This is a genomic window from Paenibacillus borealis (assembly GCF_000758665.1).
GTDB lineage: Bacteria > Bacillota > Bacilli > Paenibacillales > Paenibacillaceae > Paenibacillus_AQ > Paenibacillus_AQ borealis.
The window spans coordinates 6,914,153-6,971,823 of sequence record NZ_CP009285.1 but is presented as its reverse complement, the minus strand read 5'-3'; the positions used below and the strand labels follow the sequence as shown (position 1 = coordinate 6,971,823).

38 protein-coding genes (2 of these 38 running past the window's edge) are annotated in these 57,671 nt (G+C 51.9%); 26 read left to right on the top strand and 12 right to left on the bottom strand.

The annotated features are described in order from the left end of the window. Together PBOR_RS38405 and PBOR_RS35815 are read right to left on the bottom strand one after the other, a co-directional pair. A protein-coding gene (locus PBOR_RS38405) for a S8 family serine peptidase (RefSeq protein WP_052429692.1) crosses the window boundary here: on the bottom strand, positions 1–2,888 show its 5' portion. Its footprint begins 1,474 nt before the window's first position; the window shows 2,888 of its 4,362 coding nt (coding positions 1–2,888); the start codon lies at positions 2,886–2,888; its stop codon lies beyond the left edge, outside the window. Between the two features lie 30 nt (positions 2,889–2,918). Next, a complete protein-coding gene (locus tag PBOR_RS35815) occupies positions 2,919–6,149 on the bottom strand; it encodes a S8 family serine peptidase (RefSeq protein WP_052429691.1) in 3,231 nt (1,076 codons plus the stop codon). Positions 6,150–6,460: 311 nt separating this feature from the next. On the opposite strand from PBOR_RS35815, the gene PBOR_RS29360 reads away from it, so the two are divergent. Together PBOR_RS29360 and PBOR_RS29355 are read left to right on the top strand one after the other, a co-directional pair. After that, positions 6,461–9,220 (top strand): AfsR/SARP family transcriptional regulator, encoded by a 2,760-nt coding sequence (locus PBOR_RS29360; protein ID WP_042217394.1) that lies wholly within the window; start codon positions 6,461–6,463, stop codon positions 9,218–9,220. A 117-nt stretch (positions 9,221–9,337) separates the two neighbouring features. After that, positions 9,338–10,090: a DUF3153 domain-containing protein gene (locus tag PBOR_RS29355; protein ID WP_157764164.1), complete on the top strand. Its 753-nt coding sequence runs from the start codon at positions 9,338–9,340 to the stop codon at positions 10,088–10,090. On the opposite strand, the gene PBOR_RS29350 is transcribed toward PBOR_RS29355, so the two are convergent. After that, positions 10,065–12,416, bottom strand: a complete 2,352-nt coding sequence (locus PBOR_RS29350; protein ID WP_245647938.1) for a helix-turn-helix domain-containing protein — start codon at positions 12,414–12,416, stop codon at positions 10,065–10,067. The genes PBOR_RS29355 and PBOR_RS29350 overlap by 26 nt on opposite strands. Before the next feature lie 173 nt (positions 12,417–12,589). Here PBOR_RS29350 and PBOR_RS29345 point away from each other — a divergent pair, with 173 nt between their 5' ends. Both PBOR_RS29345 and PBOR_RS29335 read left to right on the top strand, forming a co-directional pair. Next, positions 12,590–14,119: an extracellular solute-binding protein gene (locus PBOR_RS29345; protein ID WP_042217389.1), complete on the top strand. Its 1,530-nt coding sequence runs from the start codon at positions 12,590–12,592 to the stop codon at positions 14,117–14,119. Positions 14,120–14,819: 700 nt separating this feature from the next. Beyond that, complete coding sequence (locus tag PBOR_RS29335) at positions 14,820–16,217, top strand: helix-turn-helix domain-containing protein (protein WP_042217385.1); 1,398 nt, start codon at positions 14,820–14,822, stop codon at positions 16,215–16,217. A 58-nt stretch (positions 16,218–16,275) separates the two neighbouring features. Here PBOR_RS29335 and PBOR_RS37230 read toward each other — a convergent pair whose 3' ends face one another. Together PBOR_RS37230 and PBOR_RS29330 are read right to left on the bottom strand one after the other, a co-directional pair. Continuing rightward, entirely contained in the window at positions 16,276–16,518 is a 243-nt protein-coding gene (locus PBOR_RS37230; protein ID WP_157764163.1) for a hypothetical protein, read from the bottom strand. 56 nt (positions 16,519–16,574) lie between these two features. Beyond that, on the bottom strand, positions 16,575–17,462 hold the full coding sequence (locus tag PBOR_RS29330; protein WP_245647937.1) for a Fic family protein: 888 nt from the start codon (positions 17,460–17,462) through the stop codon (positions 16,575–16,577). Between the two features lie 257 nt (positions 17,463–17,719). Between PBOR_RS29330 and PBOR_RS29325 the strand changes: the two genes are divergently transcribed. Continuing rightward, positions 17,720–18,718 (top strand): NADP-dependent oxidoreductase, encoded by a 999-nt coding sequence (locus PBOR_RS29325; RefSeq protein WP_042217384.1) that lies wholly within the window; start codon positions 17,720–17,722, stop codon positions 18,716–18,718. 56 nt (positions 18,719–18,774) lie between these two features. On the opposite strand, the gene PBOR_RS29320 is transcribed toward PBOR_RS29325, so the two are convergent. Beyond that, positions 18,775–19,554, bottom strand: coding sequence for a PhzF family phenazine biosynthesis protein (locus PBOR_RS29320; protein ID WP_042217382.1), 780 nt, complete (start codon positions 19,552–19,554; stop codon positions 18,775–18,777). A gap of 954 nt (positions 19,555–20,508) precedes the next feature. On the opposite strand from PBOR_RS29320, the gene PBOR_RS29310 reads away from it, so the two are divergent. From PBOR_RS29310 to PBOR_RS29290, 5 genes are all read left to right on the top strand, one after another. Next, complete coding sequence (locus PBOR_RS29310) at positions 20,509–22,068, top strand: extracellular solute-binding protein (protein WP_042217378.1); 1,560 nt, start codon at positions 20,509–20,511, stop codon at positions 22,066–22,068. Between the two features lie 116 nt (positions 22,069–22,184). After that, complete coding sequence (locus PBOR_RS29305; protein WP_042217377.1) at positions 22,185–23,153, top strand: ABC transporter permease; 969 nt, start codon at positions 22,185–22,187, stop codon at positions 23,151–23,153. Between the two features lie 21 nt (positions 23,154–23,174). After that, the gene (locus PBOR_RS29300; RefSeq protein ID WP_042217375.1) at positions 23,175–24,050 is read left to right on the top strand and encodes a carbohydrate ABC transporter permease; all 876 of its coding nucleotides are present in this window, start codon (positions 23,175–23,177) and stop codon (positions 24,048–24,050) included. A 46-nt stretch (positions 24,051–24,096) separates the two neighbouring features. Then, a complete protein-coding gene (locus PBOR_RS29295; RefSeq protein WP_042217374.1) occupies positions 24,097–25,212 on the top strand; it encodes a glycoside hydrolase family 88/105 protein in 1,116 nt (371 codons plus the stop codon). A gap of 126 nt (positions 25,213–25,338) precedes the next feature. Beyond that, positions 25,339–26,682, top strand: coding sequence for a glycoside hydrolase family 28 protein (locus PBOR_RS29290; RefSeq protein ID WP_099052569.1), 1,344 nt, complete (start codon positions 25,339–25,341; stop codon positions 26,680–26,682). A 1,054-nt stretch (positions 26,683–27,736) separates the two neighbouring features. Here PBOR_RS29290 and PBOR_RS29285 read toward each other — a convergent pair. From PBOR_RS29285 to PBOR_RS29275, 3 genes are read right to left on the bottom strand one after another with little or no spacing between them, the layout of a single operon-like run. Further along, a complete protein-coding gene (locus tag PBOR_RS29285; protein WP_042217373.1) occupies positions 27,737–28,387 on the bottom strand; it encodes an NADPH-dependent FMN reductase family protein in 651 nt (216 codons plus the stop codon). After that, positions 28,384–28,887 carry a flavoprotein gene (locus tag PBOR_RS29280; RefSeq protein ID WP_042217372.1) on the bottom strand — a complete coding sequence of 168 codons (504 nt, stop codon included), beginning with the start codon at positions 28,885–28,887 and terminating at the stop codon, positions 28,384–28,386. Before PBOR_RS29280 ends, PBOR_RS29285 begins: the two co-directional genes overlap by 4 nt. 13 nt (positions 28,888–28,900) lie before the next feature. Beyond that, positions 28,901–29,470 carry a TetR/AcrR family transcriptional regulator gene (locus PBOR_RS29275; protein WP_042217370.1) on the bottom strand — a complete coding sequence of 190 codons (570 nt, stop codon included), beginning with the start codon at positions 29,468–29,470 and terminating at the stop codon, positions 28,901–28,903. A gap of 195 nt (positions 29,471–29,665) precedes the next feature. On the opposite strand from PBOR_RS29275, the gene PBOR_RS29270 reads away from it, so the two are divergent. Then, positions 29,666–30,676, top strand: a complete 1,011-nt coding sequence (locus tag PBOR_RS29270; protein WP_042217369.1) for a ketoacyl-ACP synthase III — start codon at positions 29,666–29,668, stop codon at positions 30,674–30,676. A 202-nt stretch (positions 30,677–30,878) separates the two neighbouring features. Here PBOR_RS29270 and PBOR_RS29265 read toward each other — a convergent pair whose 3' ends face one another. Together PBOR_RS29265 and PBOR_RS29260 are read right to left on the bottom strand one after the other, a co-directional pair. Next, the gene (locus PBOR_RS29265; RefSeq protein ID WP_081972241.1) at positions 30,879–31,394 is read right to left on the bottom strand and encodes a GNAT family N-acetyltransferase; all 516 of its coding nucleotides are present in this window, start codon (positions 31,392–31,394) and stop codon (positions 30,879–30,881) included. 385 nt (positions 31,395–31,779) lie between these two features. Beyond that, complete coding sequence (locus PBOR_RS29260) at positions 31,780–32,796, bottom strand: LacI family DNA-binding transcriptional regulator (protein WP_042220057.1); 1,017 nt, start codon at positions 32,794–32,796, stop codon at positions 31,780–31,782. Between the two features lie 282 nt (positions 32,797–33,078). On the opposite strand from PBOR_RS29260, the gene PBOR_RS35810 reads away from it, so the two are divergent. Beyond that, a complete protein-coding gene (locus PBOR_RS35810) occupies positions 33,079–38,127 on the top strand; it encodes a carbohydrate binding domain-containing protein (protein WP_052429690.1) in 5,049 nt (1,682 codons plus the stop codon). Positions 38,128–38,227: 100 nt separating this feature from the next. Here the strand turns inward: PBOR_RS35810 and PBOR_RS29250 are convergent, their stop codons facing one another. Next, a complete protein-coding gene (locus tag PBOR_RS29250) occupies positions 38,228–38,782 on the bottom strand; it encodes a GbsR/MarR family transcriptional regulator (RefSeq protein WP_042217368.1) in 555 nt (184 codons plus the stop codon). 256 nt (positions 38,783–39,038) lie between these two features. On the opposite strand from PBOR_RS29250, the gene PBOR_RS29245 reads away from it, so the two are divergent. The 14 genes from PBOR_RS29245 to PBOR_RS29175 all read left to right on the top strand — a co-directional run. Further along, positions 39,039–40,238, top strand: a complete 1,200-nt coding sequence (locus PBOR_RS29245; protein WP_039305346.1) for a quaternary amine ABC transporter ATP-binding protein — start codon at positions 39,039–39,041, stop codon at positions 40,236–40,238. After that, entirely contained in the window at positions 40,235–41,071 is an 837-nt protein-coding gene (locus PBOR_RS29240) for an ABC transporter permease (RefSeq protein ID WP_039305343.1), read from the top strand. Before PBOR_RS29245 ends, PBOR_RS29240 begins: the two co-directional genes overlap by 4 nt. A gap of 17 nt (positions 41,072–41,088) precedes the next feature. Then, positions 41,089–41,973 (top strand): glycine betaine ABC transporter substrate-binding protein, encoded by an 885-nt coding sequence (locus PBOR_RS29235; protein ID WP_081972239.1) that lies wholly within the window; start codon positions 41,089–41,091, stop codon positions 41,971–41,973. Between the two features lie 261 nt (positions 41,974–42,234). Then, a complete protein-coding gene (locus PBOR_RS29230; protein ID WP_042220053.1) occupies positions 42,235–42,849 on the top strand; it encodes a TVP38/TMEM64 family protein in 615 nt (204 codons plus the stop codon). A 615-nt stretch (positions 42,850–43,464) separates the two neighbouring features. Next, entirely contained in the window at positions 43,465–44,727 is a 1,263-nt protein-coding gene (gene yunB / locus PBOR_RS38515) for a sporulation protein YunB (RefSeq protein WP_081972238.1), read from the top strand. A gap of 628 nt (positions 44,728–45,355) precedes the next feature. Further along, positions 45,356–46,951 carry a response regulator transcription factor gene (locus PBOR_RS29215; RefSeq protein WP_042217364.1) on the top strand — a complete coding sequence of 532 codons (1,596 nt, stop codon included), beginning with the start codon at positions 45,356–45,358 and terminating at the stop codon, positions 46,949–46,951. Beyond that, positions 46,948–48,714, top strand: a complete 1,767-nt coding sequence (locus PBOR_RS29210) for a cache domain-containing sensor histidine kinase (protein ID WP_042217362.1) — start codon at positions 46,948–46,950, stop codon at positions 48,712–48,714. Before PBOR_RS29215 ends, PBOR_RS29210 begins: the two co-directional genes overlap by 4 nt. Before the next feature lie 128 nt (positions 48,715–48,842). Then, positions 48,843–50,246, top strand: coding sequence for an ABC transporter substrate-binding protein (locus tag PBOR_RS29205; RefSeq protein ID WP_042217361.1), 1,404 nt, complete (start codon positions 48,843–48,845; stop codon positions 50,244–50,246). A 182-nt stretch (positions 50,247–50,428) separates the two neighbouring features. Further along, positions 50,429–51,316 carry a carbohydrate ABC transporter permease gene (locus PBOR_RS29200; protein WP_042217359.1) on the top strand — a complete coding sequence of 296 codons (888 nt, stop codon included), beginning with the start codon at positions 50,429–50,431 and terminating at the stop codon, positions 51,314–51,316. Then, on the top strand, positions 51,313–52,143 hold the full coding sequence (locus tag PBOR_RS29195) for a carbohydrate ABC transporter permease (protein ID WP_042217357.1): 831 nt from the start codon (positions 51,313–51,315) through the stop codon (positions 52,141–52,143). Before PBOR_RS29200 ends, PBOR_RS29195 begins: the two co-directional genes overlap by 4 nt. Before the next feature lie 18 nt (positions 52,144–52,161). Further along, positions 52,162–54,003 carry a glycoside hydrolase family 127 protein gene (locus PBOR_RS29190; protein WP_042217355.1) on the top strand — a complete coding sequence of 614 codons (1,842 nt, stop codon included), beginning with the start codon at positions 52,162–52,164 and terminating at the stop codon, positions 54,001–54,003. 40 nt (positions 54,004–54,043) lie between these two features. Then, the gene (locus PBOR_RS29185) at positions 54,044–54,925 is read left to right on the top strand and encodes a glycoside hydrolase family 43 protein (protein WP_042220051.1); all 882 of its coding nucleotides are present in this window, start codon (positions 54,044–54,046) and stop codon (positions 54,923–54,925) included. A gap of 136 nt (positions 54,926–55,061) precedes the next feature. Next, a complete protein-coding gene (locus PBOR_RS29180) occupies positions 55,062–56,597 on the top strand; it encodes a glycosyltransferase family protein (protein ID WP_042217354.1) in 1,536 nt (511 codons plus the stop codon). Then, positions 56,594–57,671 carry the 5' portion of a hypothetical protein gene (locus PBOR_RS29175; protein WP_042217353.1) on the top strand. Its footprint extends 272 nt past the window's final position, so the window shows 1,078 of its 1,350 coding nt (coding positions 1–1,078); it begins with the start codon at positions 56,594–56,596; its stop codon lies beyond the right edge, outside the window. The genes PBOR_RS29180 and PBOR_RS29175 overlap by 4 nt, the downstream gene beginning before the upstream one ends.

The following is a 57,671-nucleotide window of genomic DNA, read 5'->3' as shown; positions in this document are numbered from 1 at the left end:
TCGTCATACTGCACTGCATATATGCCGAGCTTATATTGCCCCGGCTCCAATTGCTTGATGACGTAATTTCCATACTCATCTACTGTTCCGTCCGAGTAGCTGCCGTCGATATTCTCGAAGGTCACCCGCCCCGCAGGAAGTGTAGACAGCTGCTGGGTCTGCTCGTTTAATTCATACCAGTCGGAGATCCGCCCGATATAGCCTTCACTCAGGCCGTTAACCTCAACAACCATGAAATTGGTGTGATCATTGGCCAGTGTGACGGACAAGTCGGCCGGAGCAGCCGGTGAGATTCTTTTGTTCGTCAGCGCACCGTCAATCAGTCCGAAGTCATTATCGGCAACGTCGGTTCCCACATGAATGACAAATGGCAGGTGAAGCGGAGGAAGTCCCGGACTCTGCAGCAGGATTTCTCCTTCATATACTCCGTGAGCTGCGCCCTCAGCCGCTTGGGCCGAAAGGGTAAAGGGTATGCTGGAGCCCGCGGCGGCGGTGATTGTAGCATCTCCGTCAAGTCCGCCAAGCGTCATTTCTATGCTGCTTACATCCGGAGTGGCAACCGGATCAGAAGGATCGGATGTTACGCTTGAATGCATAACTACCGAAGCGGTGTAGGTCACCTCATCACCGGAGAAGTTCTTCACCCGGAGCGGCTTGGATAGCGGCGCATCACCCGGCTGAATAGCTCCGAAGCTAAGATTGCTGGCCTCGCTCTCCATCACGGTTGCATTCATTTGCTCGTCGTAAATGGTAATCGGATCAAGGGCTTCCACTACAGCCGGTGTAAGCAGAGCGCTGGCTACATCCGCCCGGCCTGAACCCTGGGAGTACACATCATACTGTGTACCGCCGGCGTTGGAGATCACATCCGCTGTGTTGGCCAGTGCAGCCCGGATATCGAGCGGCGTCCAGTCAGGATGCGCCTGCGTCATAAGCGCTGCAAGACCCGCAATATGCGGGGAAGCCATACTGGTGCCGCTGGAGCGGTGATAGGCCAGATCGTAGCTGGGATCCCCCTTATCGAAATAATAAGCATACTCCTGATCACCGTAGAGCGCAGCATACTCCGGCAGGGTGGAGAGAATATTCACGCCTGGCGCACTGATATCCGGCTTGATACCATAATTATCATCGGAATTGGGTCCGCGTGAGCTGAAGTCGGCGATGGTGTCGCCAGCTGCTACAGTCATCGGATAATCCTTGCCGAAGGTGATATGCAGCGGTTTGTCCGGATTGGCGAGAATCTCCCGGGCCAGTGCCCGTCCCTCAATTCCCGGCATGTCGAAGGTAGGGATATGGGCATAATCATCGCCGAGGAAGGCGATCTCGCCTAACGGGCCGTCACGTCCGGGAATACTGACGGAGAGATCGGCTTCTTCCGATCCGTCCAGCGAATTGCCGTTGAAGATAATCAGAGCCTTTGCCCCCTTCTCCTTGGCAATAGCGACCTTGTCTACGAACGTCAGGTTGCCGCGGGAAACCACGACGACCTTATCCGTTACATCCCCGGTTTCGTTATAGTCGCTGTAATCCCCAAGTCCCGCATATACAGCATCCAGCGGTGCGGTTCCGAGCAGATCACTGAAATTCGCGCCCTTATAGCTCCAGCCGAGAAGGTCCGAGTAGACCGTGTCGGTCACTGAGTATACTTCCTCTGTTACGGTGTCCGTCAGCTGGGCGCTGAAATTGGCACTGTAGTGGATGCTGGTGCTTGTAGCGGCAGCAACTGAAATGGCTAGCTGTGAGCTGGCCGGCGAGCCCATGGAGTAATAGTATTTGCCGTCACTGCCGGCATTGCCGTTCGCGATTACGGCTACGACGCCGGAGAGCACGGCATTGTTCACGGCAATGGAATCCGGTGAATCCGGGCCTTTCTCCAGGTCAGAGCCGAGTGACAAATTGATGACATCCATCCCGTCCTTAACAGCATGCTCGATGCCGTCGATGACCTGGGCCGAGGTACCGGAGGTCTGATAGGTTCCGTCTTCCTTCTCGGTTGCACCCAGTACCTTGTAGGCATAGAGGTCAGCCTCGTAGGCAACGCCTTTCTGGACAACCTCGGAAGTGGGATTCTCTCCCCGCCCTACAATGGTTCCGGCTACATGGGTGCCATGGCTGGTGCCTTCGAAGCCGAAGATGGCCGGAGGCTCTTCATAAGGATCATTATCCTGGTAGAAGGAATCGTAGCCGCCTTTATAGGCATTCTTCAAATCAGGATGCTTATAATCGACCCCGGTATCGATGACGCCGACCTTCACGCCTTTGCCGGTAAAGCCGCTCTGCCAGGCGGTGTCCGCCCCGATCTGGGCAATCGGATCGATTTCGAAGCTGCTGCCGGAGCTGTTCTCCGCAGCCGGGGAATCGATCAGCGGAATCGGATAATACGTGCTGTTCAGGCTGATGGACTTGACTCCGGCCAGCTTCGCCAGCTGCGGAATCTGATTGGCACTGACCGTAACCTCCATTCCGTTCAGTACAGTGTTGTACTGGTAATTGACCTTCAGCGGAATGCCTTTGGAGCTGGCGGTATTCTTGAAGACGGTCTGCTCCGACATGACGGACTGTTCGGCCGATTGCACAGAGAAGGAGCGTCTGGACATGCTGGCGGAGCGTTTGGCTTCTGATACGGCCTGTCCGGTCAGCTGGATGATTACACTTATTTTGGCGGAAGAAGCAGTATTAATATTCCCGTCTACAACCACTGGAGCTGCTGTAAGAGCAGCAGACAGTTCAGGAGAGATAAGCGGCTGTGCCGGATTGAGCAGACCGGCAAGTGTCTGCGAAGCCGGCGTTGTTCCGGCTGCCCCTGCCGGACTGCCCAGAGGAGCCGCCAGCAGAAGGACGGAAGTGAAGAGCGCAACCGATTGTTTGATGAATGATTTAGCCAATGTCTGGTTCCCCATTTCTATAGAAGGTATTTACTGCGGGATAGAGATGGCATCCACCGAAATATAGGTGCCGCTGGAAGCCGCATTCTTCTCCCCGGTGTGGACGACACGCAGGGTATGCTTGCCCGCAGGCAAGGCTGCCGATTCGAAGATCACTGCCCGGAATTCAGGCACTGCACTGTATAAGTCAACGGAAGCGACCGGCTTCTCATCAATGAGAATGTCAGCGATACCGCGGTTAGGTCCGGTGTACGCCAGTACCTGTACCTGAGTGCCTTCAAATTTGAATTGGGCAGAGGCTTCAGGGCCGTCTGCATATTTGGCAATTCCGCCGAAATGCTTCAGGCTGAAGTTGGTTTTCCAGGCACCGCTGTAAGAGGTAGTGGCATTGTCCTCCTGAACAAGATGAGCTACTGTGAGGGCGTCGACATTGATGAAGGCGGTGCCGCTCTTTTTGGCATTTGGATCGGTCTTGCCCGTCCATTCAATAGTGAAGGTATGCTGCCCGTAAGGAACGATTTTTTCATAGATTAGCTGCTTGTCCAGGGAGGTCTTGCTGAACAGTGAAGGGGCTGCTGCCTTGATCCCGTCGATATAGATATTGGCGATGCCCTGCTTGTCATTCTTGGAGCCGGTCCAGCTGATATAGCTGCCTACGAAGGCGAACTCGACCTTGCCCTTCGCATTAATCTGCTTGGCGGTTGTTCCGGAATAGGCGCTGCTGCTGACCTGTGCCCAAGGGCCGGTGAAGATCAGCGGGCTGCTGGTATCCTCATAGCTGCCTGCCAGGTTATCTGTGGCAACACTAAGCGTATAGCTGCCGCTGCCCTTGTAGGCATACACGTCCAGATAGTAGGTTCCGCTCTCGTTCACTGTGAAATCTATAGCTTCAGAAGAGGTTCCTTTATTCTCCGAGTAAGCCAGGATATTGTCGTTACGCTGAACGGTTGCCGCTTCAGGAGAATACAGATACAGATCGAAGTCTGTTCCTGCATCACCGGTTAGTGCCAGGCTGATATTCTCACCGGCGTGGAGCTCGATGGAATAGACATCATTCACGTCCGCAGCCTCATCCAGCCGGTTAGTGATGCTGCCGCCGGCGTAAGGGGTGCCGGGAATGTCATCATCTGTCAGCGCCTGATAGGCGTTGATCATGGCTCCGCTGGCTATACGGCCTGTCAGTGAGCTGAGACGTGTGCCGCTGCTCATGATCCGCTGCTTAACGGCAAGCGGGCTGAGTGACGGCTCCTGGCTGAGCACCAGTGCGGCAACACCGGAAGCATGGGCGGCAGCGTAAGAGGTACCCTGTGTATAGTTGTAGGTATAAGTGCTGTTCGGTGCCTTTGTAATATTCTCAAGGTTAATGGTGGCAATCTTCGGATCTCTGGAAATGACCCAGTTGTAGCTGTCCTTGTCTTCATCCAGCGGATACTGTACGCCATCATAGATGGTTCCGGAAACTCCGAGTACGTTCGAATAGAAATATTCCTCGACGAAGTACAGATGCAGGACATCTCTCGTAAAGTCGGATTCTTCCATTGCATTTAAGGAATGGGACCCTGTAAGCAGGAGGTGTCCTCCAGCCTGCAGATATTCCTTCAGCTGGGCCTGATCGTTGTCCGTAATATTCTTAAGATTGTTCCTGGCGGCGGTGCCTGTGAACCAGATGACAACATCATATTGCCCCAGCAGATCTGCCGAAGGGCCGTCCCCGCCGTTCGGTGCGGACTGGACAATATCCTCCTCTTCGTCGAACCCGGCGTAATCTTCAAGCAGTGCCTTGTACTTGGACAGCTTCGGACTGCTTGGATAAGGCTCGATATTGGAGCCGTCATCCTGTACGAGCAGTATTCTTGCAGAAGCGTCATCCTTCGGGGCACCCAGATAATCCATAGCTTTGTCAAAAGCCTCCTGGCTGTAATTCTGGTCAGCATCCTCATCGTCCAGAATGTTCTCAAAAGCAATCCCGTTAAAAATAATTCTGGAGGTGCCGTCGTCTATCTGCGCGGCCAGACCTGAATTGACCACAGGTGCTGTTGTCCAGTTCAGGTCGCCAGGCGCTGCAACGTCCACCGATTCCGCGCCGATATTGGACATGGCGGCCAGATTCCCGGTATTATCCACTGCCGTAACGGAGAGGATGTTCGGGCTGTCAAAGGCGGCCGGATAAGCTGGTGTAGCATCCGTGTTCACACTGTAGTTGCCGGAAGGGGCAACAATGAGCATCTTGGAGGCATCAATTACGTCTTTGAGCGCCTGGCTGTAGTTGTAGGTTTCGGCACTGATATTGGCGATCTTGGCCCCGTTCTTCTCGGCATACTGGATGGCTTCGATCAGAGCGAGCACGGTCCCGTATTCGCCTTTCATGAACTTGAGCGGCATAATCTTCACCTTGGGGGCGATGCCCGATACGCCGATGCCGTTATTCGAGGAGGCGGCGATAATCCCGGCTACGGCTGTTCCGTGCCAGTCCCCATCCACGGCATCATAGAGCTGATTCGTATGATCAATGAAGTTCCAGCCGTGAACATCGTCAATATAGCCGTTGTTGTCATCATCCTTGCCGTTACCGGCATAATCCTTCTTGTTGGTCCAGATATTGTCCGCCAGATCGGGATGACCGGCAGCCATGCCGGTATCGATGACCGCGACAATCAGATCACTGCTGCCTTGCGTAATATTCCAGGCTTCGGTAGCCTTAATGTCGATCCCGGGTAAGCCGGGCTGATCTGTATTTGCGGGATCCTGTCCCGTGTTGAGCAGTGCCCATTGTTTATCGAAATAGGTGTCGTCCGGAAGTGTGCCGGCTGCTGCCGGATACAGCTTGTAGTTAGGCTCAGCGTAGAGGACGTTGGGGTCGTTGTTCAGTTCGGTAATCAATGGACCGATGTCGGCAGAGGCAGGCACACTCAGAGCTTCTGCATCAATGCCGGAGAGCCTAATGCTGCTCTGAAGAATGCTGGAATCCAGAATGGAGCTGGAAGGTGACGTGAATCCGGCCTTATACTTCACGATAATCGTGCTGCTGTCATAAGCGGCTTCTCCGGCAGGGATCGCTTTCGTTTCTGCTCCGGCAGCTGTGCTGCCGGAAGACGGCTTGATCTGTATCACCTTTTCTTGCGGAGCGGTGTCTGCGGACCATTCGCTTTTGCGCGGTTTGCCTGAGGGCTCCTGGGCAGCGAAGGCGTTGCCGAGCGGGCCAATCAAGAGCGATGTGAAGGCCATGATCATAATAGACTTGCTTAACCATTCTTTTCTCAAGTTTTTACCCTCCTGATTGAACAAGAAATGTATTTCTGCTGGAGATTCAGATTTCCTGAGTCAACATATATGACATGTGATATATGATAGTAGGCTGACCTTACTGGGATCTTACAGAAATGATCCGTAAGGCTGATGAAAGCGTCTTTAATTGCTCCGGAAGAGGGAAATATTCATAATTTTAAAAAATAAATAGAGTAGTGAGGTATAATGATGTCAATCTTTCTAACGTTAGATGGATTGCGTTTCGCGTATGAAGGGTTACTGGGGAATGATGTCAAAAAATGCGATTGCAGCGAGGTGGAAACCGATTGAACATACATGAGAATAATAGCAGGATCAGCATACCGGGCAGTCCGTTTTGTATCCCCCGTCCCCGTCTGTATGAGCTTCTGGACCGTAACCGTCAGGTGAAGCTGATTACGGTGGTTGCGGAACCGGGTTATGGCAAAACGGCATTGCTCTCCAGTTATATGCTGGACAGGGGCTTGCCGGCCGTCTGGTATCAGCTGCATGACAGCGACAGTTCCGCCTCCATCTTCATTGCTCATTTACTGGCTGCTCTTGGCAAACAGGTGAAGCAGCGGCCTGACAGCCACCGTCTGCCCAAGTTTATTCATGCCGGCGCGGAAGAGCTGCTGCATACGTTGTCCAACTGGCCGGAAGAGCTGTACATCATTCTCGACCATGTCCATGTCATTAATCCGGTTCAGAAGATCCTTGAGCTGCTGGAGAGACTGCTTGGTGAGACTCCGCCGGGGATCCGCTTTGTTCTGAGCGGACAGCTGCTGCCATCCCTGCCTTACGCTTCCTATAAATTACGCCGGAATTACTTCAATATAAGCAAGTCGGAGCTGGCCTTTACGCAGGAGGAGATCGGCGCATTCTTTCGGGATATGCCGTCCGCACCGCTGGAAGCCCGTGAGATTGAATATATCCTTCATACTACTGAAGGCTGGCCGGCCAGCCTGGAGCTGATCCGTGATGCAGTCCAGGGCAAGCCCGTAGAGGAACGTGACCGTATTCTCCCGAAGCTGTCCAGAATTCCGCATCTTTACGATTATATGGACCGGGAAGTGCTGAATTTGCAGACCCCGGCGCTGCGTACTTTTCTGCTCAAGACCAGTATCATGAGAGAGCTGGACCCGTCCGTCATCCGGAAGTATCTGGACCTGACGGATGAAGAGGTCCCGGCGCTCCTGATCAAGCGGTTCACCTTCAGCGTTAATCCCAATGAACAGACCTTCCGGTATCATAAATTATTCCGATCTTTTCTAATCGAGCGCCACCGGACAGAAAACAGCCGCAGCGGGATCAATCAGGATCATCTGAAGCTGAGCGGCGTTTATGAGGGGAATCATCAATTTTTTCCGGCCTTTGCCCATTCCATTCTGGGCAGGGATTTCGTGAATGCCGGCAGGCTGATGCGGGTGCTTCAGGTGCGCTACCAGCCTCAGGAATTCATGGCACTGCTTCAGAGCTGGCTGGAGGAATTTTTTGACCACCATTATATCGAATCCTCCATCACTCTGTACCGCTGCATCCCGTTGTATGTTCTGCATCAATTGATCGGGCGGCTGGAGCAGAACCTGGCTGGCCTGGAAGAACGGCAGCAGCAGATGTGGGCGGCTCTGATCCGCCAGCAGCTGGCCGGTATATATAAGCTGACGGGGGACCTCGGACAAGCCAAGGCACTGTCGGAAGCCGCACTGCAGACCTTCGAACGGGTGCAGGATCAGCCGATGATCATGCTCAGCCTTAACTTTCAAGCGGATTTGCTGCTGAATCTGGGACAGACCGCCGAGGCCAAGGCCTGTGCACAGCGCTGCCTGTTCCTGGCAGAATCGGAGGGGGATATACATTTCCTGCCTTATGCATTAAGCGGGATTGCCGACACCCTGATTGAAGACGGGGCTCCTGAAGCTGTTGAATATCTGGAGAAAGCCCTGGAGCGCAGCCCGGGCAATGATGATGCGCTCCAGTTCTTCCTATACTGCAGCAGATGCAAGCTCTACAATCTCGTCCAGGATGTCCCGCAGGCTATTGAATGGGCGCAGCAAACGGTTCAACTGGCTGAGAATTTCGGATTTGACCGTGATATCGGCTTGTCCAATATCTATTTGGCCAGAGCCTACGTCAGTGCAGGCCGTCTGCAGGAAGCCGGACCTTGCCTCGAAATCGCCTATCAGGTGCTGCAATCGTTCAAATTCGTGTTCGCGCATGTAGTCGCCGCGCAGTATACGCTGTTGCTGAAGCAGAAGGCGACCGTGGCGGCAGGCGTGAAGTGGCTGGAACTGAACGAAGTCTGTGAGAAGAACGGTTATCCCTTCATTGCTGACCGCTATAAGCAGGAGCAGAGGGATACAACTGCAATATTACTGGAAGCGGAGGCCGCACCGCTGCTGCAGATCGGAGTGCTAGGTCCGCTCAGCATCAGCGTCAATGATCAGCCCATTGTGGTACGGCGCAAAGCCAGCTTGAGACTGCTGCTCTTCCTGATCGTGAACCATAAGGGAAGAACGCCGCAGGATATTATTATCGAAGAGCTGTTTCAGAATAAATCACTTGGATCGGCACAGAATCAGCTATATGTGGCATTGTCTGTACTCAGAAGTACGCTGGAGCCGGGAGGCAATCCGGGCCGGAATTCGCGTTATATCAAGAATGTCGATGGCTTGTACTCTCTGAACACCAGCCTTATAGACCTGGATCTGGCCGCCTTCCTGGAGGTTAAGCTGGAGACCGGGAATATGGAGGAGCTGATCCGGGCGGAGCAGCTGTACCGCGGGGATCTGCTGGAGGAATACAGGTACGAGTCTTTTATTGAAGGCGAACGTGAGCGCATCGCGATCAAATATATGCAGATTCTGAACAGGCTGGCTGAGTACTTCGCCGCTCAAGGCGATTACTACCGGAGTATGGAGTATTATGAAAAACTATGTATGAAGGACCCGTATAATCTGAAAAACTTTCAGGCTTATTTCAAAATGCTGCAGCATTTCAACCTGCACGTCTACGCGGTGAAGGTAGCTGAACGAATGAAGCAAATGCCGCAGGAGTGGGCGGAGTGATAGAGAGGGAGGTTCAGAGGGTAACATTCAATGGGAGCTGAATTTGTGGTAAGCTGACTCTGTGATATTCTTGTGAACAGGCAGCGGATGGAGGGGAAGTTGTTGAACGTACGAGGCTTGAACAGATTCAAAGTTAAGACTGCACTGATGATGATGATGATGCTTGTGCTGCTGCTCACGGGCTGCGCGCAGGGAACGGCCCATATGACCGTGAAGAAGAACGGTTCGCTCGATCTGGCCTTCAGTATGCTGCTGGATTCCCGGGCGGAAGCGCTGGTCAGCGGTAAAATAGAGGAGCTCCTGACCACCAGGCTTGCGGCCGCAGGCATTGAGCTGAACAAAACGGCAAGAGGCAAATCTACAGAATATCAGTTTCTGAAATCCTATACTTCGATCGAGGAGCTGCAGTCCAGCGGCAGCAGTCTTGATATTGTGGATGCGGAGGTCGGGCAGACAGACAGATGGCTGTATACCCGGTACGATGTGGTGGCCCAGCCTAAGCTGAACGCCTATTCGGACGAAATTATTGATGGCATCGGCAGCTTAAGCGTACCTAAATCCCTTGTGCGGCTGCTGATGGGCACCTTCTCCGTAGATTTCAAATTAACGATTCCCTATGATCTGTACGGGCCTAATAATGCAGCGGAACAAGACGGCAATACCTTAACCTGGCATATTTCACTTGCGGATTCCGAGCCGCTGCGGCTTGCTGTATACGTGCCGGATATCAAGAATATTGCGATCACGGCTGGCGGCATTGTGCTGATTCTGGCTGTACTTATTACGTTCTTTATCCGCAAAAGAAAATCACGCAAGCCTAAATCCGCGTCGGAGGATGCTGCACTTAATAATCATCGGGCACAGCCTTAGGCTTCGAGCTGAAGTTGTCGCGGTACTGGCCGGGAGTCATCCCCTCCTGCTTGCGGAAGGAACGGATGAAGTTCTGCGAATTATTGTATCTTAAGCGGGAGGCGATATCCTTAACCGGCATATCGGTTTCCTCCAGCCATTTCTTGGCCATTTTGAACCGGTACATCGTGAGGTAGTCACTGAAGTAATACTGGGTCTCCTTACGGAACACACTGCTGATATAGTTGGCGTTATAATGCAGCCGGGAAGCACATTCCTCCAGCGTCAGATCCTGGTCATACTCATGCTGGACGATATCGATCAGCTTCTCGGAGATGTTATGATACTGGGCATTCTGCCTGCTGTGGAAGATGACGATGACCGGCTGGATCACGATGGTCCAGAACCAGTCTTCAATCTCCGCTACAATATGCAGATCGGTCAGCTCTTCAAATAATGATCCGTTGGCATGATAGATCTGATTCAGCGTAATTCCCGATTCCTGCATCATAATGAGCGTATTATTCAGCAGCCGGGTCAGCGGAATCTGGTATTCCTGCGGCGAGAGCCCCAGCGCAAAAATACACTTGAACAGCTTATGCAGCAGTTCCTTCGCCTTGTCACTGTCAGCCAGCTTGATGGCATCCATCAGGTCATTTTCGGTATGGGTAGGGTAGTTCAGATTGAGATAATGCTTGCCGGAGTTAATATTCTCGTACTGGATGATAATACCTTTGCCGAGCGTGATCCGGTGCTTCAAGGCTTCCAGGCTTTCCCTGTAGGCAATGGACATTTTATCAAAAGAGTGGAACGGCAGACTAAGCCCGATGCTGACCTGCAGCTTCAGGTAATTATTAATCTCCTGCTGCAGCTTCTCCGTCAAGGCATAGAGCGTTCGGTGAAAAGATTCCGTATTGCCGTCACTGCTGCCAATTACGGTTGCCAGGGCATGCCCCATCATCACAGGGGTTAGCCTGTTATCCGCAGATACCAATTCCTCAATCATATTATGCGCCGCGAATAACAGCAGATTGAGATCCTTTTTCTCATAGCTGCTCTCCTCGGAGAAGTCGATGCTCAGCGTAATGACAGCCATCGTCTTCCATTCCTCCACCTGCTTGCGGTACCCGTATTGCTCCAGTTCCTCCAGCAGCTCGCGTTTCCTCAGATTGCCCTGAAAGGCCTGGATCAGGAAGAAGGTCCGCACCTGCCCGATGTGCTGGCTGACCTCTTTCTCCAGCTGTGATTTGGACTGGAACAGGGAATGCACCTGCTCGCCGATGAGCTGGAATTCATCCGTATGCCTTGCCCGCAGGCCGGGACGGCGCTGTCCCATCTGATTCAGCAGCCGTTCGATCGGAGTGTACATGCGCCGGGAGCCCAGCCACGCCAGAAGTACAGACAGCAGCAGCATGAACGTACAGACAAATACCGTGTAGGTGCCGATTTTGCCGGATTCGCGGGTCAGACTCTCAATGGAAGTCACTGACAGATAGATCCAGCCGTTGAGCTGAGAGCGCATATAGGTTATAGAATAATCTTCTTTGTCTATTTCGGTTTTGAATTGCCCTGAGGGCTCGGCCGCTGCGGCAATCCGCTGGAAGCCCGTGAATCCGCCCGCCTCGGCAGGCTGTCCGATCAGGCTGCGGTCGGGATGAAGCAGAATCCGCCCGTTCTCATCCAGCACAATAATACTGTCCAGCGGCTGCACATCGGAGTTGATGAAGTCCTGGAGACTGCAGGCGGGAATATTAGCCATAGCGAGCCCGTATTTCTGAAGCTTGGTGGTCGGGAGTTTCTTAATCAGGCTGATGCTGTAATTACACCCGGTAACGTTGATGCTCTCTTCGCTGTAGAACAAGGAGGAGGGATTCAGCACCCAGGAGGTTTTGTCGGGAATATTCATCAGGTTGGTAAGCTGCTCGTAATTCTGGTATTCATTCAGGCGGTAGAGTCCGGAATTCTTGATCATCCAGTTCTGCCGCTGATTTAATAGAATGACATCCTCCAGCTTCGTATCGAAAGATTGCATATTGCGGATTTCGTTTCTTATGTCATTATATAAAATGAAATCGGTTACATTCAGCGGATTATTGAGCGCTTTTTTCAGCACGGAAGAGTTCACTACCTGGTTCAAGGTCTGGTTGACAGTGGTAAGCTTATGCTCTACATTTGAGGTGATTTGTAAAATAAGTTCCATTTTGCTTTCGTTAACATTTTTTTGAATTTCCTTGGAGGATGTGAAATAAGAGAAAGAACCAATGAACAGCACCGGCAGGATGCTGATTGCAAACGCGAACATCGTTAATTTACTTAGAAAGCTTAAGGATTTCACCAGATTCAGCACCTTTTCATGGAGTGGTCATAATCGCTGCTTTAAGTGTATGCACCACGAAGGATAATAACAATAATCATCTGGTGCCGCAATAATCATTTTCTCTAATAATCACTACGCATGCTAAATTATTCAATAAATAGGGCCTTATTGTATATAAATATTCCGATTTAGGGGGTTATGAAATGTTCAAAGGATTAGCGGGCAGGAAAGTGACTCTTATATGCTGCTCTATTCTACTATTCTCGTTCAGTTTGTTAAGCGCTTGCAGTGAGGGGGACTCTGACGGTTCGGACAAAGCCGGGGATAAGCCGTCCATCTCAATTCTTGCGCCGCTGCATTTCCCGCAGACCCCGTCCAAGGATCTTATCGCCGAGATTGAGAGATTGACCGGGACACAGCTGAATATCACCTGGGTGCCCGAGGGTGTGTACACGGACAAAATGAATACGGCGCTGACCACCGGTGCCCTCGGCAAAGTTACGTTTGTGAAATTCACCGATTATAATCCGGTCAAGAATATGATCCGTTCCGGCGCGTTTTGGGAGATTGGACCGTACCTGGAGGAGTTTCCGAATCTGCGCCAGCTGGATTCCTCTATTCTCAAGCAGACCACGGTGGACGGGGGGATTTATGGCCTCTACACGGAAAGACCCGCTTCCAGGCAGGGGATTATTATCCGCAAGGACTGGCTGGATCACCTGCAGCTGAGTCCGCCCGGGACACTGGATGAGCTGTACGAGGTGATGAAGCAGTTCACCTATAATGATCCGGACGGAAACGGCAAAGCCGATACCCTTGGACTGGTAGACCGGAATGACCTGGTATACGGGGTATTTAAGACGTTAAGCTCCTATTTCGGCACACCGAATAACTGGAAGATCGAGAACAACCGGTTTATTCCGGAATTCGCCACTCCTGAATATATGGACACGATGAATTTCATGCGCAAATTATATAACGAGGGGATCATTAACCAGGACTTCGCCCTGACCAGCAAGGATGTGCAGCGGGATAAGTTCATCCGCGGGACGGCAGGGATTTTCATCGGGAGCATGACGGATGTGCAGCGGCTCTCGATTGAGGCCAAGGCGATTAACCCCAAGGCGGAGCTTACCCTGATTAATCGGATCAAGGGGCCGGACGGTTACAAGGTATGGTCGATTCCCAAGTACAACGGCCTGTATCTTTTCTCCAAAAAAGCCATTGCCACAGAGCAGGAACTGAAACAGGTACTGGGGTTCTTTGACCGCACGATGGATAAGGACGTAGCCAACCTGATGGTGTACGGCTTCGAGGGCCGGCATTATCTGCTGGATGGGGAGGGCAAGGTGATCCTTCCTGAGGAAACGTCCCAGCTGCGTGTATTTGAGGTAAATCCGCTCTATTCCCTGATGATTGCCGATATCGGCAACAAGAATATTATGGAGGTCGCGCAGAAGGAACAGCTGACGGCCCTTGCCGACCAGCTTAGCCAGGATAATGAGCAGTTCCTGGTCGATGACCCGGCAGTACGGTTAACCTCCGCTACCTATGATGAGAAGAACGCCGAGCTGTCAGCCATTATCGTAGATGCCACCTACAATTATATTCTTGGCAATATCGATGCGGACGGATTCGCCGGAGAGGTCGAGAAATGGCAGACCAGCGGCGGCAGTATGATCATCCAGGAGTATACGGAGGCGGAGGCTAAGGCGCGGGCTAGCGAGGAATGATGTGTATGTCAGAAGCAAAGCGAAATGACCTTGGCTAGGATTTACGCTATGAATTATCCTTCGATTCCCTCCCTGAAACGGTACCGTCTTTTATAAGGATGGCAAAGTCTTACTACTTGTTAGTGGCGGGAGGGGAGGGCAGGAAGAGTTGGAAAAAAGGCACTTAATTCTGCCGAAACGGAGGGTTGGGAGTAAGCAGATGGAAAAAGTACACTTAATCCGCCCAACCTTATGGATTCAGCAGAAATCGGACCGATTAAGTGTTGTTTATCCAACTATTTTTTATAAGTGGATCATTGCCGACAAGTTAGATGTACAAATTCCACTTAAATTAATCCACCGCGCTCAAGAACTGTACATAAAACTCCTTAAATCTGTGAATCCCCCTCCCCAAATGATCTAGTCCCGCCTCCTGCAGACACGCACTGCCTGCTTCGCTAATTTAAGGACGGCGAAGCCGTATCCACCTGGGGATGTTTAAGACGTTATGCTCCTTTTTCGGTACTCCGAGATAACTGGAAGGTCGAGAATAAAGGTATAGTTTTTTTAGAATGGCAACTGTAATGCCAAAATTTAAAAATTAAGGAAATATACATAATTTTATCTTGATAATTGAATCGACCACTGGTATATTTTGTATAACAAAAAAAAGGGATTTTATTCTATTTATCACAAATTGAAGAGGAAAGGTGGTTATGACTTGGAGGCAACAACCACGATATTAGCAGAACTGGAGGAGTATTTAAGACAAAAAGCTTTGACGATCACTCAATTCGCCAGGCATTCCCAGCTTCATTCCGGGACACTCAGTAATATCGTTCATGGGCACCGGCCGATTGCGATGCAGCAGCTTGACCGGATCACTCGGGCGATGGGACGGGAGGAAGGGTTCTTCTACGACCTATACATCGATAATTATATTATCGACGGCTCTTCGGACTGGCGCAGAATTGGTCCGCTGCTGCTCCGCTGTGCAGATCTAAACAAGCTGGACAGCATTCAGAGACTTGCCCGCCATATTATGGACAACCTGATGTACGCTCCCCTGTTGTTTGATACAGCGGAAGAACTATTCACTGCCGGGAAAATGGAGGCAGCCGCCGCAATCTATGAGATTGTTGCCGAAGCTGAACGCTTCCAGCATTCGGAACGGCTGGCACTATGCCAGTACCGGTTGTTTACCATCTCACTTAGTGATGATCAGGACAGAAATCTGTGGATAGCTAACCGGTTTGAGCCCTTCGTTGAGCGGTTGGATGAAGTGGACCAGCTGGATGCACTCAAAGAGCTTGCCAATACATACCGTTCCTTACAGCGCTGGGATAAGGTCGATGAATTTGCCGCCAAAATGGGCCATAAAGCCAGAATCCAATATGACATGAAGTACCGCTCTGACCGGAAATCAGCCGAACCGGGCAAACTACCTGGAAGACCCTTGTTCTTTTATATTGCTTATAGTGACTTGCTGCGGGGCAACGTTTGTGATGAGCTAGAGGATTATGAAGGGGCTTTGACTTATAAATATGCCTATGCAGATTTAAGTTGGGTTAAGGAGCAAGGTGAGACAGTAGAGCACTGGAAGAACCTTTTCCATGAATGGTCAATAGCAAATATATATATTACAAAGCTATTGAGTGGTGATACCACGGTAATAGAAGCATATGTTTCATACATTGATAAACATAGAGATGAACTAGTTATCGGTTTATTATATATTTTGAGAGCAGCAAATAAAAACCAGCTTAATATTGATAGAACTCTGGATTTTTATAAGCAAGAAATAGAAGAGATATTAGTCGAGCTGGTTAAAAGTAGATATTCTCGTAATCTTACTATGGATCGTCAAGCTAATTTAACATATGAACTCGCTTATTATTATTTATTTAAGGATAATTACCTCAAAGGCTTTGATTTATTATTAAAAACTATAAAAAATTTCCAATGCATAAACAATGAAAAGTATATACTAGAAAGTGTAACTCTATTTGAAAGATTTAGGATAGTTGCCAATCAAGAAGTTCAGGATCAGTATCAAATTCTACTTTTGGGAGGAGTTTATCATGAAGAAGAAGGTAGTAGTACTTCTAACTGTTCTTAGTATTATTTTATCGCCAATCATTGTAGGTCCAACCGCACCTGACTCTCCTGTTGTAACCTTATTTAACCACGGAGAAGGCTGATTTATTTTCTAAATTGATAACAAATTCAGGATCAGTATCAAATTCTACTTTTGGGAGGAGTCTCATGAAGAAGAAGGTAGTAGTACTTCTAACTCTTTTTAGTATTATTTTTTCGCCAATTATTGTAGGTCCAGATGCACCAAGCTCCCCTGTGATTACATCATAAATACACGGAGATGGCTGAGTTATTATTTGTAATCTCGGTTTAGTTATTGCCATATTAGTATTACTTACAGCCCCACCATAGGAGACTGCGGCGGGGCTTAACTACGAGGCTAATCCACTATACAGACGATATATTCTCCGCGAGCGTTCCCTGGCTTGATTATGCCCAGCTCTTTGAGTTTTGTAATATTCTTCGCAATACTTGAGGAAGAAACATCCAAAGTATTATCAAACAATTGTCTATGGAAAGTCTCTCCATCATCCATTCTGCTAATCAACTCGAACATCGTTTTCGCATGCCCTCTGCTCAGCAATTCACGAATATGTTTGATTCTATCGTAACGTTGTAGTTGTCTGAGAACCTTGGTAAGCGATGCGTTGACGCATTCTAGATAAAAAACAATGAATGGTTTTAAATTACCTTGAGTTGCTACCATTAGCGTATCATAATAATCTTCTATTCTTTTATCAAAGAATTCTTCCACACTAAACGCATCTTTAATTGTGGCAAGGTCGCTGTGTATCAACCCAACTAAAGTAGAAAATGCCCGTGCTGTTCTTCCGTTACCAGCAGGAAATGGATGGATATAGCCTATTAAATGATGGGTAATTCCAGAAATGATGAGCGGATGCAGCTTTTTATCAAGATTGGCATTTGTTGTATCGTATGGGCTCATATATCCGGTTACACTAGTATAAAGCCAGGAAAAGTAAGCCTGCATGAGACGCGGAACTTCATTAAAGGCTGGAGGTTGATAACTGACGTATCCATCACCATCTTGAAGAGCTACAGGAATGCTTCTATATCCGTTGGGGTAACCAGTCAATTCGTTCATTAAAGTAAATTGTATTTTTTTCAATACAGGTTCATCCATATCTGAAAAATCTTTGTTTGGATTTAAACTATAAAGATACTCATAAGTTTCAAAGACATTTTTAACCTCGATTTGTGCTTTTTGTTTAAAGGTTAGTGTGTTTTTTTGTAATTCTGGTATCAAAGGGATTTATTTTCGGCTGAAAGACTAACCTGTCTTCCGAATGATCAAAGTGTTCATATGCAAATACGTAAGTCATTTTTACACCACCTTTTACACTTAAAAACCCAGTAGGATCAAGGGATTTATCTTTTTTTTATTATACAAATTACACCTATTATGTACATGTCTCCATTACTAAACTAGCCTAAGGCTAGAGCAACGTATTCTGGTCTGTTTTCTTTGAGCGGTTTTATTAAACAAAAGCTGGAGGGTCCATCATGAAAGCAATGGTTATCGAAAAATACGGACAAACTCCGCTGCTGTTAGCGGACCGCCCAATGCCCGAAGTCGGTGAGCATGAGGTGCTCGCGGAAATCCATGCGGCAAGTATCAATCCGATCGACTTCAAAATCCGGGATGGCAAGCTGCGTATGCTATTGAAATATGAGATGCCGCTTATTTTGGGCAATGATTTCTCAGGTGTGATTATCCAGGTGGGGGATAAGGTCAAGAAATTCAAGGTAGGTGATGAAATCTACGGCCGGCCCAGAAAAAGCAGGATTGGCACCTTCGCGGAGTATATTGCTGTTCATGAGGAGGATATCGCGCTGAAGCCCGGCAACCTTTCCTTTGAAGAAGCTGCTTCTATTCCTTTAGTCGGACTCACTTCGTACCAGGCACTGCATGATATTTTACAGCTGTCGGCTGGACAAAAGGTATTGATTCAGGCGGGAGCGGGCGGCGTGGGTACCTTCGCCATCCAGCTTGCCAAAGCGATGGGGATTTACGTTGCAACCACTGCAAGCGAAGCCGGAGCTGAACTCGTTAAGTCACTTGGGGCCGATCAGATCATCGATTATAAAACAGAGCAATTTGATCAGGTTCTGCACAATTATGACGGAGTATACGATACCATTGGCGGAGAAACGTTAGAAAGGGCCTTCAGTATCGTCAAACCGGGGGGACATGTCGTATCCGTATCAGGTCTGCCCAACGCCCGTTTCGGCAAAGAATACGGGTTAGGGTTCCTGAAGGTTAATCTATTACGGCTCGTCACCCGGAGAATCACAAGGCTGGAGCGCAAAACCAAGGTGAAATACAGCTTCCTGTTCATGAAGCCGAGCGGCAGACAGCTGGAAATCATCGCTGAATATATTGAATCCGGTGCCATCAAGCCTGTGATTGACCGGGTATTTCCTTTTGCAGAAGCTCAGCAGGCGATGGAGTACTCCGAATCCGGCCGGGCTAAGGGCAAGATTATATTGAAAATAAAATAATCCAAGCCCCGCCGCAAACGAAGCGGTGGGGCTTTAATGTAAAGAGCGGTTAGTTCTTAACCGATCTGAAGCTCAGCAACAGCATATAAAACTGCAGAGCCGCTTATTTTTACACGATCCCCGTCATTTATACAATATAATGTTCCTCCGCGTTTGGAGAGCTGCCGGGCTACTAACTCGTCCTTACCAAGCCGCGCTGCCCAATAGGGAATGAAATTACAGTGAGCAGAGCCGCATACAGGGTCCTCATTCACATTCAGCTTAGGAAAAAAGCTGCGGGAAGCAAAGTCATAGGTGTCGCTTCTGGCCGTGATCGAGACCCCGAGTCCATCGGGAAGCTGCCGCAGTTTAGAGAAATCAGGAGCAGCGTTAAGCACATCTTCTTCTTTTTCCAGCACGAACATTAAATCTCTGGCTAAATAAGTCTCTACCGGCTGAATGCCAAGAGCTTCAACCATTTGACTGGTTAATGTCCAACGCTCCGGCATCCTGCTGGGGAAATCCAGCTCGTAATACTTCCCTTTTCTTAGAACAACCAGTTCCCCGCTCATGGTCTGAAATTTAAAGCTTGCTACATTAGTTTCATAAAAGTTAGCCAGGACATAAGCTGTTGCGAGAGTAGCATGGCCACAGAGTTCAATCTCATCAGCCGGAGTAAACCAGCGTAACCGGTAATGGTCCCCCTCCTTGACGGCAAAAGCTGTTTCCGAGAGATTGTTTTCAGCAGCAATTTGCTGCATTGTCTCATCCGGAAGCCAGCCCTTCATAATACATACTCCCGCGGGATTACCTTCGAATAATTTCTCCGCAAATGCATCCACAACATAATATTTCATATACCCGCCTCCAAAAAGCTGAAATTAAATACCATTTTACTGTATCCTCGTATGGTTTACGACTCTGTACTATACAACGCGATGAAGGATCTAATCTAATAAGCAAATGGAGAACGATAATATCGCCGCCCCATTGTGCCGGTGTGTAGCTGCCCAGTCGAAGAAGTTGTCGGGTTGCACGGGTTGCTCGGGTTGCTGATTGGGGTGAGACGTTGATTTGTTAGTAGATTGTTGTATGAAATACAACTTTGGTTTACGGATATCCGGGTAATCCGAAGGATTGTTGTACGAAATACAAGAATTTCCCCGCTGTGCCGCCAGTTGGAGGAGAAATGCTGCATTCTGTACAACAATTTTGAAATTCGGCCAATTTATTGAGGGAAATGTTGTATTTGGTGCAGGATTTTTGAGTAATAATGTGTTTGCTCACCTCCCGTTCCCCTCTGCCGCTCTAATCATAACTCCAGCACTCCCCTCAGCACTTAAATTCAAGTTCCGCCGCTCCCCCGCCCTATCTCCAATTCCCTACCCACCAACATTGTTCCTGGCCCCGCCGCGAGCGAAGCGGTGGGGCTTGCGCTTTGCCTCCCCTTTCAAGGATATACATTGAAAGGGCCCACCCGTGGAGCGGCAGAAAGGGACGGAGGGAGGTTTGGAACTGTAGGAGCGATAGCGTCCGCCTTTGTCTCCGGATGTTATCTGCTGCAAGCAATATAATCATGAACATCTGGAGACAACAGCGGCCGGAAGTCCAAAGCTCACGCAGTCCCGCCCGCCGCCGCTCCCAAGTGGTTATTCCCATGTATATCCCCCTCCCCCCCATCACACGATAATCATTAACCCACACCCCCAGCCCCAGCGCGCCTTTATGAGTAAATGATTGTATTCGTAATCCTCCGTGGACTGTAATGTGAGGCTTGTAACCAATACAAGTTAAACGGAGGTCAAAAAGGAATGACGAAAAAATCCTTCACCCTGCTCCTCAGCTCGCTGCTGACACTCAGCATGCTGTCCGCATGCGGCGGCAACAACAATAATGAGGCGGCGGCAACCAAAGATCCAGGTGCAAGCACGGGAACCAACACGGCAGCGGCTACAGAGCCGGCAGCAGAACCGGAAAAGCCGACAGAGATCAAAATCATGCTCCCGCTGAACACGACAGATACTCCACCGGACACGATCAAGACGGAAGTGGAGAAATTGACGAATACGAAGCTGACCTATCAGTTCTTCCCGGCAGATACCTATGAAGAGAAGCTGAACTCCTCCTTCGCCACTGGCTCACTGCCGCAGGTTACCTATCTGAAGAATCAGACGACCTTCCTGCAGATGAAGGAAGCGATCAAGGACGGACAGTTCTGGGAGATCGGGCCGCTCCTCAGTGAGTTCCCTAACCTGAACAAGCTGAAACCGGAAATCCTCAATAACACCAAGGTAGACGGCAAGCTGTACACCCTGTATATCGGCCGTCCGCTGGCCCGCCAGGGGATTATCTACCGTAAGGACTGGGCGGATAAGCTGGGACTCGCAGCACCGGCCAATACCGATGAGCTGTTCGCAATGGCTAAAGCCTTCACGGAGCAGGACCCTGACGGCAACGGTGTAAAGGACACTATCGGGGTGGTTGACCGCAATGAGCTGGTATACGGCGCATTCAAAACCGTCTCTTCCTGGTTCGGCACACCGAACAACTGGGGGGAGAAGGACGGCCAGCTGGCACCGGAATTCACCTTCCCGCAGTACTTCGACACCATGGATTTCTTCAAAAACCTGCGTGACGGCGGATACATGAACCAAGACTTTGCAGCAACCAGTAAAACGGATGCGGTAAATATGTTCACCAGCGGCAAAGCAGGACTGTATATCGGCGGTTCCATGCAGGATATCGATACACTCAACAAGGACCTGATCAAGAACGTGCCGGATGCCGTGCTGGACACACACAGTATGGTGGCTGGACCTGACGGCAAGTTCGCCCAGTGGATGATTCCCGGCTATAACAACGTAGTGCTGTTCCCGAAATCAGCGGTTAAGGATGAGGCAGAGCTGAAGAAGATCCTGGCCTTCTTTGACAAAATGATGACCCCTGAAGTGGCCAACCTGATGTACTGGGGGATTGAAGGCACACACTATACGGTTGAAGACGGCAAAGCCAAGCCAACGGACAATAAAGAGCTGATTGAACGCGAAGTCAAAGGCTTCAAAGACAGCGTAATCGGCGAATACGAAACGAACGGCATGTACCAGAGTCTGAACGTGCTGCCGGGCCGCATTCATGCGGAAGAGCTGGTACTGGAGAATGTGAAGGTAGGGGTCGCAGATCCTACGGCGGCGCTGGATTCGGCAACCTATACATCCAAGGGTGTTGAGCTTCAGCAGATCATTACGGATGCCACTTATAAATACATGTACGGCCAGCTCGATAAAGCCGGATTCGAGAAAGAAGTCGAGAACTGGAAGAGCCGGGGCGGGGCCCAAATCATCGAAGAATACAATGCCGTGTACAAAAAATAAGCAGAACGCAGCAGCTTTGACTGCGGGCTGACCACATGAAAGAAGGCTGCTTGGCTTAGCGCTTCGGCAGCCTTTTTTTCAAATATAGAAGAATTTACAGAGAAAGGAAGAGAATCATGCAGGAAGTTACCGCCCAGCCCCGCGTAGTTCCCGAACCGAAGCCTAAGAGCTATAAGAGCAGCAGTGAGCTTAAGAAAAGGCTGTGGAGAAACAAGCTACTCTATGTGATGCTGATCCCCGGAGTGCTGTATTTCATTGTATTTAAATATCTGCCGATGTACGGACTGATTATCTCCTTCCAGGATTACAAGCCTTATCAAGGGATTACAGGGAGCGAGTGGGTTGGAATGAAGCATTTCAGCCGGCTGTTCACCGAACCCGATTTCCTGAACATTCTGGGGAATACCCTGATCCTGTTCGGGATGAATATTCTGATCTATTTTCCGATTCCGATTATTCTCGCATTGATGCTTAACGAACTCAGAGGCACTTTCTTCAAAAGATTCTTCCAGACCCTGGTCTACCTGCCCCACTTCATGTCCTGGGTTATCGTCGTCTCGATTTCCTTCGTCATGGTGACGATGGACGGCGGGATTATCAACGAACTGCTGGCTTACTTCGGATTCTCCAAAATCAATTTCCTGCTGAGTCCCGGCTGGTTCAGACCGATGTACATCATTCAGGTTATCTGGCGGGAAGCGGGCTGGGGAACGATTATCTATCTGGCTTCTATCGCTGCCATCGATCCCGGGCTCTATGAAGCTTCGCGCATGGACGGGGCCGGACGGCTCAGACAAGTCTGGCACATCACGCTTCCGGCGATCCGGGGAGTTATTATTACACTGTTTATTCTGAAAATCGGTTCCGTTCTCGATCTTGGATTCGAACATGTCTATCTGCTGCTCAATTCCATGAACCGGGAAGTTGCGGAAATTATCGATACGTATGTCTACACCGCCGGGCTGCGGCAAGGGCAGTTCAGCTATAGTACAGCCATTGGCTTCTTCAAGTCGATAGTGGGTCTGATCATGGTGATGACCGTCAACAAGGTATCCAAGAAAATAGGAGAAGAAGGCGTTTATTAAAATGCCGCGGGAGGAATTGAAATGGTAGAAGACCGTACGATTAGCGGCAGAATATTCTCCGCTGTCAACTTTACACTGCTTGCACTCATCGCTCTGATAACGGTGCTTCCGTTTGTCCATGTAGTAGCAGGCTCCTTCACAACCAGCGCAGAGCTGGCCGCTAACAAATTTGTACTGATTCCGAAAGTGTGGAGCCTGGAGGCTTACAAATTTATTTTCTCAACGAATACGATCTTCAGAGCCCTGGGTGTGTCTATCGGGGTAACGCTTGTAGGGACTTTGTTCAGTATGTTCATCACGTCGCTGATGGCTTATGGCCTCTCCCGCAGGGATCTGGACGGCCGCCGGGTATTTAACTTCCTGGTGGTGTTCACGATGCTGTTCCACGGCGGAATGATTCCGACGTTCCTGGTGGTCAAAGAGCTGGGGCTGATTGACTCGTATGCGGCGCTTATTCTTCCGTCCGCGATCAGCGCGTTCAATATGATTATCCTGAAGAACTTCTTTCAGAATATTCCTGAAGGGCTGGAGGAATCGGCCAAAATCGACGGCTGCAACGACTTCGGCATTCTGTTCAAGATCGTATTGCCTTTGTCGCTGCCGGCGATTGCGACCATCTCCCTGTTCTACGCCGTAACCTACTGGAACACGTATATGACCGCCATCCTGTATCTGGATAACAGCGCCAAGTGGCCGATTCAGGTTCTGCTGAGACAGATTGTCGTGCTTGCCAGCGGGATGGATCACAGTGCAACACTCGATGGCACGGTTCCGCCGCCGGATCAGACGATCAAAATGGCTGTTATCGTGGTAGCAACGCTGCCGATTCTGATGGTGTATCCGTTCCTGCAGAAGCATTTCGCCAAAGGCGCGATGCTGGGCTCGATGAAGGGCTGATGCTGAAGGCAGGCCGGGTATTCTGAAATATGAAAGGGGTATAACAATGATAGGCAGTCTGCCGCAAACACCTTTAGAATGGGCGCAAAAAGCCTGTGATTCTTTGATGGATACGTATCAAGCGGGGGAGCTTCCGCCTGCGCACCGCTGGCATTATCACCAAGGCGTGTTTCTATGCGGGATGGAGCTGCTGTGGGAGGCTGTCCAGGAGGACCGCTATATCGAATACATCCAGCAGTATGTGGATGATCTGGTGGATGAATACGGCAATTTCTATTTTGCCCGGGATGAGCTGGATGCCGTACAAGCGGGGCTGCTGCTCTTCACGCTGCATGAACGGACCGGCAAGCTGAAGTACCGGGAGGCTGCGGCTAAGCTCAGGAATCTGCTGCGGACGCTGAACAGAACCTCCGAAGGCGGCTATTGGCATAAGGACAAATATGCGAATCAGATGTGGCTCGACGGGCTGTATATGGCCGGGGTCTTCTCCCTGAAGTATGCGAATGCTTATGGAGAAGAGGACTTGCGTGCAGCAGTGCTGCACCAGGAGCGGCTGATGCGCAAATACATGAAAGACGAGGCCACCGGCCTGCTCTACCATGCCTGGGATGAGAGCCGCCGTATGCCCTGGGCGAATCCGCAAACCGGCTGCTCGCCGGAGTTCTGGAGCCGGTCACTCGGCTGGTACGGGCTGGCACTCTCGCAGTTTATGGATGAGCTGCCGGAGAAGGATCCGGGCCGTGCGGAGCTGGCCGCCGAGCTGAGCGGCTTCGTGCAGGCGCTGATCCGCTATCAGGATCCGAAGAGCGGCCTGTGGTATCAGGTGGTCGACAAGGGAGCTGAGCCGGATAACTGGCTGGAAACCTCCGGCTCCTGCCTGTTCGTCTACACGATTGCCAAAGCGGTGAAGCTGGGAATTCTGCCTGGGGAGGTTGAAGCTGCCGCGGCAGCGGCAGCGCGCAAAGGCTACGAAGGCTTAATTCAGGTGCTGGAATGGGATGAGCAGGACCGGCTGATTCTGCCGGACATCTGCATCGGGACCTCAGCAGGGGATTACCGTAACTATGTCACCCGGCCGAAGGTCAGCAATGACCTGCACGGAGTAGGGGCGCTAGTGATGGCCTGTGTGGAGATGCAGGCGTTGTACCCGGCACAAGTGTAGCATTGTCTGAGGCTGGCGGGTCCGGCAGAATAGTAATGGAGTTTGAAGTGGCTGTATCCGGCGGAAAGCGCAGCCAAGCTTGAGGCTGTCTGGATCAGCAGTGAAAGAATAGAAAGGAGGCTCACAGTGTTTAATATTGCGGATTATGGAGCGCTCCGGGATAGCGGGGTTCCGGCAACGGCAGCGATTGCGGACGCCATCTGGGCGGCGTACAGCGCCGGCGGAGGCACGGTGTATGTTCCGGCCGGCACCTTCCTGACAGGCGCAGTGCGCCTGCGCAGCAACATTCAGCTGCATTTAAGTCCTGGAGCGGTATTGTCCTTCAGTACCGATCCGGCGGATTACCCGGTCGTGGAATCACGGTGGGAAGGGGTGAAGCAGGAGGTGCACGCGGCCTGCATTTATGGAGCGGATCTGACCAACGTCTCCATCACAGGCAGCGGGACCATTAACGGAAACGGTGCACCCTGGTGGGAGAAGCACCGGAATCATCCCGAAGAGCTGGAGTATCCCCGCCCGAGATTGATCGGCTTCGACAACTGCAGCCGGGTAACGATCAAGGATGTACAGCTGATCAATTCTCCGAGCTGGACCGTGAATCCGATCGGCTGCAGTAATGTGATGATCGATAATCTGTCGATCCTGAATCCGGCGGATTCGCCGAATACGGATGGCATTAATCCTGAGTCCTGCCGTGATGTCCGCATCAGCAATTGCCACATCGATGTAGGCGATGACTGCATTGCCATCAAGGCAGGTACCGAGGATACCAGGGAGCGCATTCCCTGCGAGAATATCACCATTACGAACTGCGTGATGGTCCACGGCCACGGAGCGGTGGTGCTGGGCAGTGAGATGAGCGGCGATATCCGTAACGTGACGATCAGCAATTGTGTATTCAAGCAGACGGACCGCGGCATCCGCATGAAATCGCGGAGAGGGCGCGGCGGAATCATTGAGGATATCCGGGTAAGCAACATTGTGATGGAGGATGTGATCTGTCCCTTCACGCTTAACCTCTATTATTTCTGCGGGCCGCGGGGCAAGGAGAAGTATGTCTGGGACAAGAACCCGTACCCCGTGACGGAGGAGACGCCGCAGTTCCGGCGGATTCATTATGCCAATATTACAGCGCGTAATGTCCACGCAGCGGCAGGATTTCTGTATGGGCTTGCTGAGCAGTATGTATCAGAAATTACCTTCACCAATATCGATATTTCGATGGCGAAAGATGCAGTGCCCGGCCATCCGGATATGATGACAGGCATCGAGAACATGCAGCGCCGGGGATTCTACCTCGGCAATGTGCGCGACGTGCAGTTTCAGCAGGTCAGTATTGAGAACCACGAGGGTCCGGCCTTTTACGTTGAGAACGGGGAAGAGGTAGAGTTTCTGAACTGCCGGTCACGGAACACGGCGAAGCCGGAGAAGCTGGTGGAGCAGGTTGCGGTGGAACCGGCGGGAACGTGAAGTCCGGCAGCAATTGGGCGGAATACGGGGGATAAAACGGATGATATCCTCCGGCCTTAGCTAATAAACTATATGCACAAGAGCCTGGTCCTGTAGGGGATCGGGCTCTTGTTGTGTGTATGATCAGAACAGCGTTGCTGTACCATCCGCGGCACTGGAAGCAAATTGCAGGTTGTCTGCTGCTGGACACTCACTCCAGTTCTATATAACTGTAATTTGTACAACTAAAATGATCAATTATTGTGCAGAGGGAGGTTTAATTGCACTCTATACACTTATAAAACTCTCCTATGCCATAAAGAGACACTTTTCTTTATTTTAATTGTACAGAATACAGTTATCCCTGCTCTTCCGGGTTTTCGCCGTCTGTTAACTGCACGAAATACAACTATTCCGCATGTGCATCCGCACTCCTTACTCTAGAGGAGCTTTGCGGCGCAATCATCTGCAACACAGGCTAGTATTCCCATTTGCTGTTGGGCGGTAACCCGGAGCGTGCAGCGTAATCCCCGGCCAGTTTTTAAGTTCAATATATATAGATGAAATCTTGCACGAAATACAACAATTTCCTCGTGATAGCGGGTTAAGTCCAAAATTGTTGTACAAAAGGCAGCATTTTCCCTACTCCAGGCGGTTTAGCAGAAGGATTGTTGTATTTCCTACAACAATCCTTACGAATATCCCGGTATCTAGGAATACGAGTTGCACTTCGTACAACATTTGGGCTTCTCTATGCAGATGTATCTGCAACCGTGTCCGCATCCGCATTCGCATCAACGTCCTTACCCTCATTCACATCGGCCTCCGCAGGCGGACGTCAGCTAGAGTTATAGAGTGAACTTAAGAATCTAACCTGCTGTATTGCGCTGCTCTATTGCGCTGTTGTATTGCGAAATCCTTGCTCTGCAAGGGGCATCGATCGGCTGGCTGTCATTCTTAAGTTCAGCTTATATAGCCCTTGTTGCTGCCGGGCGCTAACCCGGAACGTATGGCGCAAGTCCCGGCGTACCAACCATTACTGATAATTCTTGTACTGCCGGGCGTTCTATCCATCCTACAGCCTTCTCAGTATATCTTTTTTCTTCAAGCCGTTCTTCTTGGCGGTAGCATTCCAGAAGGTGTGGGTCGCGGCGAATTTCCAGGCGAAGCGCGGGAAGTTGGGGCTGAACAGCAGGGATTCATCTGCGCTTCTGGATTGTATATTAGCGGCCATGCTATGCATTGCTTTTCCCAGGTTCTTAAGCGGACCCTTGCCGGGAGGGACCTTCTCCAGGGAGCCCAGCATTTCACCGGCACCCTGACCCAGCGCCTGCCCGAAATGAACACCGGCGCGTGTGCACCAGTGTTTAAGGATATCCAGAGCAATCTGATTCTGACTGCCCTCATAGAAACCATTGTTTATCATGGCATAGACGTGGATTTCCTCTGGCTGCTCCTGATCATGCTCTGATTTGAGGTATTCTTCGAGCGTTGCCAGCAGCCTGAACAAATGGGACGGGATTGCATCTACATAGAGCGGGAAGGCAAGCACCAGTACATCCATCCGGCACAGCTCGCTGTATTGCGCAGGGGTGAGCGGTCTTTTGTTCGGATTATAGTAGGTTAGTTCATTCCCGGTGCTGATAAGCGGCTCGAGCATCTTCAACAATATACCTGAGTTGCTGTTAACGGGCTTGGGGCTGCCGTTGATCATGGCGATGTTCATTGGACCGCCTCCTTAATGCTGTGCAGGCTGTCATGAAAGTACACATGGTTTCCTGTAGAATACAAATTCAGGCTGTTCGCGGCGACTAGCGTGCGGGCTGTGCCTTTTTCAGCCTCGGTGATGTCGTCCCCATAGAAATGCACCGATAGTGCGAACTGGTGATCATACCGGTTGCGGTGATGGGTTTCTCCATTCTTGGTGACAAAATAGGGCAGGACATAGGAAATACTCCGGTTCAGCACATTCAGGACAAAAGGACTGTAGCTGCCGTACATACATTTGCTGATGATAATCAGTTCATCGCTTTGGGAGAGCAGCTCGCCCAGATTGTTATAGCCATCCCGTATTACGCATGCTCCGGGCGTCCGGGTCCAGCAGCCGAAGCAGCCCATACACTGGCGGATGGTACCATTGTCCGAGATAACAGTCAGCTCTCCTTGCCCGCCCTCTGCCCATCCTGCGAATTCCTGCTCCTGCAGATCGTGCACAATCATTCTCATGGTTCATGTCTCCTTATAAGATAGATTGGACCGCCAGTAATTCACGCCAGTTCCCCGAATACTTGACCCCGTTATTGGTAAGCAGAGCAGCTATACCGTGTACCATCGCCCAGAGTGCAATCAGTTGATGGGAGAACTCAGCTTCCGGCAGGCCGGCGCTTTGAAACATTTGATAGGCCGTTGTCCTGAACAGGACGAATGGCGGATAGCTATCAGAATTATAGTTGTCCAGATCGATGACTATGCCAGAATGGTAGTACAAAAACTGGAAATACTGCGGGTGCTCCATGAAAAAATCGATGTAAGCCTGCCCCAGCAGGGAAATCGCGTCAGAGCTGTCCTCCTGTCCTTGGACGGATGCACACAGGGACTCCATAAATTGCTCTGTGACATGCTCGCCCATGGCGGATACCAGCTCATCTATATTTTTAAAATGGCTGTAGGGGGCGGTGTGACTGACTTTACATTCGGCTGCGACCTTGCGCAGGGAAAAGCTGTTAATGCCGTCTGTATTAATAAGCTTAATGCCTGCTTCTATAAGCTCATTCCGTAAATTGCCGTGGTGGTAGGGTTTATCCGTCACTTCCTGCAGCCTTCCTTTCGGTTATCTTTACACTGTAAAGATTGTAGCATCGAATCTTTACGATGGTAAGATACATTGATCACACAAAGGGGCTGTAAATTATTTTTTTTGCAAAATGAGTTCGTCAGCGCTATAATTAGTACCAAGTACTAATATCAGATACTAAAGTCTGAAATAAATGATGGGGTGATATTCATGAAGGGTGCAAGAATTACAGCGATCGGCTCTTATGTGCCGTCCCGGAGACTTACGAATACTGATCTGGAGCAAATGGTCGATACCAATGACGAATGGATTGTTCAGCGGACAGGCATCCGGGAGCGCCGAATCAGCCGTGCGGATGAATATACCAGTGATTTATGTGCAGCCGCCGTGCAGGATCTGATGAAGCGTTATGGTAAAAGTGTACAGGATGTCGATATGGTCCTCGTGGCTACCAGTACGCCAGATTTCTCTTTTCCTTCCGTAGCAGCCATTGTGCAGAACCGTCTCGGCATTCCGCTTACTTCCGGAGCGATAGATATGAGTGCCGCCTGTGCGGGGTTTGTCTATGCACTGCATACAGCTCATGCGCTGGTATCCTCGGGACTACATCATAAAGTGCTGGTCATCGGCGCTGACGCGCTGTCCAAGATCACGGATTACACGGACCGCAGTACCAGTATTCTGTTCGGTGATGGTGCAGGTGCCGTGCTTGTGGAGAGCGGCGGGGATAAAGATCACTTCTTAGGGGGCAATCTCGGCAGCGACGGGAGCGGAGCGCAGCATGTCTACCGCACGGGGCTGGCGGACAAGGTGAACGGAGTGGAGCTTGCCGCTACTGGCATGCTGGTACAGAACGGGCGTGAGGTCTTCAAGTGGGCGGTCCGGACGGTTCCGCAGGGGGTGCAGCAGGTACTGCAGAACGCAGGAGCTGAACTTGCGGAAGTGGACTGGTTCATCCCGCACAGCGCCAATCTGCGGATGATTGAACCGATCTGTGAACGGCTGAATTACCCGTTCGAACAAGCGCTGTACAGCCTTGAATATTTCGGCAACACCTCGGCGGCCAGTATTCCGCTTGCCCTCGATCTTGGCATCCGCGAGGGGAAAGTGCAGAATGGCCAGCGGATATTGCTGTACGGATTCGGTGCAGGCCTCACCCACGCGGGCCAATTGGTCAGCCTGTCACTGGACCCGCAGGTGGGTGCTCCAACACCTTATTGATCTCAGCAGAGAATAAAGTATCAAGACGATATTTATAGAATGAAACGGCGACAGTCAAGGACGAGAAAAAAGGTCCTTGACTGTCGCTTTTCATTGAACTATCGTTTCCCGTTAGCTTTCTCTTCTGAGTAAGATAACAATGTTGTTAAACCTTTTGTGACAGCTTCAAATTTTCTTTAAATCTTTAATTTTTGTATTATGCTCATTTTGTTCGCTCTACACAATACAGAAAAAACTCCATATCTATATTCCTAAAATTCTTAGTATCTTTATCAATAATATTCATACCGTTTCGAACAGCAACTTTTTGAGAGGCTATATTTGTGTCCCTAATAATAGAATAAACCCTATTTGCATTAAGAACTGAGAAGGCGTATTCCTTGCAAGCAATTGCCGCTTCTGTTGCGTAACCTTTGTGCCAATGCGCTTTTTGAAACAAAAATCCTATTTCCAAAATTTCTTTTTCTCCCCAGCCTTGCATTGTCAGGCCACATTGACCAATCATTTCGTTTGATTCTTTTAATACAACAGCCCAAAGTCCAAAACCATACTCTTCATATCTTTTAAGATGTCTGTTAAGCCAATTTTGTGCTTCTTCTAAGTTGAATGCACTTTCATAAGCAGCACGCATTACTTCCTCATCACACAATATTCCGCACAATGCATCATAATCAGACTGCACCATTTCTCTAATTATAAGACGTTTTGTTTCTATCAAAAATCTCCCGCCTTTCTATTATATACTCGTTGTTCTATGCGCAAAAATGACCCGCCAGGAATAATTATTGCTTCATATTTGTCTGGTTTATCCCAAATGTTCCCATGAATGCGGCTCAGAAGCGGAAATTGCCCACGCCCGAGTCATCCGCTCTAGCCACTCCATCTTATTTCCCGGACACCTTAAATAGAGTATGGCTAAGTATTAAACACAAATAATGGGGACCAAGCCGAAAAATGGTCCCCTTAATCAGAAAAACGGTGCCTTGATCCATCCCATCAAATGAGAGATTATAGTATCGAAAGCGGTTTCAGTCTGGTTAAGGCAATGGGATTATGAAACAGAGGGGAGGTTGTGTAAACTGCACCCGGAAGAGGGGCGCAGCTCAGCGGTTCAACCCGCTCCCGCAGGATTCACGGATGATCAGCGCCGGCTCAACCACGAAGGAGCCGCCTTCCGACTGATTATTAATGAGATCGAACAGCATATGGGCCGCGAGAACACCGAGCCGTTCCTTGTTCTGGCGGATCGTGGTCAGCGTGGGACTGGTATACTGGCAGGCCTCGATATCATCGCAGCCGATGATGGCGACATCCTCCGGAACACGGAGGCCATGCTCCTTCAAGGCGCGGACCGCTCCCAGGGCGAGCAGATCGGAGGCGGCGAAGATGGCTTGCGGCAGACTGCCGGCATGGATCAGCTGCTTCATGGCCGCGTAGCCGCTGGGCTCGAAGAAATCGTCGCCATGCACGAACCATTTGGGGTTCATCGTCAGACCGAAACCGGCAATGGCTTTGACATAGCCCGCTTCACGCCGGTTGGAGATATCCGAATCGGCCGTACTGCCGATGAAGCCCAGCTCCCTGTGACCGAGCAGGTAGAAATGCTCCACTACTTTAGAGGCAATCTGGTAATTATCCGACATCACATAGCCGGATTTCTTGCCGGTCAGCTCCAGGTCAACGCCGATGCAGGGAATATTGCTCCTATCGAGATCCTGTATGGCAGGCTCCATCTGTTGTCCGGAGATAATGACACAGCCGTCCACATGGAAATGCAGGCAACGCGAGAAGTAATCGCCGCTGCTGATGAATTTCTCATTGGAAAAGAAGATCAGGTCGTAACCCAGCACGCCCATCTGCTTCTTGAAGGAATTCAGTACCTCTACAAAAAAAGGATGGGTAAACTCCACATTCAGCTCACCGGCAAAAATAACTCCGATTAGATTCGACTTCTTGGTGGCCAGTGTCTTGGCGGAGCTAGAGGGGGTATATCCGGTTTGTTCGATAATCTCCAGCACTCTTTGCTTCGTTTTTTCGGAAACATCGCTGTAGTTATTCATTATTTTCGAAACAGTGGATACAGAGACCCCGGCCATTTCGGCAATTTTTTTAATATTCATTTGCATGCTGAGCCACCCCCGCTTAATAGTTGTAACAGGGCCAAAAGACGGATATGCCAGGGTTTATCAGGCTATAGAGCCGTTCATCAGACACTCGGCTGCTGTTCAACAGCAGTTCTTTCTAGAGTCTATTCAACTTGCCGAAACAAGTCAAAGGTTTATTGCACTCAAGGTTTAAGTATGGATTTTATCGAAACCGATTTCGATTATTGCAGCTGTGTAATACCTGACCATGTGATTGCGGAACGGGCGAGACTGGAAACTAGAGGAGGCATAATGGGAATGAAAAGAAATGTATCTGCGGTGTTAGCGGCCGCTGTGATCATTAACGGCCTTTTGTCACCGCTGGGCAGCGGAGCGGCAGGTGCCGTGCCTGCGAAGAGTAAGCTGGCAGCTGTGGCGGATGCAACGGCTGCGGTGCAGAACGGGGATTTGGCTGCCAGCGAAATGAAAGCGTTTACTGATGTGAGTGCGGACAATTGGGCGGCGCCTGCAGTACAGCGCTGGAGCCGCAGCGGCGTAATTTCCGGTTACGGGGACGGGAGCTTCCGGCCGGATAGTCAGGTGACCCGGGCAGAATTCGCGGCAATCATCAACCGCATATTTGGCTATAAGGAAGCGGCAGCCTCCCTCCCGGCAGATATACCTGCGGGAGCCTGGTACAGGAACGATATCGCCAAGGCGGTAGCGGCGGGGTATCTAAGCGCAGGAGCGGATAACCATATCCAGCCTGCAGCTAAGCTGAAGCGCGGGGAAGCGGTTGTGGCGCTGCAGAAGATTTTCCGGCTGGATACCGTCAATCATGCCAAGGGGGAGTATAGCGATCTGGCGGGAGCAGGCAGCGAGGTCATTTCAGCAGCGGATGCATTGACTGCAGCCGGCTATATTCAAGGCTATCCCGGAGGCTTGTTCAAGCCGGACGGGAATATTACGCGCGCCGAGCTGGCCAAGATGGCCGATATGCTGGTGCAGGAGCTCCAGTCCTCCGGCGGGGAGATGAAGCTGGGGACGGTGCAGGGGAATGTGGTGCTGAACCATGAAGGAGCTACGCTCAAGGACAGCATAATTGAAGGCAATCTCTATCTTACCGAAGGTATCGGAGAAGGGGATATCCGGATTGAAGGTGTGCAGGTTAAAGGCACAACCTATATCCGCGGCGGCGGTGAACACAGCGTGACCCTTGCGGACAGCAGTTTCGGCACTATTCAGGTTGCGAAGCCCCGCGGCACAGTCCGCATTGTTGCCAGCGGGACCACAACAGCCGGAAACGTACAGCTGAACTCTGGTGCCAGCCTTGAAGAAAGCAATCTCACCGGAGAAGGATTCACCAATGTTGAATTGTCAGCCGGGGAGAAGACGGTCACCCTTAAAGGGAATTATGGAGTGGTGTCCACCGCAGATCCGGCAGGAAGCCGCATTGCACTGAACATCTCCGGCAAGCTCGCTAAGCTGGTATGGGGAGCCCCCGGCACAATTGTGCTGATGGACAAAGCGCAGGTGGCCGAACTGCTCATCAAACCCGGGGCCAAAGGCCTCGCGATCCAGGGCAGCGGCAGCTTCGGCACCGTGCTGAATCAGGCGGATGATGTTACTGTAGGCGGCTCTGCCCTCAAGCAGGGCAGCAGAACGAATCTGAATCCGGCTGCACCGCAGGCCAGCCAGTTGCCTGCTGCCGGCAGCGGCGGAGAGACTGCCGCTACGGCAACACCGGCTGCGACACCGGCGCCGGAAGTCACACCGGAGCCGACACCGGTAATTACGCCGAGTCCGCTGCCTACATCGACCCCGTTGCCGGAAGTCACACCAACTCCGGCACCAACCAGCGATCCGTGGACTCTAGTGTGGAATGATGAATTCGATGACGGCTCCATTGATCCGGCCAAATGGACTTATGACCTTGGAGACGGAACCATAGTCGGTAATCCGGGCTGGGGCAATAATGAGCTGGAGTATTACACGAGCGACGGCAAGAACGTGAAGGAAGAAGACGGCAAGCTGGTCATCACCGCGCGTAAAGAAGCTGTAGGCGGTAAACCGTATACCTCCTCACGGATCAAAACAAAGGGATTGTACAGCAAACTGTACGGTAAATTCGAGATCCGGGCGAAAGCACCGACCGGCAAGGGGCTCTGGCCGGCCATCTGGATGCTGCCGGAAGATTACACCTACGGCAATTGGGCTGCCTCAGGAGAGCTGGATATTATGGAAGGCTGGGGCAGCCGCCCGAATGTGGTTGCCGGAACCATTCATTATGGTTCCCAGTGGCCGGATAATGTCTATTCCGGCAAGGAATATGTGCTGCCGGGTAATTCCACGATTGAAGATTACCACACCTATTCTATTGAGTGGGAGCCGGGAGAAATCCGCTGGTATGTGGATGGAGTCTTATTCTCCACCAAGAATGACTGGTACAGCAAGAGCAGCGGCCAGCCGGCTATGAATGCTTATCCGGCACCCTTCAACCAGAGGTTCCACCTTCTGATGAATCTGGCGGTAGGCGGTAACTTTGACGGTAACCCCACGGAGGAGACGGTATTTCCAAGTTCCATGGAAATTGACTATGTCAGAATATATGAGCTGACCGGACGCGAGTACCGGGAACCGGTACCGGTAGAGTTTGAGAAGGAGCCTTATCTGGAGGGTGCTAAGCTGCCGCTTGAGGACGGCAACTTCATTCATAACAACGGCTTCACCGAACAAGTGGAAGGCGATGCCGGAATGGGCATTCCGAATACAGCGCACTGGGTATTGTACAAGGATGAAGGAGCGGATGCAGCTCTATCGGTTGAGCCTATAGGCGGGCAGAATTTCCTCAAGGTGAATATCAGCAGCGCTGGCGGAAATTCTTATTCGATTCAGCCGCAGGCCATCGTCTCAGTCGCGAAGGGAAGATACTACAAGCTGAGCTTCGATGCCAAGACGGATACGGCGCGGGATATAAGCGTCCGGCTGACAGGCGGGGCGCCGCTGGGATTCCCGTCGTATTCACCGGCATTCAAAGCTGATCTGACACCGGAGATTCAGCATTTCGAGACGATGTTCCAAATGAAGGAGAGCTCGGATAATGCCGCGCGCATCGAGTTCAATATGGGCACCAATGCTTCACCGGTATGGCTCGGCAATGCCCGGCTGGAAGAGATTGATCATATTCCGTTCGATCATGACAGTGCCAAAACACCGCTGGGCAGCGGTAACCATCTCTACAATGGCAGCTTTGATCTGGGCGAGCCGGACCGGCTCAGTTATTGGCATACCGGGGCTACAGGCGGTGCAGCGGTGCTTCCGGTTGTGGTAGACCCGGGCGTCCTCAAGCTTGAAATTTCAGGCGGGGATGGCGGCAGCGCCGACGTTGCATTGCTGCAGAAGGGAATTTTCCTGGTGCAGGGGCACGACTACAAGCTGACCTTCGAAGCCGAGAGTTCCTCCCCGAGGACAGCATTCGTTGAACTGCGGGGCAATGACGGCACGGTATACGCTTCACAGCCCGTGCAGCTTACAGCAGACAAACAGCAGGTAGAGGCGGTGTTCACGAACCTTGCAGGAGCAACGGATCATCTGGGTCAATTCGTCCTGCGGCTTGGCGGGACTGCCGGAACCGTGTATGTGGATAATTTCGTTCTGCTGCGCACCAGCTTCTATTATGACCCTACCCTGACCTATTACCCATTGCTGAACGGGGACTTCAGCTTCGGCCTGAACAACTGGGAGCGGCTGGTTACGGAAGACGGCGGGCAGAGTACTGCGGCGGCAGTGGACGGAGCGGCGAAATTCAGCATTACGAATACCGGTAACAAGGCATATTCAGTTATGCTGTTCCAGAATGGGCTGAAGGCTGCTGCCGGCTCTGATTATGTGGTCGAATTCGATGCCAGCTCCAGCGTTGCACGCCAGATCAGCGTGAAGGCGGAGAATGCGAAATACTTCTCTTCAATGGATAAGACAATCGATATATCACCGGCAACAGATCATTACAGATTCGAATTCCGGCAGACAACGAATGATACGCTTTCGCTGAAATTCCTGCTTGGCAAGGTGGGCGATGTGAGCGTTCCGCAGAGCCATGACATCATCATCGACAATGTGAAGTTCGAGATCAAAGACGCGCCGGCCAAGCCGCAGGAGCTGCTCGCAGACAGCACCGGTAACCGGGTGTCGCAGCCGATCGAGCTTACCTTCATAGAGAAGGGAGACTGGTCTGGCAAAATTAATGCCGTGAAGGTGGACGGTGTCACGCTTGCGGATGAACTTTACAGTCTGAAATCCGGCGCGATTATCATCGATGCTGCGGCATTCCCGGCAGAGGGCAGCTATAAGATTACCGTGGAAGCAGAGGGTTATGTAGGCTCAAGTATCGTTCAGGTCATTCTGGCCAATGACAACAACCTCGTGGTCAACGGTTCATTCACAAGCGGTGACTCGGGTTGGTCGACATGGTCCGGGGGAGGAGGAGTCTCAAACTTTAAGGTGAACGAGGGTGTGGCGGAGATCGAGATTGCCGCTGCCGGCGGAGATACCTGGAGTACACAGTTCTATCAGGAGCATATCAAGCTGGAAGCAGGCAAAACCTACGAGCTGAGCTTCAAGGCTAAATCTACGGTTGCACGGCAGATTATTGTGGAGTACAGCGGAACCTCGGCCCAGTCAGCTCAAGCGAAGTTTGATGTCACGGCAACCTGGGCGACTTACAGCGCGCAGTTCAGTGTTACAAATGACAGCCCGCTGAAGCTGAACTATCTGATCGGCAAAACCGTGGGTGAAGACGGGACGGCCAACGGTACTGCGCACACCATTTCGCTGGATGATATTGTGGTCAGAGAGGTTACAGGCGGTCCGGTCATCGAACCTGCCAGCGGCACGCTGGATAACGGAACCTTCAATGCGGATCAGGGCATTAAGGGCTGGACGCAATACTTCGAAGAACCAGGGAAGGGGAGTGCCGCAGTTAAGGATGAGGAGCTTGATATCTCGTTGAATTTCACCGGATTATATAATTACACTGCGCAGGTCGATTACAGAGACCTGAAGCTTGTGAAAGGTAAGACCTACACCCTGACCTTCAAGGCCCGCTCGGATGTGAACCGGCTGATTGAAGTGGCCGTTGAGCACTTCGGCCCGGATTACAACAAGTATTTACCGGTGACAGCCTTAGCCCTGACCAGTGAGATGGAGGTGTACAGCTACACCTTCACTATGAATGACAGCACCGATGCGGGTGCACATCTGGTATTCCTTATGGGGCTCATTGACGGAAACAGCGCACAGACCAACACGGCCATCCAAGCCGGCAACCATATTTATATCGATGATGTCAGCCTGGTGGAGGCTCCTTAACGGCACAATAGCAGTAAATGATAAACGGCCGCGATCCTTGAATATAAGGATCGCGGCCGTTTGCATTTGTACGGAATAGGATTAACGTATATGGCTGATATTATTCTTTAGGGATTAATTCAAAAATCTTGCCGGTCTCCAGCGCTTCGATCAGCTTCAGCAGCCAGCGGTAATATTTGATCGCTTCCTCAATTTTGGTCTCATCGGTCAGGAGCAGACGTTCGATATCGGGCTCGTCCGCATAATCTTGCTTCATCTGCTGGATCTCGGACAATGATTTGTTAAGTGCAGTCATATTACCCTCGACTGCTTTTCTCCATTTAATGGAGAAGTAGTCACTGAAGTTCTGATGCCAGTCGGGGACCACCTCGAACAGATCCTTGCGGGTGCCTTTTCCCCAGACTTTATCGATCATCTTCAGATCCAGCAGCGTGCGCACACCGGTACTCATCGATGTCTTGCTCATACCCATAGTGCTGCTCAGTTCGTCCAGTGTAACCGGACCCTGATTGAAATACATGTAACCGTATAAATGCCCAATGGAGAGGGTAATCCCGTACAAATCCATATTTTTACCGATGGAATCGATGACCCGCTCCCGGACTTTGCTGATTCGCTCTATTTGTTCGGGCAGAAGCCCCTCTAAATCATTCATGATGTCCCTCCTGAGGAATAGGCTGACAGGCAACAAACCTCTCCAATGTATTGTAATCAAATCCTCTGCTATAAGTAAAGAATTCATCTGGAACGGAATATGGCGTTAAACAGAGTATTCTATACGTAAAGTTCGTAAAGTTAAAACTGTACACTAAATTTTAAGCGAATATGCGCTTTGCGTCTCTTTTCACAAGTCCGTTACACTAGGTCAGGAGAACTAACCTGAAATATTAAGGGGAGAGAAGGAGGTCACCATGGCAATTATAGAGGTGAAACAGCTTACCAAAGTATTCGGTCATGATGCGGTACGGGCACTTCCATTATTAGAACAAGGCTGGTCCAAAGAGAAGATTGCCCGGGAAGCCAAGCTGACGGTTGGCGTGAATAAAGCCGAATTCAGCATTGAAGAAGGAGAAATATTTGTCGTTATGGGATTGTCGGGCAGCGGTAAGTCCACGCTCGTCCGGTTATTGAACCGGCTGATTGAGCCCACTGGGGGCCAAGTATTATTCAAGGGCAAGGACGTTGTCCAGATGAATCCGGAGCAGCTAAGAGAGTTCCGGCGCAAGAATATCGGCATGGTCTTTCAAAAGTTCGCGTTGTTCCCGCACCGAAGTGTGCTGGCCAATGCTGAATACGGACTGGAAGTGCAAGGTGTGGAGAAGAGCAAGCGAACCCGTCTTGCCATGGAGGCACTTGAGCTGGTCGGCCTTAAGGGCTGGGAGCATCACCGGCCGGATCAGCTGAGCGGCGGCATGCAACAGCGTGTCGGTCTGGCCAGAGGGCTTGCCAATGATCCTGATATCCTGCTGATGGATGAGGCCTTCAGTGCGCTTGATCCGCTGATCCGCAAGGATATGCAGCAGGAGCTGCTGGAGCTGCAGGCTCGGGTGAAGAAGACCATTGTATTCATCACGCATGATCTCGATGAGGCGCTGCGGATTGGTGACCGGATTGCACTGATGAAGGACGGGGTCATTGTCCAGATCGGTTCGCCGGAAGAAATCCTCATTCAGCCTGCAAATAAATATGTAGAACGATTCGTTGAGGACGTCGACTTGTCTAAGGTGCTGACCGCCGCTCATGTCATGCGCCAGCCGGAGATGATCCGTCCGGAACGCGGACCCCGGGTAGCCCTGCAGCTTATGCGGGACAGCGGAGTATCCAGCCTGTATGTGGCGGATAATGAAATGAAGCTGCAAGGTGTAATTACAGCGGAGAATGCGGCACAGGCACTGAAAGAGAACCGGAGCATTCTGGAAGTCATGCAGCGGGAGATTCCCCGTGTACGGCCGGATACCCTGCTGAATGACCTGTTCGAGATGATGTCGGAGACGCATCTGCCGGTTGCCGTAGTAGACGAGGGTGACAAGCTGAAGGGCATTGTCATCAAGGGAGCCGTGCTGTCCGCACTTGCCGGTAATGCGGTTCCGGAAGGAGGACTTGGTTCATGAATTTACCCAAAATACCGCTCGGAAAGGGCGTAGAATGGCTCGAAGACTGGCTGACGACTTATTTCGGCCCCTTCTTCGATCTCATTCATGCTGTGATCGGCGGAATGGTAAGCGGCATTGATGCGGCGCTAACATTCCTGCCCGCGATTGTGCTGACCATACTTATCGCCGCTTTGGCTTATTGGATCGGCAAATGGCGGATGGCATTGTTCGCAGTGATCGGGCTGCTGTTGATTGATAATCTCGGATTATGGGACCCCTCAATGCAGTCGCTGGCCCTTGTGCTGACGGCTTCCTTGCTGGCTGTAATTATCGGGGTTCCGCTGGGCGTGCTCTGTGCACAGAGCAAGACCTTCCAGAACATTGCTACGCCTATACTTGACTTCATGCAGACGATGCCGGCGTTCGTATATCTGCTGCCTGCGGTATCGTTCTTCTCGCTGGGTGTAGTGCCCGGGGTGATTGCTTCTATTATATTTGCTATCCCGCCAACCATCCGTCTAACGAACCTGGGTATCCGGCAGGTATCGCCGGAGCTTGTGGAGGCTGCGGATGCCTTCGGATCGACGGCAGGACAGAAGCTGTTCAAGCTGCAGCTGCCGATTGCCCTGCCGACTATTATGGCTGGTATTAACCAGACCATTATGCTGTCACTGTCAATGGTCGTAATCTCGTCCATGATCGGCGCCCAAGGTGTCGGTGCCTATGTGTACCGTGCGGTATCACAGGCCAAGACGGGGGCAGGCTTCGAAGCGGGAATTGCCATTGTTATTATTGCGATATTGCTGGACCGTCTGACCCAGAAGCTGTTCAAGCCCAAACAACAAGGATAGAGGAGTGTATAATTCATATGAGAAAATTTAAATCGATGAAACTGAGCCAGCTTGGCTTGATTATGCTATTGATGATGGTTGTAGTTATTTCCGGGTGTTCGTCCAAGGATAATTCTTCGGTGAAGCTGGCTTATGTGGCCTGGGATTCGGAAATTGCCAGCACGAACGTGGTTAAGGAAGTTCTGGAATCGAAGCTTGGCGTTACGGTAGAAATGCTCCAGGTCGATGCCGGTCCAATGTGGGCAGGGATTGCCGACGGAAGTGCGGATGCGATGGTAGCCGCCTGGCTGCCGGGTACCCATGCTTCCTATCTGGAGAAATACGGTAACGATGTCGTAGATGCCGGTGTGAATCTGGATGGAACGAAGACAGGACTTGCCGTTCCAGCTTACATGGATATCAATTCCATTGAAGACCTGAACAATCCGGAGGTTGCGGCTTCGTTGGATAACATGATTATCGGCATCGAACCGGGTGCCGGCATTATGACGTCCACTGAAACCGCGGTTGAAGCCTACGGGTTAAGCGATTATACGCTGCTTGAGAGCTCTTCGGCGGCGATGGCACAGGAGCTGCAGAAAGCTTTTGACAACAATGAACCGATCGTAGTTACCGGCTGGACCCCGCACTGGATGTTCGCGAATATGGATCTGAAATATCTGGATGACCCCAAGAATGTATACGGCGGTGCTGAACAGATCCATACTATGGTACGAAAAGGTCTGAAGGATGATATGCCTGATGTATACTTGTTCTTAAGCCAATTCAAGTGGACAGCAGACGATATGGCTCAGGTCATGGTTAAGATTCAAGGCGGACAATCGCCGGAGGAAGCGGCCAAGGATTGGGTCGATAACAATGAAGCCAAGGTGAATGAGTGGATTACCGGAGTGAATTTGTAGAGATTGTTCAGCGAATCAGCTATTTGGCAGAGAAGATCGATGTGTGCTATGATTGAAAGAACATAGGCTACAATTCTGTAACTTGTACGCTAACGACTGTTCTTTAGATGTACATATCATAAGCAAACTCATTCAACAAACACCCCGAGAGGGGTGTTTTTCTTGAAGATTCACGAAACAAACGTTAATGAGCGATTCCCTTATGTTCAGTATGAAATCAGGAGACAGCTGCTGCAAGGAGTCAGGAAAGGGGAGAGCTCCGTGACTGAGACCATTAATGCCTGGATCGACTGGCTGCTGCAGAGTCTTGGACTGAGCGGCCCTTCCATTCTATTCGCTACCGTTCCGCTGGCGGTACTGCAAAGTTTGTTCGGATTTTTCCCACTGGCGATCCTGATTGTGCTTCACGTCTCTGTATTTAATGTTATTGGCGGTATGATTGTCAGCTGGCTGGCCTGTAATATTGGTGCGGTGCTCGTCTACTTCCTGTTCCGGCGTTATCTCTTTGAGTGGTTTGACCGGAAATGGGGATATAAGCTGAAGCGCTATGACAAATGGCAGATGTATCTTGACCGCTACGGTATCTGGACCCTGGTGCTGCTGCGCACGATTCCGATTGTGCCGAGCAATATTATCAATCTGATGTCGGCCGTTTCTCCGATTAAGCCTGCTGCGTTTATCTGGGGCACGGTACTTGGGAATCTGTCTTACATCTGGCTGTTTGGAACGATCAGCTCCTCGCTGATTGTCCCCCGGGAGGAATGGAACGGATTCCTTACGTGGTATGCGGTGTTTATGGTGATTCTGATCGCTATTTTTGTCCGCCGTCACTGGGGGCATCTGCAGGAGGATAAGCGCAAGCGGATGGGGCATTAGGAAAATATGCTGAAACGGCTTCCCCTCCTTTTAGAAGGACGGAGAAGCCGTTTCCACTTGTTGACTCGGAAATTAAGTATTAGGAATGCTACTGAATCCGCCGGAAGCGGGCGGCAGGTGGAAATGAGTGGCAAAAGTGCCCCTGAATCCGCCGAAAGTGGGCGGTATGGGGAAATCAAAGGGATAAATCCCTCTAAATCCGCCGAAAGTGGGCGGCATGAGGAAAACAAAGGGATAAATCCCTCTGAATCCGCCGAAAGTGGGCGGTAGGCGGGAATGAGGAGCATTATTGCACTTGATTTCCCCGGGGGCTGTCCCGGAAGTAGCCTTAGTAGATCAATATAAGCGCATAAAATCCGGCTTAATTCACCCGTAAGGGTGATTTTTGTACAACTATAAGAATTTATAGGTTTCACATGATAACTTATCCTTCTATTTCTTGCTGAAAGGGTAACGTCCTTATAAAAGGACGGCAAAGCCGTATCTACTTCTCCAAAGAGGAACGTTTCTGCGGTGCTTTGCCGCAGGGATGTTCTTCTTTTTTGCGTTTGTCCCGAATAGCCTTATAGTACATGGGCGGCTTGACCGCAGGAAGGTCGGGAGGGACTGCAAGGCATGGGCAGAATCAGAAAATGGGGAAACCGGCGGGCAGGCGTACCATTCTTCGGGCGTCTGCGGCTGCCGAGATTCAGCTGGAGCGGGCTGCCGAGACCGGCCGGGCGCAGCCCGGCGTTCAAGGCTAAACCGTCGAAGACTGTATTCAGGCCGCCGGGTTCAGGAGCAAGATTCGAGGCGAAGCCGTCAAGGTCCGGGTCCAGGCCGACGAGCCGGGGCGGTGTATTCGTGGCGAAGCCTTCGAGGGCAGAAACCCGACCGTACAGGAAGGGAGCGGGTTATGAGACGGCTTCGCCCGGTGCAGGAGCGGGCGCTCCGGGCTATCGTGTCTGGCGCAAAGCCAGCCGGGGCGGGGGATTCAGCCTGTTCCACGGCCGGGAGCGGAAGAAGCAGGAGGCCGGCGCAGGGAAAGGGCGGAAGCCGCGCCGCCGGGGCAGATTCTGGATCATCCTGAGCCTGCTGCTGATTCTGGCTGTGCTTCAGGGGCTGCGTTATGTGGAGCAGCATTTGAAGCCGCCGATTCTCCATCTGGCGCAGATCCGGGTGAAACAAATCGCTACGGAATCCATTAACAAGGCGATTACTTCCCAGGTTGCGGACGGCGGGAACGCGGAAGCGCTGATTGACTGGAAGACGGATAAGAACGGCAAAATATCCGGGTTCATGCTCAACTACAAGGAGCATATGCGGATTACCTCACAAGCTGCCGAAGTCATCCAGTCCACACTGCAGGAGCTGCACAACCAGACGGAGCATATTCCGCTGGGTCAGGCGCTGGGCAGTCCGCTAATTGCCTCATTTGGGCCGGATATTCCGATCAAAATCGAACCGCAGGGCGCGGTGAAGGTGGAGCTGAACACACGGCAGAAAAATGCCGGCATCAACATGATTCTCGTTGAAGTCTTTATTCATATCGTTACCGAGGTAGCGGTCGTCATACCGTTTGATATGGAGCCGCAGATCGTGGATACGGAAATTCCTGTATCCTACCTTATGGTTGTCGGCGATGTTCCGATGTACTATTACGACAATCAGGGCCAGCCTGTCGGCGAGAACGGCAGCAGCGCGCCGGGAATAGCCATTCCTGCCCCTTCGCTGAACACAGAGAAGAGCGGCACCAACGCGGACGGCACGTTACCCGACGGTAGCGGATCAGGCGGAAATTCAAACAGCGGAGAGAATAACATGCCGGCCGGGAGCGGCAACTCTGCGCCAGGCGCAAACGCCGGGAATGCCGGAGCCAACGCGGGCAGCGGTGAGTGATGGGATATATGATGGGTAGAACAAATAAGTGGAGAAACTCCATCTGTTGTTGGCAGAATCTCTGATTCCCGGGACTTAGTTGGAAAAACGGCACTTAATTTCAGCCGAATTCGCTGACGGCGGGGATATAGACAGGATTAAGTGTCATAAATCCAACTAATTTCTGTAAGGCAAGCAAACCGGAAGGATTAAGTGGAGGAAATCCAACTGCTGCACCTTGGAGGAGGTCAGGGATAGCGATAATGCGGGCCTTCGGGCCGTTGAAGCGATAATGAGAAGACTATAATCCGCAATCAACCCAAGAAGAGCCAAGAGCCGCAAAAGCCGCAAATACAGAAGAGCCGCCAAAGAAATGGGCGGCTCTTCTGTATTTGCTCGGACAGGAACGTTAGCTTCTCATGACGTGGCATAGAAACGTGAAACCATCGACTACATTGCTGTTTAGGTGTCAGGAACGTTAGCTTCTCATGACGTAGAAACAGCTTCCCTCCCGTACTCTGCGCACCACCCAATAATAGTCCACCAATCCAATATTAATGCACTATGAATAAGCCGGAACGGCTTTTATAATTAGGGCAAAGATGCGGGCTGTTATGTAATTCAAACCAATTCGGGGAGGCTGAGCATAGTGAGAATATTGATCGTGGATGATGAGCCAAGGCATCTCAGAGGGATGGTCAATCTGATTGGGCGGCTGCGGCCGGAGGACCAGGTGGTGGCGGCAAAGGATGGCTTGTCGGCCATGGAACTGGTGAAAGCCCACGGCCCGGAAGCCATATTGACGGACATCCGCATGCCTGGTATGGATGGGCTTGAATTTCTGGAACGGCTTAAGGTAGAAGGCATTAAAACCAGGGTTGTAATGGTATCCGCTTACAATCTGTTCGAGTATGCGCAGAAGGCGGTTCGTCACGGCGCTTTTGATTACCTGCTGAAGCCGGTGGAGATTGAGAAAATTGCGGAGGTCTTAAGCCGGATCGACCTTCAGCTGACAGCGGAACAGCAGCAGTGCCGCGAAGAGGAAGAGCTGCAGCACCGGCTGAAGCTGGCTTCTTCCGCCTACCTGAGCCGGTTGATACTGTCCTGGCTGAACGGCAGTGCGGCCCCGGAGGAGCTTGAGGAGCTGAATTGTTATGAGTGGCTGCGGGAGAGCGGTGTGGCTGTGTATTCGGAGCTGAGGCACCGCCGGGACAGCGGGGAACAGCAGGACAGCGGCTCCTTCGCCCGCTCTCTGGAGCAGGCCTGGTCTGAGTGGGGGGAGGCCATAACCGTTCCCTTAAGCGGGATGATGGAGGACGGCGTTCAGGCGGCCGTGACCTTGATTACGCTGGAAGCGCTTACCCAAGGCAAGCGGGAGGAGGCCCGCTACATCGCCCAGTCTTTGGCGGCTGAGTGGGCGCATGCGGGACAGCTTGCCCACGGGATTGGGCCGCAATGCCATTCCCTGCTTGCCGGAGCGCCGCAGTCATATCTTGCAGCCAGGACGGCCAACAGCTACAATTTCTACGATTTCCGGCAGGGATTGCTTTTTGCGGATGAGCTTATTTCAACACCCGGGGCTGGAGCTCCTGACTGGGGCAGGCTGTATGAAGTTTTGAAAATGGACGATGCTGCCCTTGTTCAGGAGGTCTGCGCTGAGACCGTCTACCAACTCGCGGATGCCGGACAGGCCAGTCCCATGCTGCTGAAGGAGCAAGCCTCGCTGATGCTGCTGCAGATCCGGAGTGACCATCAGGATATTCTGGACAAAAAGACGGGGCAGATGCTGACCGATACGGCCACGATGCTTATCCGTTCATGCAGCTCCTATCAGGAATTAATGACCAAACTTAACCATGCTCTCCGGGAAGCGCATCTAGCCCTGGCCTTATCCAGACAGGATAAGAGTGAGGTGGTTATCGCGGAATGCCTGGGCTGGATACAGGGACATACGAAAGAGAACCTTACACTGGAACGGGCAGCCGAGCATTTCCATTTTAACCCCTCCTATTTCAGTACGCTGATCAAGAGCAGGACGGGAAAGACCTTCTCCGAGCATGTGACTGCGGTCCGTATGAAGCGGGCCAAAGAGCTGCTTGCAGCGGAGCAGTTCAGAGTATATGAAATTTCCCTGGAATGCGGATTTCAGGATACGAAATATTTTTGCCGTGTATTCAAGAAATATCATGGCATGTCGCCAAAAGCTTATAAGCACGCACTTTCGCAAAGGAAACGGGAGGCATGAAGATTACCTTCCGTTACCGGCTGCTGGCAAGCTACATCCTGCTGATCGCGGTTCCCCTGCTCGTACTGGGGGCATTGTTCTATCGGACCAGCCTGAAGATTATCACGGAGCAGGCGCAGAAGAATGTGTATGAGATTGTCAAAAAAAATAACGAAGTCATGGACACGAAGCTGCGGATCGTGGACCAGAACAGCATGTCCTTATTTCTCGATAAGGATCTGTTCCGCATTTTCAGCCAGCTGGACCCCGCGAACCAAGTGGAGCTGTTTGCAGCGGACCGGCAGGTGACGGCAGTGCTCGGCAAAACCTTTTCCCAGAACCAGGATATCTATGCCTACCAGCTATGGACCTCATACTTTACCTTCGGACAAACGCTGCCGCAAGGAGACCCGGTTCAATCGGATATATACGATCTGGCCCGGCAGGCAGGGGGGAAGCTGGTGTGGATTCCTACCTATGATTTCGTATCTATGTTCAACCAGCCTTATCTGCAGGACGGGAATCTGGAGTTCCGTTATTTGTTCTCGGCCACACGCGTGCTTGATTTCACGTATCTCAGCAATACGAAGCTGGAGAAAATGGCTGCCGGGGTGGAACGCCCTGTACTTGCCATTAGCTTCAAATCCGAGGTGCTTAAATCCTTGTATGAGGACAGCATACCGGGAAGCTCGCGCTATATGGTGCTCGATCCGCAGGATAAGGTGGTCGCCAGCAGTGAGCCGGGGGCTGTTGCGCAGACCTATAAGGAGGCGTGGCTGGACGAGCTGCAGCAGGAGAAAAGCGGGGCGCGGAGAATGACGCTGGACGGTAAAGCGGTGATCGTCTGCTTTGACCGCTCGGAGGTTACCGGCTGGATGTCTGTCGTGTGGATTCCGGAAGCAGGGCTGGTGAGCAGCTTTGTGCCGGTGATCCGGGCTTCCATTACTGTCATGGCCGTTGTGATGGGGATAGTGGCGCTTATCCTCGCTTTCTTCATTGCCGGCAAAATTACCAAACCGATCAAACGGCTGTTAAGCGCGATGAGATCGGTGGGCGAAGGCGATTTCCAGACCCGCGTGGATGTGGTGAGCAATGATGAGTTCGGCATTCTGACGCAGCGCTTTAACCGGATGAATGACCGGATCCATCTGCTCGTGACGGAGAATTACGAGACCAAGCTGAAGGAAAAGGAAGCCGAGATTCAGGCGCTGAACATGCAGATGCATCCCCATTTCCTGTACAATACCCTGAATGTGATGAACTGGACGGCGATTGAGAATGATCAGCAGGAGCTCAGCAAGATGCTTGTCTGCCTGTCTAATATGCTGCACTATACTTCGAGGAAGACATGGGGCGCCGTTCCTTTGTCCGAAGAAATGAACTGGATGAATAACTATTTCTATATTATGTCGATCCGGTTCGAGGACAAGTTCACTGTAGAGTATGATATGGACCCGCGGCTCTTCGAATACGATGTGCCAAGGCTGCTATTCCAGCCTTTTGTGGAGAATGCGATTCTTCATGGCTTCGATCAGACCGATTCGGGCGGCATCATCGGGATCCGCGGCTGGATTAACGGCAGAACCCGGCATTACGAGGTGGCCGACAACGGCAGTGGCATGAGCCAGGCAACTGTAAATGCGATTTTGCACCAGAAAGCATCTTCCGTGGGCATTAAGAATACCATTGACCGCATTCAGATGACCTATGGCGGCGAGTACGGAATCTCCATCTTCTCTTCTCCGGGAAAAGGGACAAAGGTGGCCATTACCTTGCCGCTGTAAACCCAATCCCAGTCCACCAATCCAAAGAGATTAGGGTTATGTAAGCGCTATCCCGTAATTTATAATAAAGGCATCATAGACTGCAGCTATGAACCCGTTGAACTTAGAAATCGAGAGGGGCTCGGAATATGTTGCAACAAAAAAGATCGGTCTTCCTTACACTGGCTCTGGTTCTGATGCTTGCCGCTGTCCTGTCTGCGTGCTCGAAATCCAATACAGCAAGCCCTGAGGCTTCCGCGCCTTCCGGGAATGCCGGATCGAAGGAGAAGATTACGCTGCGGATGACTGTATGGGGATCACCGGAAGAAGTGGCTCCTTACAAAAAAGCCATTCAGAATTTCGAGGCCAAGTATACAAATGTCAAGGTTGAGCTTCAGCATATTGCCGCTGATTATGACACCAAGCTGACTACCATGGTCGCCGGAAATGATGTTCCGGACATTGCCATGATGGAATCAGGTACGATTGCCTTTCCGATGGCGGAGCAGGGTAAATTCTATAATCTCCAGGAATTTCTCGATACGGATGCCGACATCAGTCCGGATACGCTGGTTCCCAATATTACCTATTCACTGGAGCCGGGGAACGTAATTGGAATCGGACCAGGGCCGGAATCCTTCGGACTGTTCTACAATGAGGATATCTTCAAGGAAGCCGGAATTGAGCCTCCCCCCTCGAATGTGGCGGATGCCTGGACCTGGGATGAATTCGTCGAGGTCGCCAAGAAGCTGACTGTGGACACCAATGACAAAACAGCAGCCGACCCGGACTTCGATCCCAAAAAAATTAAGCAATATGGCGTAAATCTCTCCACCTGGTGGGGGGTGTACAGCAACTTTATCTATTCCAACGGCGGGGATTTCATCTCGGCGGATGGCAAGACCTTCGCGCTTAACCAGCCGGAGGCTGTGGAAGCCCTCCAGAAAATAGCCGATCTGATGAATGTGCACCATGTATCACCCTCACCTGTACAGTCTAAGAATATCCCGGCAACGAATGTAGCTCTCCAGACCAAGAAGGTAGCGATGACTGTGGACGGGCAATGGGCAAGCGCAGGCCTCGCCCAGTCTAAGTTCAACTTTAACGTCGGGGTCATGCCTGTAATGAAAGAGCCGGTAACCACCGTGGTCTGCGGTATGTTCTCCATCTTCAAATCCACCAAGCATCCCCAGGAGACCTGGGAGCTGCTGAAGGCGCTGCTCGATCCAGAAGCTTCAATTGATATGCTTACAGCCGGAACATGGATGCCTTCTCCCAAAGACTGGTACACCGATCCTGCGCTGCTGGCCAAATGGACGGAGAATCTGGAGGCCAGACCCTCCGGCTATAAGGAAGCCATCGTCGATGTAATCCTGACCAAAGGGCACCAGACGCCGACCGGCTATGTGAAGAATTTCAACAATATTATGGATCTGGTCAATCCCGCCTTGGATAAGGTATGGCTCGGCCAGCAAACCGCCCAGGAAGCGATGGACTCGATCGCCGTAAAGGCCCAGGCCCAAATTAAGGGACGCCGCGATATTAAGGAATAATCAACTGCGAAGCTAGTAGTATGGAGCGGCGTGCGATGCCTCGTTCGCCGTTCTTTTTGCAAATATAAGAATTTATATGCTTACGCTTTAAATTATCCTTCTATTTCACGCTGAAACGGTACCGTCCGTCTAAAGGACGGCAAAGCCGTTTCTACTTGCGAAATTCGAGACTGGAGGCCGGTATGCGAAAGGGAATGTTCTATGGGCTGCTGTTCACCGCCCCTGCCATACTTGGATTTGCCATTTTTACGCTGGGTCCTATGATCGCAAGCCTGGTGCTCAGCCTAACCAACTATAATGTGTTCAAGGAACAGACGTCTTTTGCCGGTCTGGATAATTTCGTGCGGCTGTTCTCAGGTGAGGATGAGCTGTTCTATAAATCTTTGGGGATCACCTTTTATTTCGTCTTGCTGCGTGTGCCTGCGGTTATTCTCATTTCCTTCGGCATCGCACTTCTGCTCAATCTCAATGTAAAGGGAAGAGCCATCTTCCGTACGATTATCTACCTTCCGAGCATCGTTCCGGCGGTGGCCTCGGCCATGATCTGGATGTGGCTGCTCAATCCCGACCTGGGCCTCATCAATTCGCTGCTCAGCCGGCTGCATCTGCCGACCAGCGACTGGCTGTACGGGGAAGGCAGTGTTATTCCCTCGGTGGTGCTTACCACGTTATGGGGTATAGGCAGCACGGTGATTATTTTTCTCGCCGGCCTATCCGGCATCCCCCGGCAGTACTATGAAGCGATTGAGGTGGATGGAGGCGGCTGGTTCCGCAAGCTGAGCCACGTGACGGTTCCGATGGTCACCCCCACGATCTTTTTCAATACGATCATGACGATTATCGGCTCTTTTCAGGTCTTCAACGAAGCTTATATTCTGACGCAGGGCGGACCGAACAACCGGAGTCTGTTCTATGTATTTTATTTGTGGAGAACGGGCTTCCGGGATGCCGAGATGGGATATGCGTCCGCGCTGGCCTGGATCTTGTTCATCATCATTCTGTTCTTTACCTTTATCGTCTTCAGAACCTCGAAGTCCTGGGTGTATTACGAAGGGGGGGACCGTGCTTGAGGCCATCGAAGCTATCACTTACCGCAAGCTACGGAGTGCTTATCCTGATCTCTGCCATGTTCGTCATTCCGTTTGTCTGGCTGATCCGCAGCTCGCTGATGAATTTGTCACAGATTTTCACCATGCCTCCCGAATGGATACCGAAGCCGTTTCAGTGGAGCAATTTTCATAAGGCGCTCACGGTCCTGCCGTTCGATGTTTTCTTCAAGAACACACTGATCATCGTGGTTACGGTGCTTGTGGGAACGGTAATTACCAGCAGTATCGGGGCCTTCGGATTCTCACGGATTCAGTGGAAGGGCCGGGATACGGTGTTTGCCATCCTGATGACCAGCATGATGCTGCCGGCGGCGGTGACGATTATCCCGAGCTTTCTCGGCTGGCAGCTCATGGGTTTATACGATACGCTGTATCCGCTGATTGTGCCTGCATATTTCGGCGGCGGAATCTTCAATATCTTCCTGCTGCGGCAATTCTATCTGACGATTCCGCGAGACTTTGATGAAGCGGCCTTTGTGGACGGGGCGAATTACTGGCAGATCTATACCCGGCTCATCTTTCCCTTAAGCCGTTCCGCGATCATCGTGGTTGCCTTATTCAGCTTCCTGGCCTCTTGGAACGATTTCATGGGCCCGCTGATTTACCTGAAAAGCGACAGTCTCTTTACTCTCGCTCTGGGTCTGCAAATGTTCCAGGGTACCTACACCGCGCAGTGGGATCTGCTGATGGCGGCCTCGGCCACTGTCGTCCTGCCCTGCGTCATTGTATTTCTGGCCGGCCAGCGTTACTTTCTGGAGGGCATTACCTTAACGGGATTAAAAGGATAAAGGAGGCAGGGAACCGAAATGGCAGAGCAACAGCCGAAGCTGCATGCCTGGCAGGGTGTGTCTTTTACGAGTATAACCATTAATGATCATTTCTGGCGGCCGCGCCTGGAGGTGCTCCGGCAGACCACTCTGCCGGACTGCTTGTCCAAATGTGAGGAAACCGGGCGCATCGATAACTTCGCCAAGGCCGGGGGCCTAATGGAAGGGCATTATGAAGGCAAGTATTATAATGACTCGGATGTTTATAAGGTGCTTGAAGGTATTGCCTATGCGCTGATGCCCAGGCGGGATGCGGCGCTGGAAGCTGAAGCCGACCGGATTATCGGGCTGATCTCGGCAGCGCAGGAAGCGGACGGGTACCTTAGTGCGTACTTCACACTGGAGAATCCCCAGGGCAAATGGACGGATATGGAGAAGCATGAGATGTATAACGGCGGCCATTTGATTGAGGCGGCGGTCGCCTATTATGAAGCCACCGGCAAGCGCGGACTGCTGGAGGTGGCCTGCCGGCTGGCCGATCATTATGATGAGGTGTTTGGCCCCGGCAAGCGGCACTGGGTGGAAGGGCATCAGGAGATCGAGCTGGCTCTGGTGAAGCTGTACCGCGTGACGCAGAGCGAGCGCTACTGGAAGCTTGCGCTGTGGCTGCTGGAGGAGCGCGGCCACGGACATGGCGCGGGTGCGATCTGGGACAATCCGGAATGGGGACCGGCCTATTGCCAGGATGATGTTCCCGTCCGTGAGATCAGGCAGGTCACCGGGCATGCCGTCCGTGCGATGTATTTGTACACGGCAATGGCGGATATTGTTCATGCTTCAGGCGATTCCGCCTATGCGGAGGCCCTGCACCGGGTCTGGGCCCATACCGTAGAGCGCAACATGTACGTAACGGGCGGCATTGGGCCGTCCAGGCATAACGAAGGCTTCACCTCCGATTATGACCTGCCCAATGAAACCGCCTATTGCGAGACCTGCGCCGCCATTGCCATGGTCTTCTGGAACCACCGGATGAATCTGACGTTCGGGGACGGCAAATATGCAGATGTGGTGGAGCGGGAAATGTACAACGGCGCCTTGTCGGGAATATCCCTGTCCGGGGACAAGTATTTCTATGTCAATCCGCTTGCTTCACAGGGCGGACATCATCGTGTGCCCTGGTTCGAAACCTCCTGCTGTCCGACCAATCTGGCCCGTTTCCTGCCTTCCCTGGGCCAATACGTCTATGCCGCTACGGAAGAAGGCTTGGCAGTTAATCAATACTTGAACAGCGAAGCGGAGCTTGTGCTGGGCAGCGGACTGGGCGTCAGGCTGAAGCAAAGCACGGAGTATCCCTGGGATGGCCGGATTGAGCTTGAAGTGAACCCTGCTTCGAGTGCCGGCTTCAGCATCCGGCTGCGTGTGCCGGAATGGTGCAGGAGCTACCGGCTGGCGGCTGGCGGCGTCAGTATCTCCGGGGCCGGAGCCTTGACGGATCAAGGATATCTGGTACTGAACCGGCATTGGTCGCCGGGAGACAAGGTTGTGCTTGAGCTGGATATGCCTGTGAATCTTGTGCGGGCCAATCCGGAGGTGGAGGCGGACCGGGGGCGGGTTGCCGTTCAGCGGGGACCCGTCGTCTATTGTCTGGAGCAGACGGACCATCCCGGCCTGTCCTATGATGCCTGCTCCATTCCGGCCGGGGCGAAGTTCCGGGTGGAGCATCTGCCGGAGCTGCTGGGCGGTGTGACCGTGCTGCAGAGCCGGGATGAAGCGGGAAGGCCACTCCGGTTCATTCCCTATTACGCCTGGGACAACAGAGAGTCAGGCTTCATGCAGGTCTGGATCCGGGAACAGGAAGAAAGAGGACTATACAGCTGTTAATTAGCGGGTTGCGGAGAGAGGAGGGGGGCGCTTGCGGGGAATGACGAACCCTATCGTGCCGGGCTGGTATGCAGATCCCGAAGCCAGAACCTATCACGGCAGGCATTATATTTATGCGACAAGATCTTTTACGGAATATACCCGGCAGATGAATCTGGATGCCTTCAGTTCTGAAGACCTGATCCATTGGAAGGTCCATGAGAGCATCATAGAAATGGATGATTTCCCCTGGATCTGGAGAGCGGTATGGGCGCCGACCCAGATTGAGCATAACGGCCGGTATTATCTTGTCTTCGCCTCGAACGATATCCAGAAGGACGGAGAAGCCGGCGGGCTGGAGATTGCCGTCGCCGATGCTCCCGAAGGCCCGTATAGGGGGTACCTCCACCGGCCGCTCATCGGTGAGTTCATTCACGGCGCCCAGCCGATCGATGCTCATCTGTTCAAGGATGATGACGGTGCAATCTATCTCTATTACGGGGGCTGGGGGCATTGTAACGTGTGCCGGATGAATGAGGAAATGACGGGCTTCGTGCCTTTCCCGGACGGTCAATTGATCCGTTCCGTTACCCCGCCGGGTTATGTGGAGGGACCGTGTATGATCAGGAAGGACGGTCTTTACTATCTGATGTGGTCGATGGGCGGGTGGACTAACGGGACCTACCGGGTAGCTTACGGCGTAAGCGGTAATCCGCTGGGACCGTTCGATAACCAAGGGACCATACTGGAGAGGCAGGAGCCTGTAGCGGAAGGCCCCGGCCATCACGGATATTTATATCTTCCTGACCGCGATGAATGGCTGATTGTCTATCACCGGCGAATCATCGGAGACCCGGAGCCGGGTAACCGCATGTTATGCATCGACAGAATGGAGTTCGCTGCCGGCGGAATCAAGCCGGTAATCATGACCGACAGGTGGTAAGCATGGCCGCCGCAGCTGACGCGGATATCAGCTTTGCGGATCCTATCCGCCGAATACGGCCTAAACAGGGATACCTGCCCCATCCCGCTCATACATTATAGACAGCACAGTTATGACCATTGGAGTGTGAGTCTGAATGTCCTATGAAGCGATGGATGCGATCAATACGATTAAAGTCATGAATACTGTAAAAGCTGTCAGCACGGAGCGTCTGGCCGGAAGATACAGCTATCTGGAACGGGAGGGGCTGCTTCCGCTGCCGGTGCAGGGAGGCGTTACGCTTGTGGTGGAGCTGCGGCATGCGCAGTGGTCGGCGGAGTGCCTGCGGCTGCTGCTCCAGCACTCCGGTTCTTCCGTGCGTCTGATTGCGGTCCCGATGACCGCTGAGTTTCCGCTGCAGCCGTTGTCGGAGCAGTTCTCGGGAGAGCCGAGTCTGGTGTTTCTCCCCTTTGCCGCCGGGAATTACAGGGTGAATGAGGCCTTGGCTTATGCTGAGACCTCTTTTGTCGTGCTGCTGGAGGACACTGTGATGGTGTCCCCCGGCTGGCTTGGGAATTTGCTGTGGCCGCCTATTGATGATCCGGTGGTGGGCGTGGTAGCTCCGCGTTCCTCCAGTGAATGGGGAGAGGGGCTGGAACGGCTGCATTTCGCCGGATACTCTGAACTGTCAGCGTATGTAGCCCATACCCTGGACAAACGGCAAGGGGAGTGGAGTTATGCGGATGTACTGGGCGGTGCTTGTCTGCTTATGGCAAGAGACGTATTACTGAGAGTAGGCGGCTTCGATTCCTCGCTGGTTGACCGCCGGCTGATCATTGCAGACTGGTGTCTGCGGGCCCGGATGCAGGGGGCAAGTCTTGCACTCAGTGATCCGGTATATGTGCATGTCCTTCATCCGCTGGAAGAGGGAGCAGCTGAGAATAATGCGAGCAATGCGGCTGCTTCAGAGGGAGAGCAGGCATACCGCCGGAAATGGAACCTGCAGGGCAGTCCCGCCGCCGCTGGCCCGCTCCAGATTCCCGTTGATCTGTCCGGTTGTCTGCCGCAGCCGTCCATTCCGCTGGGCCGGCATACGGCGGATACGCCTCTTGTGACCACTGTTGTCTATTTCGAAGAAAACTGGACGGCAGCCGATTCACGGGAGCGGCAGCAGACGCTGCAGGAAGGCCAGAGCTACAGCAATATCCGCTGGGTGTGGGTAAGGGACAGCTGGAGCCAGTCTTTTCCCGAATTCCCGGTGCATGAGCGTGACGCTGTGATCACTGTGCATGGTGAGAAGCCCTGGCTGCATGCGCTGGAGAATATCTCGGCGCTCTATGGCAGCGAGGTCGTTGTCTATTTATCCGCCTCTGCTGCCTATGACAGCCGTTACATTGAGAAGCTGGTGGAAATACTGCAGCACAGCCGGGCAGATATTGTCGTCAGTTCGGATTTTGCAGCGGACGAACCCGGGCAGCGGCCTGAGACAGGCGGTATAACGCAGCTTCTTCCACTTGAACGCATCGCACACAGAAGCGGTATTACGCCCGGAAAGCTCATGAAGCGGGAGGGCTTCCTCCGCAGTCTGGCACTTATTCCTGACCCGGATCTGTCGGTAGGTTATGCGGGTGAGCTGGCAGGCGGCCGGGATAAGATTCAACCGTCAGCCCACGGCGGGGAGGGACACTTATGAACTATATCGTGCTTAGCCGTGTTTCCTGGGAGGATTATGAGTATAAAAGACTGCTGGAGCTGCTTCCGGACCGTGGTGAAGTCTGTTTTGCCGGGCGGATGACGCCTGTCCAGCAGCGGAGCAGCGGTATCAGGTCCGTGACACTGGCGGAAATATACAGTCTGAATGCCGGAGACTATACACTGCTTGTCTCTTCACCTTATTGGCTCCCGGATGTACTGGCACTGCAGCCTGCGTATACTGTTGCCCTGCTGGAACTTTGTCCGGAAGGGGAGGATAGTGTTCTCTGGGACAAATACAGTGCGCTGCTCGCGGCGAAGGCCGATCTGGCGGGAACCACGTCAGAACGGATATATCTGGAGCAGAATCTGCGCCGGAAGGGAATTGTGTATCTCAGCGGAGACCAGCCCTTATCCTACGGACTGCTCCGCCGGGAGGAGCAGTTGTTCTTCCTGTCAGATTACGAAGCGATCTGGAACAGGGCGCTTACGGAATTGTGGCAGCCACCTGTTGACCCAGATGGGGAGTCCGGCTGGCTGGATATCCAGCGCCGGCACCGCACCGCATTCTATATATCCATGTGTGCCAAGATGCCACACCAGCCTTCAGTGCATTATTTAGCCGCTTCTTATTTATATTTGCGGGGAGATGAAGCCGCTTCGCTGTATCTGGCCCAATCCTTTGAGCTGATGCTGCTGCATGATTATACGGATTGTCTGCATTCGCATTACCGTTTCTTCTCGGCGATTGAAGCGAAGAAAGGCAATCTGGAGCTTGCCGTCCGGCAATACGAAATCACGGCGTTTACGGCCGAGGAAAGGGCGAAGGCTGCGCAGATGAAGCAGTGGCTGAGTGGCGGCGAGGTGGAGCATGAGCTGCTCCGGGCGGAGATTCTCACGGTAAACGAGGATGGTGCGGCGGCAAATGAGATTCTGAGCCGGTTAACCGGGCCGGAAGCCCGGCAGCGGCTGCTGCTGAATTACATCGGAACCTTTCAGTGGTTGAAGGCGCTGCAGCTCTATCATGAAATGGAGGCGGACGGGACGGTAGCTGCGGAGAATACTGGGCTTGGCG

Excerpts from the sequence above, each read along its gene's own strand:
- PBOR_RS29345 (WP_042217389.1), top strand. The coding sequence starts at position 12,590 with ATGTTCAAAGGATTAGCGGGCAGGAAAGTGACTCTTATATGCTGCTCT.
- PBOR_RS35810 (WP_052429690.1), top strand. The coding sequence starts at position 33,079 with ATGAAAAGAAATGTATCTGCGGTGTTAGCGGCCGCTGTGATCATTAAC.
- PBOR_RS29200 (WP_042217359.1), top strand. The coding sequence starts at position 50,429 with ATGCGAAAGGGAATGTTCTATGGGCTGCTGTTCACCGCCCCTGCCATA.
- PBOR_RS29240 (WP_039305343.1), top strand. The coding sequence starts at position 40,235 with ATGAATTTACCCAAAATACCGCTCGGAAAGGGCGTAGAATGGCTCGAA.
- PBOR_RS29185 (WP_042220051.1), top strand. The coding sequence starts at position 54,044 with ATGACGAACCCTATCGTGCCGGGCTGGTATGCAGATCCCGAAGCCAGA.
- PBOR_RS29245 (WP_039305346.1), top strand. The coding sequence starts at position 39,039 with ATGGCAATTATAGAGGTGAAACAGCTTACCAAAGTATTCGGTCATGAT.
- PBOR_RS29250 (WP_042217368.1), bottom strand. The coding sequence starts at position 38,782 with ATGAATGATTTAGAGGGGCTTCTGCCCGAACAAATAGAGCGAATCAGC.
- PBOR_RS29260 (WP_042220057.1), bottom strand. The coding sequence starts at position 32,796 with ATGAATATTAAAAAAATTGCCGAAATGGCCGGGGTCTCTGTATCCACT.
- PBOR_RS37230 (WP_157764163.1), bottom strand. The coding sequence starts at position 16,518 with ATGGCAATAACTAAACCGAGATTACAAATAATAACTCAGCCATCTCCG.
- PBOR_RS29205 (WP_042217361.1), top strand. The coding sequence starts at position 48,843 with ATGTTGCAACAAAAAAGATCGGTCTTCCTTACACTGGCTCTGGTTCTG.
- PBOR_RS29285 (WP_042217373.1), bottom strand. The coding sequence starts at position 28,387 with ATGAACATCGCCATGATCAACGGCAGCCCCAAGCCCGTTAACAGCAAC.
- PBOR_RS29320 (WP_042217382.1), bottom strand. The coding sequence starts at position 19,554 with ATGAAATATTATGTTGTGGATGCATTTGCGGAGAAATTATTCGAAGGT.
- yunB (WP_081972238.1), top strand. The coding sequence starts at position 43,465 with ATGGGCAGAATCAGAAAATGGGGAAACCGGCGGGCAGGCGTACCATTC.
- PBOR_RS29270 (WP_042217369.1), top strand. The coding sequence starts at position 29,666 with ATGAAGGGTGCAAGAATTACAGCGATCGGCTCTTATGTGCCGTCCCGG.
- PBOR_RS29305 (WP_042217377.1), top strand. The coding sequence starts at position 22,185 with ATGCAGGAAGTTACCGCCCAGCCCCGCGTAGTTCCCGAACCGAAGCCT.
- PBOR_RS29310 (WP_042217378.1), top strand. The coding sequence starts at position 20,509 with ATGACGAAAAAATCCTTCACCCTGCTCCTCAGCTCGCTGCTGACACTC.
- PBOR_RS29280 (WP_042217372.1), bottom strand. The coding sequence starts at position 28,887 with ATGAGAATGATTGTGCACGATCTGCAGGAGCAGGAATTCGCAGGATGG.
- PBOR_RS29295 (WP_042217374.1), top strand. The coding sequence starts at position 24,097 with ATGATAGGCAGTCTGCCGCAAACACCTTTAGAATGGGCGCAAAAAGCC.
- PBOR_RS29325 (WP_042217384.1), top strand. The coding sequence starts at position 17,720 with ATGAAAGCAATGGTTATCGAAAAATACGGACAAACTCCGCTGCTGTTA.
- PBOR_RS29190 (WP_042217355.1), top strand. The coding sequence starts at position 52,162 with ATGGCAGAGCAACAGCCGAAGCTGCATGCCTGGCAGGGTGTGTCTTTT.
- PBOR_RS29180 (WP_042217354.1), top strand. The coding sequence starts at position 55,062 with ATGTCCTATGAAGCGATGGATGCGATCAATACGATTAAAGTCATGAAT.
- PBOR_RS29235 (WP_081972239.1), top strand. The coding sequence starts at position 41,089 with ATGAGAAAATTTAAATCGATGAAACTGAGCCAGCTTGGCTTGATTATG.
- PBOR_RS29210 (WP_042217362.1), top strand. The coding sequence starts at position 46,948 with ATGAAGATTACCTTCCGTTACCGGCTGCTGGCAAGCTACATCCTGCTG.
- PBOR_RS29300 (WP_042217375.1), top strand. The coding sequence starts at position 23,175 with ATGGTAGAAGACCGTACGATTAGCGGCAGAATATTCTCCGCTGTCAAC.